Source organism: Paraburkholderia graminis C4D1M, assembly GCF_000172415.1.
GTDB lineage: Bacteria > Pseudomonadota > Gammaproteobacteria > Burkholderiales > Burkholderiaceae > Paraburkholderia > Paraburkholderia graminis.
The window spans coordinates 1-55,677 of record NZ_ABLD01000023.1 but is presented as its reverse complement, the minus strand read 5'-3'; the positions used below and the strand labels follow the sequence as shown (position 1 = coordinate 55,677).

At 63.8% G+C, this 55,677-nt stretch carries 52 protein-coding genes, 4 tRNA genes and 2 pseudogenes (1 of these 58 only partly in view); 16 read left to right on the top strand and 42 right to left on the bottom strand.

Going from position 1 to position 55,677, the window contains the following annotated elements; all coding sequences use genetic code 11:
- Both BGRAMDRAFT_RS26565 and gloB read right to left on the bottom strand, forming a co-directional pair.
- Positions 1-199, bottom strand: the 5' portion of a protein-coding gene (locus BGRAMDRAFT_RS26565) for a transglycosylase SLT domain-containing protein (RefSeq protein WP_006051976.1). Its footprint begins 1,466 nt before the window's first position; the window shows 199 of its 1,665 coding nt (coding positions 1-199); the start codon lies at positions 197-199; its stop codon lies beyond the left edge, outside the window.
- 156 nt (positions 200-355) lie between these two features.
- A complete protein-coding gene (gene gloB / locus BGRAMDRAFT_RS26560; RefSeq protein WP_006051975.1) occupies positions 356-1,147 on the bottom strand; it encodes a hydroxyacylglutathione hydrolase in 792 nt (263 codons plus the stop codon).
- A 19-nt stretch (positions 1,148-1,166) separates the two neighbouring features.
- On the opposite strand from gloB, the gene BGRAMDRAFT_RS26555 reads away from it, so the two are divergent.
- From BGRAMDRAFT_RS26555 to BGRAMDRAFT_RS26535, 5 genes are all read left to right on the top strand, one after another.
- The gene (locus tag BGRAMDRAFT_RS26555) at positions 1,167-2,039 is read left to right on the top strand and encodes a class I SAM-dependent methyltransferase (protein WP_006051974.1); all 873 of its coding nucleotides are present in this window, start codon (positions 1,167-1,169) and stop codon (positions 2,037-2,039) included.
- The gene (rnhA, locus tag BGRAMDRAFT_RS26550; protein WP_006051973.1) at positions 2,036-2,482 is read left to right on the top strand and encodes a ribonuclease HI; all 447 of its coding nucleotides are present in this window, start codon (positions 2,036-2,038) and stop codon (positions 2,480-2,482) included. Before BGRAMDRAFT_RS26555 ends, rnhA begins: the two co-directional genes overlap by 4 nt.
- Positions 2,483-2,554: 72 nt before the next feature.
- Positions 2,555-3,298 (top strand): DNA polymerase III subunit epsilon, encoded by a 744-nt coding sequence (gene dnaQ / locus BGRAMDRAFT_RS26545; RefSeq protein WP_006051972.1) that lies wholly within the window; start codon positions 2,555-2,557, stop codon positions 3,296-3,298.
- A gap of 48 nt (positions 3,299-3,346) precedes the next feature.
- A tRNA-Val gene (locus BGRAMDRAFT_RS26540) sits at positions 3,347-3,421 on the top strand.
- A gap of 530 nt (positions 3,422-3,951) precedes the next feature.
- Positions 3,952-5,835 carry an ABC transporter ATP-binding protein gene (locus BGRAMDRAFT_RS26535; protein WP_006051971.1) on the top strand — a complete coding sequence of 628 codons (1,884 nt, stop codon included), beginning with the start codon at positions 3,952-3,954 and terminating at the stop codon, positions 5,833-5,835.
- Between the two features lie 72 nt (positions 5,836-5,907).
- Here the strand turns inward: BGRAMDRAFT_RS26535 and BGRAMDRAFT_RS26530 are convergent, their stop codons facing one another.
- From BGRAMDRAFT_RS26530 to BGRAMDRAFT_RS26520, 3 genes are all read right to left on the bottom strand, one after another.
- Entirely contained in the window at positions 5,908-6,372 is a 465-nt protein-coding gene (locus tag BGRAMDRAFT_RS26530) for a DUF2214 family protein (protein ID WP_006051970.1), read from the bottom strand.
- A gap of 153 nt (positions 6,373-6,525) precedes the next feature.
- Entirely contained in the window at positions 6,526-7,377 is an 852-nt protein-coding gene (locus BGRAMDRAFT_RS26525) for a hypothetical protein (RefSeq protein ID WP_006051969.1), read from the bottom strand.
- Positions 7,378-7,632: 255 nt separating this feature from the next.
- On the bottom strand, positions 7,633-8,697 hold the full coding sequence (locus BGRAMDRAFT_RS26520; protein ID WP_006051968.1) for a glycosyltransferase family 4 protein: 1,065 nt from the start codon (positions 8,695-8,697) through the stop codon (positions 7,633-7,635).
- A 713-nt stretch (positions 8,698-9,410) separates the two neighbouring features.
- On the opposite strand from BGRAMDRAFT_RS26520, the gene BGRAMDRAFT_RS26515 reads away from it, so the two are divergent.
- Positions 9,411-11,246, top strand: coding sequence for an ABC transporter ATP-binding protein (locus BGRAMDRAFT_RS26515; RefSeq protein WP_035569805.1), 1,836 nt, complete (start codon positions 9,411-9,413; stop codon positions 11,244-11,246).
- Positions 11,247-11,395: 149 nt separating this feature from the next.
- Here the strand turns inward: BGRAMDRAFT_RS26515 and otsA are convergent.
- Positions 11,396-12,857 (bottom strand): annotated as a pseudogene (gene otsA / locus BGRAMDRAFT_RS26510) (alpha,alpha-trehalose-phosphate synthase (UDP-forming)).
- An 82-nt stretch (positions 12,858-12,939) separates the two neighbouring features.
- Positions 12,940-13,689 carry a trehalose-phosphatase gene (otsB, locus tag BGRAMDRAFT_RS26505; protein WP_044021895.1) on the bottom strand — a complete coding sequence of 250 codons (750 nt, stop codon included), beginning with the start codon at positions 13,687-13,689 and terminating at the stop codon, positions 12,940-12,942.
- A 372-nt stretch (positions 13,690-14,061) separates the two neighbouring features.
- On the opposite strand from otsB, the gene BGRAMDRAFT_RS26495 reads away from it, so the two are divergent.
- From BGRAMDRAFT_RS26495 to BGRAMDRAFT_RS26485, 3 genes are read left to right on the top strand one after another with little or no spacing between them, the layout of a single operon-like run.
- On the top strand, positions 14,062-14,766 hold the full coding sequence (locus BGRAMDRAFT_RS26495; protein WP_409372879.1) for an SCO family protein: 705 nt from the start codon (positions 14,062-14,064) through the stop codon (positions 14,764-14,766).
- 9 nt (positions 14,767-14,775) lie between these two features.
- The gene (locus tag BGRAMDRAFT_RS26490) at positions 14,776-15,264 is read left to right on the top strand and encodes a copper chaperone PCu(A)C (RefSeq protein ID WP_006051962.1); all 489 of its coding nucleotides are present in this window, start codon (positions 14,776-14,778) and stop codon (positions 15,262-15,264) included.
- A gap of 18 nt (positions 15,265-15,282) precedes the next feature.
- Positions 15,283-16,194: a cytochrome c oxidase assembly protein gene (locus tag BGRAMDRAFT_RS26485; protein ID WP_006051961.1), complete on the top strand. Its 912-nt coding sequence runs from the start codon at positions 15,283-15,285 to the stop codon at positions 16,192-16,194.
- A 54-nt stretch (positions 16,195-16,248) separates the two neighbouring features.
- Here the strand turns inward: BGRAMDRAFT_RS26485 and BGRAMDRAFT_RS26480 are convergent, their stop codons facing one another.
- From BGRAMDRAFT_RS26480 to uvrC, 8 genes are all read right to left on the bottom strand, one after another.
- Positions 16,249-16,773, bottom strand: a complete 525-nt coding sequence (locus BGRAMDRAFT_RS26480) for a GNAT family N-acetyltransferase (RefSeq protein WP_006051960.1) — start codon at positions 16,771-16,773, stop codon at positions 16,249-16,251.
- A gap of 138 nt (positions 16,774-16,911) precedes the next feature.
- Positions 16,912-17,892 (bottom strand): sensor domain-containing diguanylate cyclase, encoded by a 981-nt coding sequence (locus BGRAMDRAFT_RS26475; protein ID WP_006051959.1) that lies wholly within the window; start codon positions 17,890-17,892, stop codon positions 16,912-16,914.
- A 122-nt stretch (positions 17,893-18,014) separates the two neighbouring features.
- On the bottom strand, positions 18,015-18,773 hold the full coding sequence (locus BGRAMDRAFT_RS26470) for a TraB/GumN family protein (RefSeq protein WP_006051958.1): 759 nt from the start codon (positions 18,771-18,773) through the stop codon (positions 18,015-18,017).
- A gap of 160 nt (positions 18,774-18,933) precedes the next feature.
- Positions 18,934-19,007, bottom strand: a tRNA-Cys gene (locus BGRAMDRAFT_RS26465).
- 99 nt (positions 19,008-19,106) lie between these two features.
- Positions 19,107-19,182: transfer RNA gene (locus BGRAMDRAFT_RS26460), tRNA-Gly, on the bottom strand.
- An 81-nt stretch (positions 19,183-19,263) separates the two neighbouring features.
- Positions 19,264-19,339: transfer RNA gene (locus tag BGRAMDRAFT_RS26455), tRNA-Gly, on the bottom strand.
- Positions 19,340-19,558: 219 nt separating this feature from the next.
- Complete coding sequence (pgsA, locus tag BGRAMDRAFT_RS26450) at positions 19,559-20,152, bottom strand: CDP-diacylglycerol--glycerol-3-phosphate 3-phosphatidyltransferase (protein ID WP_029967771.1); 594 nt, start codon at positions 20,150-20,152, stop codon at positions 19,559-19,561.
- 200 nt (positions 20,153-20,352) lie between these two features.
- Entirely contained in the window at positions 20,353-22,662 is a 2,310-nt protein-coding gene (gene uvrC / locus BGRAMDRAFT_RS26445) for an excinuclease ABC subunit UvrC (RefSeq protein WP_006051956.1), read from the bottom strand.
- 153 nt (positions 22,663-22,815) lie between these two features.
- Here uvrC and earP point away from each other — a divergent pair, with 153 nt between their 5' ends.
- Both earP and efp read left to right on the top strand, forming a co-directional pair.
- Positions 22,816-24,018 (top strand): elongation factor P maturation arginine rhamnosyltransferase EarP, encoded by a 1,203-nt coding sequence (earP, locus tag BGRAMDRAFT_RS26440; RefSeq protein WP_006051955.1) that lies wholly within the window; start codon positions 22,816-22,818, stop codon positions 24,016-24,018.
- A 317-nt stretch (positions 24,019-24,335) separates the two neighbouring features.
- A complete protein-coding gene (efp, locus tag BGRAMDRAFT_RS26435; protein WP_006051954.1) occupies positions 24,336-24,893 on the top strand; it encodes an elongation factor P in 558 nt (185 codons plus the stop codon).
- A 17-nt stretch (positions 24,894-24,910) separates the two neighbouring features.
- Here efp and BGRAMDRAFT_RS34745 read toward each other — a convergent pair whose 3' ends face one another.
- On the bottom strand, positions 24,911-25,096 hold the full coding sequence (locus BGRAMDRAFT_RS34745; RefSeq protein ID WP_157140683.1) for a hypothetical protein: 186 nt from the start codon (positions 25,094-25,096) through the stop codon (positions 24,911-24,913).
- 56 nt (positions 25,097-25,152) lie between these two features.
- Between BGRAMDRAFT_RS34745 and BGRAMDRAFT_RS26430 the strand changes: the two genes are divergently transcribed.
- Complete coding sequence (locus BGRAMDRAFT_RS26430) at positions 25,153-25,359, top strand: CsbD family protein (RefSeq protein ID WP_006051953.1); 207 nt, start codon at positions 25,153-25,155, stop codon at positions 25,357-25,359.
- A 356-nt stretch (positions 25,360-25,715) separates the two neighbouring features.
- On the top strand, positions 25,716-27,098 hold the full coding sequence (locus BGRAMDRAFT_RS26425; RefSeq protein WP_006051952.1) for a sigma-54-dependent transcriptional regulator: 1,383 nt from the start codon (positions 25,716-25,718) through the stop codon (positions 27,096-27,098).
- 87 nt (positions 27,099-27,185) lie between these two features.
- Here BGRAMDRAFT_RS26425 and nagZ read toward each other — a convergent pair whose 3' ends face one another.
- From nagZ to BGRAMDRAFT_RS26315, 22 genes are all read right to left on the bottom strand, one after another.
- Positions 27,186-28,214: a beta-N-acetylhexosaminidase gene (gene nagZ / locus BGRAMDRAFT_RS26420; RefSeq protein ID WP_006051951.1), complete on the bottom strand. Its 1,029-nt coding sequence runs from the start codon at positions 28,212-28,214 to the stop codon at positions 27,186-27,188.
- A gap of 66 nt (positions 28,215-28,280) precedes the next feature.
- The gene (gene acpS, locus BGRAMDRAFT_RS26415) at positions 28,281-28,697 is read right to left on the bottom strand and encodes a holo-ACP synthase (protein WP_006051950.1); all 417 of its coding nucleotides are present in this window, start codon (positions 28,695-28,697) and stop codon (positions 28,281-28,283) included.
- 25 nt (positions 28,698-28,722) lie between these two features.
- Positions 28,723-29,487 (bottom strand): pyridoxine 5'-phosphate synthase, encoded by a 765-nt coding sequence (pdxJ, locus tag BGRAMDRAFT_RS26410; RefSeq protein ID WP_006051949.1) that lies wholly within the window; start codon positions 29,485-29,487, stop codon positions 28,723-28,725.
- The gene (gene recO / locus BGRAMDRAFT_RS26405; protein WP_006051948.1) at positions 29,484-30,407 is read right to left on the bottom strand and encodes a DNA repair protein RecO; all 924 of its coding nucleotides are present in this window, start codon (positions 30,405-30,407) and stop codon (positions 29,484-29,486) included. The genes pdxJ and recO overlap by 4 nt, the downstream gene beginning before the upstream one ends.
- Complete coding sequence (gene era, locus BGRAMDRAFT_RS26400) at positions 30,394-31,293, bottom strand: GTPase Era (RefSeq protein ID WP_029967782.1); 900 nt, start codon at positions 31,291-31,293, stop codon at positions 30,394-30,396. Before era ends, recO begins: the two co-directional genes overlap by 14 nt.
- A gap of 51 nt (positions 31,294-31,344) precedes the next feature.
- A complete protein-coding gene (gene rnc, locus BGRAMDRAFT_RS26395; RefSeq protein WP_006051946.1) occupies positions 31,345-32,610 on the bottom strand; it encodes a ribonuclease III in 1,266 nt (421 codons plus the stop codon).
- A 139-nt stretch (positions 32,611-32,749) separates the two neighbouring features.
- Positions 32,750-33,643 (bottom strand): signal peptidase I, encoded by an 894-nt coding sequence (lepB, locus tag BGRAMDRAFT_RS26390; RefSeq protein WP_006051945.1) that lies wholly within the window; start codon positions 33,641-33,643, stop codon positions 32,750-32,752.
- Between the two features lie 18 nt (positions 33,644-33,661).
- Positions 33,662-35,455, bottom strand: coding sequence for a translation elongation factor 4 (gene lepA, locus BGRAMDRAFT_RS26385; protein ID WP_006051944.1), 1,794 nt, complete (start codon positions 35,453-35,455; stop codon positions 33,662-33,664).
- 213 nt (positions 35,456-35,668) lie between these two features.
- A complete protein-coding gene (locus BGRAMDRAFT_RS26380) occupies positions 35,669-35,944 on the bottom strand; it encodes a glutaredoxin family protein (protein WP_006051943.1) in 276 nt (91 codons plus the stop codon).
- Complete coding sequence (locus BGRAMDRAFT_RS26375; RefSeq protein ID WP_006051942.1) at positions 35,941-37,458, bottom strand: DegQ family serine endoprotease; 1,518 nt, start codon at positions 37,456-37,458, stop codon at positions 35,941-35,943. Before BGRAMDRAFT_RS26375 ends, BGRAMDRAFT_RS26380 begins: the two co-directional genes overlap by 4 nt.
- A 35-nt stretch (positions 37,459-37,493) precedes the next feature.
- On the bottom strand, positions 37,494-38,537 hold the full coding sequence (locus BGRAMDRAFT_RS26370; protein WP_006051941.1) for a MucB/RseB C-terminal domain-containing protein: 1,044 nt from the start codon (positions 38,535-38,537) through the stop codon (positions 37,494-37,496).
- Positions 38,538-38,541: 4 nt separating this feature from the next.
- Entirely contained in the window at positions 38,542-39,174 is a 633-nt protein-coding gene (locus tag BGRAMDRAFT_RS26365; RefSeq protein WP_006051940.1) for a sigma-E factor negative regulatory protein, read from the bottom strand.
- 83 nt (positions 39,175-39,257) lie between these two features.
- Positions 39,258-39,857, bottom strand: a complete 600-nt coding sequence (gene rpoE, locus BGRAMDRAFT_RS26360) for an RNA polymerase sigma factor RpoE (RefSeq protein WP_006051939.1) — start codon at positions 39,855-39,857, stop codon at positions 39,258-39,260.
- Between the two features lie 115 nt (positions 39,858-39,972).
- Positions 39,973-40,356 (bottom strand): protein YgfX, encoded by a 384-nt coding sequence (locus tag BGRAMDRAFT_RS26355; protein WP_006051938.1) that lies wholly within the window; start codon positions 40,354-40,356, stop codon positions 39,973-39,975.
- 118 nt (positions 40,357-40,474) lie between these two features.
- Complete coding sequence (fabF, locus tag BGRAMDRAFT_RS26350; protein ID WP_029967791.1) at positions 40,475-41,713, bottom strand: beta-ketoacyl-ACP synthase II; 1,239 nt, start codon at positions 41,711-41,713, stop codon at positions 40,475-40,477.
- A 243-nt stretch (positions 41,714-41,956) separates the two neighbouring features.
- On the bottom strand, positions 41,957-42,196 hold the full coding sequence (gene acpP / locus BGRAMDRAFT_RS26345; protein WP_004197638.1) for an acyl carrier protein: 240 nt from the start codon (positions 42,194-42,196) through the stop codon (positions 41,957-41,959).
- A gap of 150 nt (positions 42,197-42,346) precedes the next feature.
- On the bottom strand, positions 42,347-43,096 hold the full coding sequence (fabG, locus tag BGRAMDRAFT_RS26340; RefSeq protein ID WP_006051936.1) for a 3-oxoacyl-ACP reductase FabG: 750 nt from the start codon (positions 43,094-43,096) through the stop codon (positions 42,347-42,349).
- A 73-nt stretch (positions 43,097-43,169) separates the two neighbouring features.
- Positions 43,170-44,105, bottom strand: a complete 936-nt coding sequence (fabD, locus tag BGRAMDRAFT_RS26335) for an ACP S-malonyltransferase (protein WP_006051935.1) — start codon at positions 44,103-44,105, stop codon at positions 43,170-43,172.
- Positions 44,106-44,208: 103 nt separating this feature from the next.
- A complete protein-coding gene (locus tag BGRAMDRAFT_RS26330) occupies positions 44,209-45,198 on the bottom strand; it encodes a beta-ketoacyl-ACP synthase III (RefSeq protein ID WP_006051934.1) in 990 nt (329 codons plus the stop codon).
- Positions 45,198-46,304, bottom strand: coding sequence for a phosphate acyltransferase PlsX (plsX, locus tag BGRAMDRAFT_RS26325; RefSeq protein ID WP_006051933.1), 1,107 nt, complete (start codon positions 46,302-46,304; stop codon positions 45,198-45,200). Before plsX ends, BGRAMDRAFT_RS26330 begins: the two co-directional genes overlap by 1 nt.
- A gap of 124 nt (positions 46,305-46,428) precedes the next feature.
- Complete coding sequence (gene rpmF / locus BGRAMDRAFT_RS26320) at positions 46,429-46,608, bottom strand: 50S ribosomal protein L32 (RefSeq protein ID WP_006051932.1); 180 nt, start codon at positions 46,606-46,608, stop codon at positions 46,429-46,431.
- A 102-nt stretch (positions 46,609-46,710) separates the two neighbouring features.
- Positions 46,711-47,355, bottom strand: a complete 645-nt coding sequence (locus BGRAMDRAFT_RS26315) for a DUF177 domain-containing protein (protein WP_006051931.1) — start codon at positions 47,353-47,355, stop codon at positions 46,711-46,713.
- Positions 47,356-47,661: 306 nt separating this feature from the next.
- Between BGRAMDRAFT_RS26315 and BGRAMDRAFT_RS26310 the strand changes: the two genes are divergently transcribed.
- Together BGRAMDRAFT_RS26310 and BGRAMDRAFT_RS26305 are read left to right on the top strand one after the other, a co-directional pair.
- A complete protein-coding gene (locus BGRAMDRAFT_RS26310) occupies positions 47,662-48,279 on the top strand; it encodes a Maf-like protein (RefSeq protein ID WP_006051930.1) in 618 nt (205 codons plus the stop codon).
- Positions 48,276-48,995 carry an SAM-dependent methyltransferase gene (locus tag BGRAMDRAFT_RS26305; RefSeq protein ID WP_006051929.1) on the top strand — a complete coding sequence of 240 codons (720 nt, stop codon included), beginning with the start codon at positions 48,276-48,278 and terminating at the stop codon, positions 48,993-48,995. Before BGRAMDRAFT_RS26310 ends, BGRAMDRAFT_RS26305 begins: the two co-directional genes overlap by 4 nt.
- 90 nt (positions 48,996-49,085) lie before the next feature.
- Here BGRAMDRAFT_RS26305 and BGRAMDRAFT_RS26300 read toward each other — a convergent pair whose 3' ends face one another.
- Genes BGRAMDRAFT_RS26300 through BGRAMDRAFT_RS26285 form a run of 4 tightly spaced genes read right to left on the bottom strand, consistent with a single transcriptional unit; the run spans position 49,086 to position 52,227 of the window.
- On the bottom strand, positions 49,086-50,081 hold the full coding sequence (locus BGRAMDRAFT_RS26300; RefSeq protein ID WP_006051928.1) for a S49 family peptidase: 996 nt from the start codon (positions 50,079-50,081) through the stop codon (positions 49,086-49,088).
- A 40-nt stretch (positions 50,082-50,121) separates the two neighbouring features.
- Positions 50,122-50,541, bottom strand: a complete 420-nt coding sequence (locus BGRAMDRAFT_RS26295) for a Rieske (2Fe-2S) protein (protein WP_006051927.1) — start codon at positions 50,539-50,541, stop codon at positions 50,122-50,124.
- Positions 50,538-51,197 carry an HAD-IIIA family hydrolase gene (locus BGRAMDRAFT_RS26290; RefSeq protein WP_006051926.1) on the bottom strand — a complete coding sequence of 220 codons (660 nt, stop codon included), beginning with the start codon at positions 51,195-51,197 and terminating at the stop codon, positions 50,538-50,540. Before BGRAMDRAFT_RS26290 ends, BGRAMDRAFT_RS26295 begins: the two co-directional genes overlap by 4 nt.
- Positions 51,190-52,227, bottom strand: a complete 1,038-nt coding sequence (locus BGRAMDRAFT_RS26285) for an RluA family pseudouridine synthase (RefSeq protein WP_006051925.1) — start codon at positions 52,225-52,227, stop codon at positions 51,190-51,192. Before BGRAMDRAFT_RS26285 ends, BGRAMDRAFT_RS26290 begins: the two co-directional genes overlap by 8 nt.
- 727 nt (positions 52,228-52,954) lie before the next feature.
- Between BGRAMDRAFT_RS26285 and BGRAMDRAFT_RS26280 the strand changes: the two are divergent.
- Positions 52,955-55,677: pseudogene (locus BGRAMDRAFT_RS26280) on the top strand (Rne/Rng family ribonuclease); the annotation flags it as partial.

The window sequence follows — 55,677 nt, the reverse complement described above, 5'->3', positions numbered from 1 at the left end:
CGTCCGCGCTCGTCAACTGCGTGACGGAGCCTTTGTCGACGTTGATGGTTTCCTTGGCGGTGGCTGTCTTGCGAAGTGCGTCTGCTACGGCTTGCTGACTGGCGGGATTTGTTGCGGTGGTGGGGCTGACCGTCGTTGGTCCCTGGCTCGCGCAGGCGGCGAGCGTCAGGACCAGCAACGCACTAAAGATAAATCGCATGAACGTCTCGGCTTCCACAAGGGCTGGAATTTGCAGCCGATAGTACGAAACCCTAACGTCTACGTCAATTGGAAATTGACGAAAAAATCAAGCAAATCTAAGGCTTGGCGAATTCTTCCGATTCTTCGCTTGAGGAAGACCCCAGGGCCGACCCGGTCACCGGAAGCGGTTCTTCCATTCGCGCATCAGCGTGAACGCTCCAAGCCGGTCCGATACTTTCTCGTGCAACTGCTCCTGCAGGGCTGCCTGGACGGCGGGATTGCCGGCCCGCAGGAAAGGATTCACCGCGCGTTCGTGGGCGATCGTGGTGGGCAGCGTCGGCAGATTGCGGGCTCGCAAGTCGGCCGCCTGGTCCCGCCAGGCTTGCAAGTCGGCGTTGCCCGGCTCGCAGGCGAGCGCGAAGCGGATGTTAGAGAGTGTATATTCGTGCGCGCAGTGCACTTGCGTTTCGCCGGGCAACGCGGCGAGCGAGTCGAGCGACGCCAGCATCTGCTGCGGCGTGCCTTCGAACAACCGGCCGCATCCGCAAGCGAACAGCGTATCGCCGCAAAACACGTGAGGCGTGCCGCCGGGATCTGCCGCCTGAAAATAGGCGATGTGGCCGCTCGTATGACCTGGCACGTCCAGCACGCTCAGTTCGAGCGCAGGCGCGGCAATCGTCACCCGATCGCCATTTTCAAGACGCTGCGTGACACGCTCGATCGCTTCACCGGCGGGCCCGTAGACGGGAACGTCCTGGCCATTCAGCAGATCGGCCACCCCGCCGACGTGGTCTTGATGATGGTGCGTGAGTAAAATAGCGCTCAGCCGCCACCCGCGTTTGGCCAGATAGGCGCGAACCGGAGCGGCCTCGCCCGGATCGACGACTACCGCGTGGTGTCCGTCGGAAACGACCCAGATGTAATTGTCTTCAAACGCCGGGACCGGTACGTACTCGAGCGCATTCATAGGCGACGCATTCTTTGATATGACTGACCGAGCGATTATAGACTGGCCCGCCTGGACGGATTCGCCGCCTGGCCGCTACGTGCTCGAGTGGGAACAGACCCAGCTCGACCGTGTGGTGTCGGACGTGTTCGGCTACCACGCACTGCAACTCGGCCTGCCGCAGCTCGACGCCTTGCGCGAAAATCGCATGCCCTGCCGCGGGCTGGTGCTGGACGCCGCCAGCGGCGCGAGCGCGCCCTACAGCTTCCCGCGCGCGGACGCGCACGCCGGCAACGGAGCGGGCAATCCGACGCACGGCGCGACGCACGGCCCGGCGCGCGGCGCGTTTGCGCCGCTGCCTTCGCCAACGGGGCGCAGTGCCGTCTGGTGCGATCTGCTCGATCTGCCGTTCGAGGCGCAGAGCGTCGATCTGATCGTGATGCCGCACACGCTCGAATTTACGAGCGACCCGCACCGCCTGCTGCGCGAAGCCGAACGCGTGCTGATGCCGGAAGGCCAACTGATCATTCTCGGCTTCAACTCGTTGTCGCTATGGGGCGCGCGGCAATCGGTCGGCAAGATGACCGGCCGGCCGTTCGTGCCCGCCGCCGTCGATCTGATCGCCTTCACGCGTCTTAAGGACTGGATCAAGCTGCTCGGATTCGACCTTGAACGCGGGCGCTTCGGCTGCTATCGTCCGCCGCTCGACAGCGACCAGTGGCTCTCCCGCTACGGCTTCATGGAAGCCGCCGGCGACCGCTGGTGGCCGATTTTCGGCGCAACCTACATGATCAAGGCGATCAAGCGCGTGCGCGGCATGCGCCTCGTCGGACCGCTGAAGGTGAAAAAACCCGTCCTCGCCGCGGGCCTCGCGCCCGCCGCCACACCGAATACACGCAACCACACTCAATGACAGCGAACATCATCGACATTTATACGGACGGCGCCTGCAAGGGCAACCCCGGCCCCGGCGGCTGGGGCGCGCTTTTGCGCTTCGGCGATCAGGAAAAAGAGCTGTTCGGCGGCGAAGCGAATACGACCAACAACCGCATGGAACTGATGGGCGTGATTTCCGCGCTCGAAGCGCTCAAGCGTCCATGCAAGGCCGTCGTGCACACCGATTCGCAGTACGTGCAGAAAGGCATCAGCGAGTGGATTCACGGCTGGAAAAAGAAAGGCTGGGTCACGGCGGCGAAGCAGCCGGTCAAGAACGCGGATTTGTGGAAGCGGCTCGACGCGCTCGTCGCGCAGCACGAAATCGAATGGCGCTGGGTGCGCGGCCATAACGGGCACCCGGAGAACGAGCGCGCCGATCAGCTCGCCAACCGCGGCGTCGCATCGCTCGCGGAACTATGACGCCAGCCGCCGGCCCGCGCGTTCTTTTGCTGCTTGTTTGCGGCTGCAACTTCTGAGGCAAGCTAAACCGATATGCGTCAACTGATCCTCGATACCGAAACGACCGGCCTCAACGCCCGCACCGGCGACCGCATCCTCGAGCTGGGCTGCGTCGAACTGGTGAACCGGCGGCTCACCGGCAACAACCTGCATTTCTATATCAATCCCGAACGCGACAGCGATCCCGGCGCGCTGGCGGTCCACGGCCTGACCACCGAATTCCTCAGCGACAAGCCGAAGTTCGCCGACATCGCCGACCAGATTCGCGACTTTATCCAGGGCGCGGACCTGATCATTCACAACGCGCCCTTCGACATCGGCTTTCTCGACGCCGAATTCGCGTTGCTCGGCCTGCCGCCCGTGAGCACGTATTGCGGCGAGATCATCGACACGCTCGCGCGCGCCAAGCAGATGTTCCCCGGTAAGCGCAATTCACTGGACGCGCTCTGCGATCGCTTCGGCATCAGTAACGCGCACCGCACGCTGCACGGCGCGCTGCTCGACTCGGAACTGCTCGCCGAGGTTTATCTTGCGATGACGCGCGGCCAGGAAAGCCTCGTCATCGACATGCTCGGCGAATCGCACGCCGGCGGCGAAGCGCATGCGCCGCGCGTGGCGATCGAATCGCTGGATCTCGTGGTGATTGCGGCCAGCGACGACGAGCTCGCCGCGCATCAGGAAGTTCTCGACGGCCTCGACAAGGCGATCAGAGGCACGAGCGTATGGCGTCTCGAACCTGCGCCCGTGTCGGCCGTGTCGGATGAGCAAGCCGCTTAAAAAGTGCTGGACGAGTTCCGCAATGCCTGACATAATCTCGATCTCTTCGGGTGGTTAGCTCAGCGGTAGAGCACTGCCTTCACACGGCAGGGGTCACTGGTTCGATCCCAGTACTACCCACCAGATTCTTGGTGCGTCGATCACCGAAGACAAAGGGCTCACGTAGAAATGCGTGAGCCCTTTTCCGTTTTGGCGCGCTGTCTTGTGGTTGTATTGGCATCCGGTTTTGCGGCTCCGTAATCGACCGCGCCGTCAACACCGAAACCTCGTCGATTGCGACGGCAAAACAGCGCTGATATAGTCGGTGTTCGGGCATTCGCCCCGTCTACTTTCTCCACCTCATTGACCACAGGGAGGCGTCACATGTTTGCAGTGCATATGGCCGTCCCTGACATGGTCCCGCGGCGCTCGCGTTTGCCTCTCAGTTGTTTCCTGAGTCGCCGCTGACGGGTCACCGACCTGTCGCCATCCGCGGTGCAGCCGAAGCAGGCGCGCCGCGCAATTCCAGATAGTCCACCGCTCGCTCCGCAGGCTTATTGCCCGCAGTTTCATTGCCGCAGCTTCATTGCGGTTTAACCGCGTGCTTCGACTATCTCTTCATCCTGCTTTTGACTGGAACCCCGTTGCGCCATGCGCGCCGGGGTTGTCGAAAAATGACCGGAAAAAAACTCGACTTTCGCGGACAAGCCTTTAAGGATGTCCTCGGCTTCACCTTCATTCACTGGGCGAAACAGCCGTGGCGCATCGTCGTCATTGCGGCGCTCGTCATGCTCTCAGCGGTGGCGGACGTGCTGACGCCGATGTTCGCCGGCCACCTCGTCGACGCCATCGCGTCGGGCCCGGCCGCGCGCGGCAGCGCCTGGCACGCGGCGGTCACGGCGTTTTGCGTGCTCGGCGCGCTCGGCCTCGGCGCGACCTTGCTGCGGCAAGGCATGTACTTCAACATCATCAAGCTGACGCTGAAGATGATGAGCGAGATCGCCGCCAACGCGTTTCATCGCGTGCAGCGGTTTTCGACCGACTGGCATGCGAACAGCTTCGCGGGCTCTACCGTGCGCAAAATCACGCGCGGCATGTGGGCGCTCGACCTGCTGAACGACACGTTGCTGATCGCGCTGTTTCCGTCGCTGATCATGCTGGTTGGCGCGACGCTGCTGCTCGGCTGGCGCTGGCCGATGATGGGCGCGGTGGTCGGCATCGGCTCGCTGATCTACATCACGGTAACGGTCGCGCTGTCGCTCGGCTATGTCGCGCCCGCCGCACGCCTCGCGAATGCGTGGGACACGCGCATGGGCGGCGCGCTCGCGGACGCGGTGAGCTGCAACGGCGTGGTCAAGGCCTTCGGCGCGGAAGAGCGCGAAGAAGTGCTGCTTGCGCGCGTGATCGGCAAGTGGCGCGAACGCACGCGGCGCACGTGGATTCGCGGCACGATCAACGGCGGCGTGCAGGGCGCGATGCTGGTGGCAATCCAGACGGCTATCCTCGGCGCGGCGCTCGTGCTGTGGTTGCGCGGCGAGGCGAGCGTCGGCGACATCACGTTCGCGCTGACGATGTTCTTCATGCTGCAAGGCTATTTGCGCGACGTGGGCATGCACATTCGCAACTTGCAGCGCTCCGTCAACGACATGGAAGAACTCGTGTCGCTGGAGCGCCAGCCGCTCGGTATCGAAGATCGGCCGGGCGCCGGTCCGATCGCGATTGGCAAAGGCGAGATCCGCTTCGAGCACGTCACCTTCCACTATGGGGCGAACGCCACGCCGCTGTACCGCGACTTCTCCGTGCGCATTGCGCCTGGCGAACGCGTCGGGCTGGTCGGCCATTCGGGCTCGGGCAAGACGACCTTTATCAAGCTGATCCAGCGCCTTTACGACGTTTCGGAAGGCCGCATCACGATCGACGGTCAGGACATCGCGCAGGTCAGGCAGGCGTCGTTGCGCAGCCAGATTGCGATCGTGCAGCAGGAGCCGGTGCTGTTTCATCGCTCGCTCGCGGAGAACATCGCCTATGCGCGTCCGGACGCGAGCCGCGCCGACATCGAGCGAGCCGCGCGGCTTGCGAACGCGCACGACTTCATCAGCGCGTTGCCGGGCGGTTATGACACGCTGGTCGGGGAGCGCGGCATCAAGCTGTCGGGCGGCGAGCGTCAGCGTGTGGCAATCGCGCGCGCGTTTCTCGCCGACGCCCGCATTCTGATTCTCGACGAAGCGACATCGAGCCTCGACAGCGAAAGCGAAGTGCTGATCCAGCAGGCGATGGAGCGGCTGATGCTCGGCCGCACGACGCTCGTGGTCGCGCACCGCCTGTCGACCGTGCGCGCACTCGACCGGTTGCTCGTGCTCGACAAGGGCAAGGTGATCGAAGAAGGCAGCCACGAAACGCTGATCGGTCTCGAGAACGGCCTGTACCGGCGGCTCTTCGAGCGGCAGGCGCTGGAGTTGATCAAGGGCTTGAGCGAACCGCCCGTCCCCGTCCGCCAGGAAACGGCGCGCATGCGCAGTTCGACGACTGACGATTCGAGCCTGCTGGTCGGCAAGTAAGAACGCCGACGATGACGCGCGTCACACGGAAATGCCTTTATTCAAGGCCTATTCCGTTGACGCGCCGCCGGCTTACACCACGCCCGCAGGCAAGCCGATGCCGCGCGCCATGCCGGTCGCGGCGAACACCATCAGCACGAGCAAGACCGTCTGAATCACGCTCAGGTGTGCGTAGCGGCGTGCGTTGTGCAGGTCCGGCGCCTCGCCCTTTCGTATCGACGCGCGCCAGCGCATCAAGGCGAGCATCGACGGAACTTCAAGCAGGACGATGATGACGAGCAGCGTCATCTTGAGGTGAAAGAGCGGCTCGTGGAGATAGTAGTCGGCGCCCTTCTCATAAGAACCGAAAACGCGCATCAGCCCCGTCACGATCAGCACCAGGGCGGACAGACCCCACCGCGTGTCGGCCCGGAACACGGAGCGCAGCGCGGCAGGCACCGCCGCGCGGCGCAGCGACCACGTGCGCCGCAGGATCGACGCAAGCGCGAAGCCATAAGCAAGCAGATGAAGAGCGGCAAGTAACCAGCGAACCAGCATAGCGACTCCTGCTAACGACACGGCACATCGTTGTTATCGCTCGCCCGCCGTCAAGCGCGGGCGGCGTCCTGGTTTCATTATCGACCACGGCTTACTTTACAACGCGCTCGTCCGTCATGGCATGTGAGCGACGGCACACAGCGCGCTTCAGATTCAGACTTGCCGCAACGTGCTGTCGAGCGCGCGTGCCGCGACGCGATCGCCTTCCGTCGTCAACGCCGCGCGAAACACCGTCTGCCGGTTGTGCCCCGCGGCCGCAGGCGAATCCCACAGCAATTCGATTTTCGGACGACGGCCAAACGCGGCCCGCGCAAGCGACGGCGCGCCGCTCGCGCGCGGCGCAGACTGCGTCACCGCATCGCCTGCGGCATGCAGCGCGATCACCGGCGTGGGCGGCGCCGCAGACCGCGTGCCCGCACCGTCCGCCCAGCGCACCGAGAGCTCGCGCGCGTCGTACTGCCCCACCTTGCGACGCTCGGCCCATACGCTCACCGTGCGTGTCAGCGGGTCGAGCGAGACCGCATAGCGTCCGATCGCAAAGCGTCGCGCGGCGATGTTGGTGCGCCAGAGCGGCCGCGGCCGGCAGATCCACAGGACCGCCGCGTAGAGCGCCGGTGCGACCAGCAGCCAGCCGTTGGTCGCGGCCACGGTTTGCGCGGCGCGCCGCCAGCCGGCGCTCATTGCAAACGCACTGACCACCCAGACCGCAAACAGAAACCCGAGGAACGCGAAGAGACGCAGCGCTTGCCGCAGCCATTGCGGCAGCGGATGGAACGGACGCTCGGCCACGGCGCGCGCGCCCGGCAAGAAGATCAGCAGGAACAGGAAGACGAGGTTGACGCACGCCCACGGCGACGACGCCATCGCCGATAGCGACGTCGTCAGATCCATCGCCGACATGGAAAACAGCCAGCGGGCGAGAAGCACGAGACCGATGGCGCGCAGCGCGAAAATCGTTCCGGCGCCGGGCGCGGCATTCGCTCGCGTCTCTTTCGTTCTCGCCAAGGCATCCTCCTGTCGTCGGCGGCGCCGCAGCCAAATTTGCGGCACGGCCATTATAGGGATATTACGAAAGGCGGCTGCTGCGGCGGTCGCGAAACACCCGCTTTGCATCGCGAAACGCGAAAAAACGCGGCGCGCATGCAACAACGCCCCGCGAGTGCGTGGCACGCGGGGCGTTGCGGGTGGCCGGCGAAGCGCTGTAACACGCTTGATCCGCCGAACCGGTTTGCTTCGACCGGCAGCTTCCGGTCTAGCGTTTTAGTTTGCGTTGACTTCGCGCAGCACCGTGCGGTGCTTGCGACGCAGCAGTTCTTCGTACGTCGCGACGTAGTTCTGCGCCATCACCTTCGACGAGAAACGCGCTTCGAACGACTTGCGCACCGTTTCGCGCGACAGCGTGTGCAGACGCTTGACCGCCGCGACCGCGCTGATTTCGTCTTCGACGACGAAGCCCGACACGCCGTTGTCGATCACTTCCGGCACCGAACCGCGGTTAAACGCGATCACCGGCGTACCGCAAGCCATTGCTTCGATCATCACGAGACCGAAGGGCTCCGGCCAGTCGATCGGGAACACCAGTGCATGCGCGTTGCCGAGGAACTCACGCTTTTCGGCTTCGCCGATTTCGCCGATGTATTCGACGTGCGGGAGCGCCATCAGCGGCTTGATCACTTCTTCGTAATAGGCACGATCGGCCTTGTCGATCTTGGCCGCGACCTTGAGCTTCATGCCCGCCTGGCCGGCGATGCGGATCGCACGGTCGAGACCCTTCTCCGGCGAAACGCGGCCGAGGAATGCGAGGTAGCCGGGCTCGACGTTCTTGATCGGCGTGAGCACGTTTTCCGGCAGACCGTGATAGACGGTTTGCAGCCAGTTTGCCTGCGGCAGCGGAATGCGCTGGTTGTCCGAGATCGAGACGACCGGCACGTCATTGAACGTGTTGAAGATCGGCTGAAGTTCCGGCAGATCGAGACGGCCGTGCAGCGTGGTCACGAACGGCACCGGCTGGCGCGCGAACAGCGAGAACGGGTAGTAGTCGATGTGGAAATGCAGCACATCGAATTCTTCCGCGCGGCGGCGTACTTCTTCGAGCAGCAGCATGTGCGGCGCCATCACGTCGCGGATGGTCGGGTCGAGGCGCAGTGCTTGCGGCCAGAACGCTTCGAGCTTTGCCGAGGTTTGCGAATCGCCGCTCGCAAAGAGCGTGACGTCGTGGCCCTGCTCGACCAGCGCTTCGGTCAGATAAGACACCACACGTTCCGTACCACCGTACAGCTTGGGAGGAACCGCCTCGTGCAACGGAGCGATTTGAGCGATTCGCATATGAAGAACTCCTCGTAAAAAACCGGCAAAAGTACTGCGTTTGGTAAAAGCGACTCGCTTGCTCGCCAGGGCAGTCGGGCCGGACACGCCGGCGCGGGCCTATTCTCTCGAGATAGCCTGCGAAGGATCGCTTCAGTTTAAATAGCCCGGACGACGGTCGCCGTCCATGCCTGTGCGGTAAACGCACAGACGTGCCCGACGTTGACAAACTGTCAGAAATTTCGGCAGGGCCTACAGCGCATGCATTATCGATGCCGGGATTCTCGCTGCACCACAACATTTCAAAGACTTTACTTTGTTACAGCAGGGATACACTTTGCAAACCCTTGTTTTGCAAGGCAGTTCTACAGTAACGACTGGCTTGCTGCTGTGCCGTCGTGCATGCTTGCCCCGGCTCGACGGTCGTGCTTTGTAAGTTCTTGCACAAGCGTACCGGCACCCATTGAAGAGAATTCAGCGCCGGGCTGAATGCAATTTGTAATTATATCCCGAAATATTCCGCGATCCGCGTGAACCACTGCCGCCGCAGTCAGTCGAGCAAGAGGTAGATCGCGGACGTCCATCGCGACATCAATCGCGCCAAAAGCCCGGATACACAGGGCGCAATCGTCTTTGCATGTTTACAATGCGAAGCATTGGCTTCGCCGCGATGCTTTTTCGCGTGGCCCATGGCTTGCATGCACACCTCCGAACCACACCGACCTCTCGATCAATTGGAACATTTGACCATCGCCCAGCGCAACGCCGAAAACGCAAAGCTCGCGAGCTATGCGCACAGGCCGCTTGCGTTCCTTTTCCGTTTTATCCGCCGCCATCCGCTCGCTCATACGATCGTGCTGTGCAGCGTGGTAGCGGCCGTGGGCTGTGCGCTCGCTTCGCAGTACGCGATCAAACATCTTATCGACGTGCTCGGCACCGGCCGGCATCATCCCGGGCCGCTGTGGGGTGCGTTCGCGATCCTCGTCGGACTGATCGCGGCGGATAACCTGCTGTGGCGGGTCGGCGGCTGGGTCGCGGCGCATACGTTCGTCGCCGTGACCGGCGACTTGCGGCGCGACCTCTTCCAGTATCTGAGCGGACATTCGCCGACCTACTACGCCGAGAAGCAGCCCGGCATGCTGGCAAGCCGGATCACCGCGACCTCGAACGCCGTCTACACGGCCGAAAACACCACGGCGTGGAACGTTCTGCCGCCGTGCATCGCCGTGCTCGGCGCGATCTTCATGATCATCGCGGTCAACCCGCTGATGGCGGGCGGCCTGATGCTGTGCTCGGCGATCCTGTCGGTGGTGCTGTACAAGCTCGCCGGCCGCGGCTCGGTGCGCCATCACCATTTCGCGACCAGAGCGGCCTCGGTGGACGGCGAGCTCGTCGACGTCATCAGCAACATGGGCCTCGTTCGTGCGTTCGGCATGACGTTTCGCGAGCAGCAGCGTTTCGGCGCGACGGTCAAGGCCGAGATGGACGCGCGTCAGCAGAGCCTGCTGTACCTCGAGAAGCTGCGCCTGCTGCACGCGGTGATCACCGCGCTGCTGTCGGCGGGTCTGCTCGGCTGGGCGCTGTTGCTGTGGGACCAAGGCAAGGCGACTTCGGGCGACATCGTGCTCGTCAGCTCGCTCGGGTTCACGATTCTGCACGGCACGCGCGATCTCGCGGTCGCACTGGTGGACGTCACGCAGCACGTCGCGCGACTCGCCGAAGCCGTGCGCACGCTGCTCGAGCCGCACGGCATGCCCGATCGCGACGGCGCCACCGAACTCGTGCCGCAAGGCGGGCGCGTCGACTTCGAAAGCGTGACGTTCGCGTATCCGCGCCGCCGGCCGATCCTCGATCATTTCGATCTGCATATCGAACCGGGTCAGCGCGTCGGGCTGATCGGCAAGTCGGGCGCGGGCAAATCGACGGTGCTCGCCCTGCTCCAGCGTTTCTACGAGACGCAAGGCGGCGCGATCAAGATCGACGGGCAGGACATCGCCACGATCACGCAGGACAGCCTGCGCCACACCATCGCGCTCGTGCCGCAGGATATTTCGCTGTTCCATCGCACTGTGTACGAGAACATTGCGTATGGCCGCCCCGAAGCGAGCCGCGACGAAGTGCTGGCGGCGGCGCGCGAGGCGCGCTGCACTGACTTCATCGAGGCGATGCCGGAAGGGTTCGACACGATCGTCGGCGACCGCGGCGTGAAGCTGTCCGGCGGACAGCGTCAGCGCATCGCGATCGCACGCGCGATCTTGAAGAACGCGCCGATCCTGCTGCTCGACGAAGCCACCTCGGCGCTGGACAGCGCATCGGAAGAAGCGATCCAGAAGGCGCTCGACCGGCTGATGGTCGGCCGCACGGTGATCGCGATCGCGCACCGCCTGTCGACGCTGCATAACTTCGACCGCATCATCGTGATGAGCGCGGGCAAGGTCATCGACGACGGCAGTCCCGAAGAGCTGCGCCAGCGCCCCGGCCTCTATCGCGATCTGCTTTCGAAGCAATACGGCAAAGGCACGACGCTGCATGTGGGCGGCAAGAAGGTCGATGAACAGCATGTGATCTGAGGCGCGCGCCGCATTTCGCCACATCGCATTGCGCGCAGTCGCTCACCAACGGAAAAGCCGCTAAAAAGCGGCTTTTCTGCTTTGTGGGCCGGGCTTTACGAGCTCGCTATCGCATCGTCATTGCGAGCGCTGCGCGTCGCGCCCCGCCGCTAGCTCGCCACAATCTCGCGCGCGGTTTTTTTCCCCACTCGGGCGCGCGGCCGTGCGCTTGCGGTGCGTCCTGCACCATTGGCGCTCTGCAAATCGCGCATGAAGTTGTCGCGCCACACCGAGACATTGTTCTCGCGCAGTTGCGCCATCATGTCGCGATGACGCGCCTGGCGCTCCGCGAGCGGCATCTCGAGCGCCGTCGCGAGCGCGTCCGCCATGCCGTCGATATCGACAGGATTCACGATCAGCGCGCCGTCCAGTTCCTGCGCGGCGCCGGCAAAGCGCGACAGCACGAGCACGCCCGGATTCTCCGGGTCCTGCGCCGATACGTATTCCTTCGCGACGAGGTTCATGCCGTCGCGCAGAGGCGTCACGTAGCCGACGTGCGCGGTGCGAAACAGCGCGGCAAGCACCGAGCGCTCATATTGTTTGTGGATGTAGAGAATCGGCGTCCAGTCGAGTTCGGCGAAACGTCCGTTGATGCGGCCGGACTCCCCTTCCAGTTGCAGACGGATGTCCTGATACGCGTGCATGTCGGCGCGCGTGGGCGGCGCGATCTGCAGAAACGACACCTTGTTGCGCTGCGCCGCCGCGTGTTCCAGCAGACGCTCGAAGGCGCGGAACCTCTCGACGAGTCCCTTTCGAATAATCGAGGCGATCGACGCTCATGATGAGCTTGCGCGAATGCAGCGTCGCTTTCATCGTGCGTACCGGCTTGCCGCGCTCGCCCGCTTTCGCAAGTTCGGCGATCTCGTCCGGATAGACGCCGATCGGGTAAGCGGCGGCGCGCAGCGTGCGGCCGAACGCATGAATCGAGAGCGGGCCGTCGGACGACGCGTCGACGGTGCCGTTCGCCTCGTTGACGATGTAATCGCAGAACGCGCGCAAATCCGGCGCCGTCTGGAAACCGAGCAGATCGAACGAACACAGCGCTTGCACGAGTTCGCGATGCGGCGGCACGGCGAGCAGCACTTGCGAAGCGGGAAACGGAATGTGCAGGAAAAAGCCGATGCGGTTCTTCACGCCCGCGGCGCGCAACGCCTCGGCAAACGGGATCAGGTGATAGTCGTGCACCCAGATGACGTCGTCGTCGCGCAAGAGCGGCACGAGTTGTTGGGCGAGCCATGCATTCACGCGGCAGTAGCCGCCGAAATCGTGCCGGTCGTATTGCACCAGATCGGCCCGATAGTGGAAAGCCGGCCACAGCGTGGCGTTCGAGAAGCCGCGGTAGTACTGGTCGTAATCGCGGCGCATCAGCGCGATAGTGGCGAAGGTCACGGGACCGCGCTCTTCGAGCTTGATCTGCGGCTGACCGGAACTCAGCACCTCGCCGCTCCAGCCGAACCACATGCCGCCCGTTTCCTTGAGCGCGTCGTATACGCCGACCGCGAGACCGCCTGCCGCCGGGCCGCCCTCCGAGATCGGCGCGACCCGGTTCGAAACGATAATCAGTCGGCTCATGAAGCGCTGTCCCCGATGTAATACGTTGTTGTCGCGCTATGTCGTGCGCGTTGTATGCGTTGCAGCGCGGGCGATGCGAGCGTCATGCGCCACGCGCGGCCGCGACCACTGTCGCGAGCCAGTCGAGCAGCGCGGTCACCGACTCCACGCGCGCTTGCGCCGTCGTGTCGCCCGCGCCGACCTTGATCGACAGTCCGTTGCGTTCGTTGACGACCGCGAAGCCTTTCTCGTCGGTGAGATCGTCGCCGGCAAAAAGCGGCTTGCGTCCGACAAACGGCGGCTCGTCGAGGAACGCACGCAGCGCGCGGCCTTTGTCGACATCCTTCGGCTTGATTTCGTAGACCATCTTGCCCGGCTGCAGCACATACGAGTTCGGGTAATCCGCGACCAGCCGCTCCGTCGCCTCGCGCGCAGCGGTCTCGCGATCGGGCGCGTTGCGATAGTGCAGCGCGAGCGCCGCGCCCTTGATCTCGAGCAGCATGCCGGGGTTCGCGTTGACGACTTCGGCGAGCACCTGCTCCATGCGCAAGAGCCGCTCGTCGTGAAAGCCGATGCGCTGCGTGTCGCCGTTCGCGTCGCGCCGCTCGGCCCCGTGCAAACCGGCAATCGGCAGATCGGGCATGCCGAGAAAAGCGTCGATGCTGTCGATACCACGCCCCGACACCACGGCGACCGCGCCGTTCGTCAAACGTCGCAGTTCGCCAAGCAGTTCAATCACGCGAGGTTGCACCTGCACGCCATCCGGCGTGGGCGCGAGTTCGACGAGCGTGCCGTCGAAATCGAAGAAAAACGCGGTCTCGCTCGGAGACAGGAAAGCCGGAAGTGCTTGCATCGGGTTAATTTGCCTTTCGGCCTTGTGCAGCCGGAAAAGTGTGCGCATCTTACCGCGCATCCATCAATTTTTCGAGAAACCAGGCCGCGCGGCAAGCGCGAACGCAAGGTGCGGCGGCGCGATCATGCCGCGCCCAGTCGAATTGCATTCAAAACGGAAACGATCCGGCTTCAGCGCGCTTTCAGCCATGTGCGTCAAATTGCCTCGCAAGCCGTGCGCCCGTGGGCTGCGAGCGACGCCTTCCGTCATTTTGCGATACAGTCGCAGCCACACGAGACTTTGGCGTTACGACGATTTTTGTCCATGATCGCGAACCGTCCGCCTCAACGCACGCACGCCCGGGTGCGAGCTAGCGCGGGGCGCGCGGCGGCAATGCGCCGCTCTACAATCGAGTCATTGATACCTGCTTTGTTCCCGATCATCTCACTGCGACGGCTGCAACCTGCTCACGCGTCATCGCGTCGCGCCGGACTCGCGCACGCATCGATGTCGACGGCCAAAGCCTGCGCGCTCGTCACCATGATCGCGCTGGCCGGCTGCACCAATCGCGCGGAGCCGTGGCATTTGACGAACGTCAGCGGCCATCTGCCGGACCTCGATTTCTCGCTGACGGGCGACGACGGCCGGCCCGTCACGGGCGCGTCGTTCAAAGGCCGCACATCGCTCGTCTATTTCGGCTACACGCATTGCCCGGACGTCTGCCCCGAAACGATGGGACGGCTGATGCAGGTGCTCGACAAGCTCGGACCCGACGCACAGAAGGTGCGCATCCTGTTCGTCACCGTCGATCCGGCGCGCGACACGCCGCAAGCCCTGCACGACTATGTCGGCGCATTCGACTCGAAGCATGCCGAGGGGCTGACCGGCACCGACCGGCAGATCGAGTCGCTCGCGAAGCGCTACCGCGTTGCTTATCAGATGGAAAAGCGCGACCCGAACGGCAGCTACGAAGTCACGCACAGTTCCGCCGTCTATGTATTCGACGCAGAAGGCCGCGCGCGCCTGCTCGCGACCGATAACGACACGCCCGATGCGATCGCCCAAGACTTGCGACGCATCGTCGATCAACGCTCCTGACCTTCAGCCATGACAAAGATCAACCACGTCACGCACATCATCCGTAAAACCAGAACGCTGTCCGCTGTTGCCGGCGCCCTCGCCCTTTCGCTCGCCTTCGCGAGCGCCGCCCACGCCGCCGGCGCGCAAGCGATCACCGCCAAAGACGCATGGGTGCGCTGGCTGCCGAACAATCTGCCGGCGGCCGGCTACGTGACGCTCGTCAATGCGGGCGACAAGCCGCTCGATCTCGTCGATATTTCGAGCAGCGATTACGGCGACGCGATGCTGCATCAAACGGTCTCGAACGGTTCGTCGCAGAAGATGGTGATGGTCGACAAGCTCACGGTGCCCGCGCACGGACAGGTCGCGATCGCGCCGGGCGGCTATCACGTGATGCTCGAAGACGCGAAGCACAAGATCGCGCCGGGCGACACCGTGCACCTGAAGCTGAAGTTCTCCGACGGCGCGACGCTCGACACGCCCTTCGCGGTCAAGTCGCCCGCGCAAACGAAGTAAGCGGAGCGATTCGCGGCAATGGACCTGCTGTACTGGCTCGATCCCTGGGAATTTTCGCCGACGGTCGTCGTCGCTCTGCTGCTGCCCGCCGTCCTGTTCGTGCGCGGCGCGCGCAAGGCGAAGGTGTCGGTGGCGCGGCGCATTTCCTTCTGGTTCGGGCTCGTGGCGTTGTACGTCGCGTTGCACACGCGGCTCGACTATTTCTTCGAGCATGAGTTTTTCATGCATCGCGCGCAGCATCTGGTGCTGCATCATCTCGGACCGTTCTTTATCGCGCTGTCGTATCCGGGCGCGGCATTGCGCGCCGGCATTCCGTTCGGCTGGCGCCAGCGTTTCGTGCGGCCCGCGCTCGCGATGCCGTTCGTGCGCAAGCTGATCGACGTGGTGATGCATCCGGTCGTCGCGGTGACGTTGTTCGTCGGGCTGATCTACTTCTGGCTGATGTCGCCGATTCATTTTGTCGCGATGCTCGACTGGCGGCTTTATCGCGTGATGAACTGGAGCATGGTGATCGACGGCCTGCTGTTCTGGTGGCTCGTGCTCGATCCGCGTCCGGCGCCGCCCGCGCGTTTGTCGCCCGGCAAGCGCGTGCTGGTGGTGATCGCCGCGATTCCGCCGCAGATCGTCCTCGGCGCGTTCATCTTCTTCACGCCGCGCGAGCTGTATCCGATCTATTCGATCTGCGGCCGCGCGTTCACCTGGCTTAGTCCGATGCGCGATCAACAGATCGGCGGGCTGCTGCTGTGGATCCCCGGTTCGATGATGAGCGTGATAGGTGCGCTGCTGGCGTTGCGCCACTGGATGCGTCTGTCGGCTCGCGGACGCGTCCGCGGGGAACGGCGTGCGGTGGTGGTGGCCAATGCGAGCAGGCCGACGGGCGGCACACTCGCCGCGAAGGCGGCTTCGACGAGCGACGCGGGGCAGCGTTGAGGCGGGGCGAATGCGCTGCCGTGGTCCGCTTTGCTGATCGCAGCCGAATACCCATCACGCCGAGCGCATCCACACGTGCGGAATGCCGTCTTCCTCGTGAATCTCGGACACCGGCTCGAAACCAAACGCGCCATAGAAACCTTGCAGATGGGCCTGCGCATGCAGGCGAATCGGCGTGCCGGGCCACTGCTTGCGAATATGCGCGATCGCGCGATCCAGCATCGCGTTGCCCAGACCGATGCCGCGAAATGCCGCGGTCGTCAGCACACGGCCGATGCGAATATCGGCGTCGTCGGCATCGGGCAGAAGCACACGCAGATAGCCGGCGAGCGGCGGACGCGCGGCACCCGTGAGCGCTTGCGCGGACGCATCCGCAGCCGTACCGAACGCGAGCAGGTGCCACGCGTCGAGATCGAGTCCGTCGATATCGCCATACAGGCAGTTCTGCTCGATCACGAAGACAGCGCTACGCGCGGCGAGCATCGCGTAGACCTCCGCGCTCGTCAGTTCGTCGAACGCTTTCCAGCGCCAGTCGAGTGCCGCGACGCGGGCGGCGGCAGTGTGCTGCGGTTCAGTCATGAGAGCTTTGCTAAAAGAAAAAGGTGCGCCGTTTGAGGGTGCGGCGTGATGACCGCGCATTAGAGCGGCGACCGCGCAATTATGCCGCGCGCGGCGGTGTGCAACCAATGGCAACGAAGCGCAACCCATCGAAGATACTCACGCCTCGCGCGCGGCCCGCGCCTTCGACGCCTGTTTGTGGCTGTACATCGCGGCATCGGCAGCGGACAGCAATTCGGCGATGGAACCGTGCCGCGCCGCGTCGTACTCGATCTGGCCCACGCTGAAGCGAATGCTGTAACCGCGCTGCGCCTGCGCATTGCGCTCGTCGAGTGAATGCGTGAGCCGCTCGGTCACTTCCTGGGTGGCGGCGGCGTCCGTGTCGCTGAGCAGGACGACGAACTCGTCGCCGCCCAGCCGCCCGATCACGTCGCTCTCGCGCAGCGTGCCGCGCAGCACGTCGGCAAAAGTCTTCAGCGCGTGATCGCCTTCCGCGTGACCGAACGTGTCGTTGATCTGCTTGAAATCGTTGAGATCGAAGAACAGCAGCGACGCGGGCCTATCGAGCCGCTTGCAGACATTCAGCGCATGCTGCGCGAGCGCGGAAAAACCACGCCGGTTAGACAGCAGCGTCAGGTCGTCCAGCGTGGCAAGCTGCACGGCCGCGAGCTCCTGCTCGGCCATGCGTGCGAGATCGCGCAGCAGTTCGCGCTCTTCGTCGTCGAGCTCGCGCGGCTTCACGTCGATCAGGCATAGCGTGCCGAGCCTGCTGCCGTTTGGCACGGTCAGCGGACAGCCGGCATAGAAGCGAATATTCGGCGCCTCGGTCACGAGCGGATTGTCGTGGAAGCGCTCGTCGGCGAGCGTGTCAGGCACGGCCAGGATGTCATCGTCGAGGATCGCATGCGCGCAGAAAGAGACGTCGCGCGAAGTCTCGCTCGCTGTAAGGCCGACGCATGACTTGAACCATTGCCGGTTCGCGTCCACGAGACTGACGAGCGCGATCGGCACGCCGAACAGACGCTTCGCAAGCCGGGTGAGGCGGTCGAAGCGCTCTTCGGGCGGCGTGTCGAGAATATGCAGTGCACGTAGCGTGTCGAGCCGCGTGCTTTCGTTGCTGGGAATCGGTGGTGTGTGCATGGCGTGTCCCCTGAGACCATCTTGCGCAAGGCAGTGGCAATGTGGGCAATCCGGGCTGTGTCAATCGTGCGATTTTGCGCATCTGGACAAGTTCCCGGAAGCGTCGTCGTGACTCGTCGTCGTTACTCGTCGTCGAGTATAGGTTGTGCGGCCCGCCCGAGGCATTCGACAAGGTTGCCCGGCCCGCATAGATGCAGCGCGCCGACCACCACCAGCGTTCGTTGCGCTTGCGGCAACAGGTCGCGCACGCGCTGCGCCCACAGGCGATTGCGCGCATCGAGAATCGCGTGACGGATTGCGGGCAACGTGAAGATCGGCGATTCATCGGCGATGCGAGCCACGGCCGGCAGATCGGCTTCGAGCCATGCAGCATGCATGCGCTCGAGCGTGCGCTGCGGCTCGCCGGTATCGGACATCAGCAGTGAGAGCGCGGCGGCGACGGTGTCGAGCGGAATGGACTCGAGCGCGTCGGCGACCTCGCTCGCCGTCTCCAGATACCGATACGGTTTGCCATGCGCATTCGCCCACCGCAGCATGCGCGGCTCGACGCCGTCGACAAGCTGCTGGAAAAGTGTCGGCGCAACGATCAGCGTGGCCCACGGACGAAGATCCGCGAGCGGCGCCAACGGACCTTCCGTGGGCCAGGCGGCTTGCAGACGAGTCCAGGCGTCGGCGGGAACGAGCGATTGCAGAACTTGTGCGCCGCCTTCGACATCGGCTTTCAGGAACGGCAGGATCGTCGGCGGATCGGATTCGAAGACCAGCGTTTCGGCCCAGTCATAGGCTTCTTCGATCCAGGGCGGCGTTCTGCGGCTCGATGCGGGAAACAGATGCATGGAGCCAAGCAGGCGCACGTTAGTGCCGGGGATGTGTAGATACATGCGCGTTGATGACGAGGACGAAACCCGCATTGTGCGCCAGATCGCGCGCGTGTCGCGTAGCCGGCGATGCGCATCGCAATCAACACGCAAGGCAAAGAGATTGTGAACGCGCAAAAAAGAAAAGCCCCGACATGGCGGGGCTTTTCTGCACTTCAACTACTGGAGGCGCGAGCCGGAGTCGAACCGGCCTAAACGGCTTTGCAGGCCGCTGCATAACCGCTTTGCTATCGCGCCGCAAGCGGATCGGAATCTAGCTGCAGATTCGCTGATTTGTCTCGTGGACAAACTTCAAGTCCACCAAACAAAAAGGGAAGCGTTGCTTCCCCTGATGTATGGAGCGGGAGACGAGGCTCGAACTCGCGACCTCAACCTTGGCAAGGTTGCGCTCTACCAACTGAGCTACTCCCGCATTGCACTGCTTCGCAACGCCTTGCACTCTTACTTCGCAAAACTTAATTCGCCAAACCTACAACGCGCTGCTTCAAAAATCTGGAGCGGGAGACGAGGCTCGAACTCGCGACCTCAACCTTGGCAAGGTTGCGCTCTACCAACTGAGCTACTCCCGCGTATTGACTGCTTACTGCTGCGTACTACGCTCTACTGCACCCGATGTTTGAAACCGCGTGCATCGGAGAAACGAGATTATGGAGAAACGACTGAAACGTGTCAACCCCTTTAGCGAATCTCTTTAACTGAACAGATTTCACTCACGACGTGGCCGTGTCTCTCCGTCTGTCGTCGGCATGCGACCGACACGCGACCGCCACGCAAGCGAGCGAACGCACTCAGACGGCCCCGCCCCGCTCGCGAATTTGCGGCCACGCGAGCTTCATGTAATAGAGCATCGACCAGATGGTCAGGAAAGCCGCGAGATAGATGAGCCACAGACCCCACGTGCGCGTGTCGATCGCCACGCCGCCGCCGAACGGCAACACGCCATTGAACAGCAGCATCGGAATCGCGACCATCTGGCAAGCGGTCTTGAACTTGCCGAGCGAATTCACGGCGACGCTCTTCGACGCGCCGATCTGCGCCATCCATTCGCGCAGCGCCGAAATGGCGATCTCCCGCCCGACGATCACGAGCGCAATCGCCGAGTCGATTCGCGCGAGCTGCACGAGCACGAGCAACGCGGCGGTCACCATCAGCTTGTCGGCGACCGGATCGAGAAACGCGCCAAACGCCGACGTCTGATTCCACTTGCGCGCGAGGTAGCCGTCGAACCAGTCGGTCAGCGCGGCCAGCACGAAGATGGTCGCCGCCGCGAGATTGCGGTGCGCGGGGCTCATCATCATGTCGGGCAAATAAAACACGCCGACGACGAGCGGAATCAGAACGATCCGCAGCCAGGTCAGGAAAATCGGGAAATTGAACGGCATGGGCAGGCGCAGCGTCTGACGGGAGAGTTGCAATTGTGCCGTGTCACCGTGCCTGCCACAAGCAAAGCGGCCCGGAAGCGAGGCGTCGGCGCCGGGAATCGGCGCCAGGCTCGCGGGCGGCGTCCGCGCGCGTTTCGCAAGACGTAGCCACTTCGTAGCCACTTTCCAGTCGAACGACGCCATCCCGCGCGCGCGGCGAATCAGTGCAATTGCCGGTAGATCTGCTCGGCGAGCGCCTGCGAAATGCCCTCGACGCTCGCCAGGTCCTCGACGCTCGCCGCGACCACGCCGCGTAATCCTCCAAAGCGCGCCAGCAGCCGCTGACGCCGTTTCGCGCCCACGCCTTCGAGTTCTTCGAGCCGCGACGTCTGGCGCGTCTTGCCGCGCTTCGCGCGCATTCCGGTGATGGCGAAGCGGTGCGCTTCGTCGCGGATCTGCGCGACCAGCATCAGTGCGGCGCTTTCCTTGCCGAGTTCGAGCGGCGCGCGGCCGTCGGCGAAAATCAGGGTTTCGAGGCCGACCTTGCGCCCCTCGCCCTTCGCGACGCCGACCAGCATGCCGGTGTCCAGTCCCAGTTCCGCGAACACTTGCCGCGCGATTTCGACCTGGCCCTTGCCGCCGTCGATCAACACGATGCTCGGCAAGATTCCGCCCGACGCGACCGGTTCGCCGGCCTGCTGCGTCAACGGCGGATTGTCGGCGGCGTCGCTTTGCAAGTCGGTGGCTTCGTCGACGGCATTCGCGGCGGCCTGCTCGACCATCTTCTCGTAGCGGCGCGTGAGAACCTGGCGCATCGCCGCGTAGTCGTCGCCGGGCGTGATGCCGGTGATGTTGTAGCGGCGATATTCCGACGACTGCATCTTGTGATGGTGATACACGACGCACGACGCCTGCGTCGCCTCGCCCATCGTATGGCTGATGTCGAAGCACTCGATGCGCACATGCGCGAGGTCGTCGCACTCCATGCCGAGCGTGTCGATGAGCGCGCGCGTGCGGGCCTGCTGCGAGCCCTGCTCCGACAGGAGCCGCGCGAGCGCGAGCCGCGCGTTCTGCTCGGCCATCGCGAGCCACGCGCGGCGTTGGCCTTGCGGCTGACGCAGCACGGTGACCTTATGCCCGGCCTGCTCGATCAATACGTCGACGAGTTCGCGCGTGGCCGGCGCGTGGCTGACCACGAGGACGGGCGGCACCCGGTTGCCGAGATAATGCTGGGCGATGAACGCCTCGAGCACTTCGGATTCGATGCCGGCTGCGGCGCGGGGTTTGGGTTGTTTCGCGGGCTCCTGGGTGGCGGCGGAATCGGCTTCGGCTTCGGCTTCGGCTTCGGCTTCGGCTTCGGCTTCGGCGTCGGCTTCGGCGTCGGCTTCGGCGTCGGCTTCGGCGTCGGCTTCGGCGTCGGCTTCGGCGTCGGCTTCGGCGTCGGCTTCGGCGTCGGCTTCGGCGTCGGCTTCGCCCGCCTCGTCTTCTTCGGGCGGCAACTCCTGTGCGATCGCGAGCGCGTCCGCATCGAGCGACCCGGCCTCGTTGCCCGCGCTCTCTTCAACTGACGACCCCGCATCCAACGCAACATCAGTAAGCGCGCCCTCATCTCCTGCGTCTTCCAGCCCGCCCTCGTCCGCGGTCAACGCACTTTCGACGTGCGCAGGGAAATACGCCTTGTCGCCGAGATGCCGGCCGCCGCGCACCATCGCGAGATTCACGCAGACGCGCCCGCCCAGCGCGACCACGGCGAGAATGTCGACGTCGCTGTCGCTGCCGACCTCGATCGCCTGCTGATGCAGCACCGTCGACAGCGAACTCATCTGGTTGCGCACCGCCGCGGCCTGCTCGAACTTCAGCTCGCTCGCGAACGCATGCATCTTCTGCTCGAGCTCCTTCATCACTTCGCCCTGGCGGCCGAGCAGAAAGCGCGACGCGTTGGCGACGTCGCGTGCATAGTCTTCTTCGTTGATGTTGCCGACGCACGGCGCCGTGCAGCGGCCGATCTGATGCAGCAGACACGGCCGCGTGCGGTTGTTGAAGACGGAGTCCTCGCAGGTGCGCAACTGGAACACGCGCTGCAGGATCTGGATGCTCTCGCGCACGGCCCACGCGCTCGGAAACGGCCCGAAGTACTGGTTCTTGCGATCCACCGAGCCGCGGTAATACGCCATGCGCGGAAACTTGTGACCGGTCAGCTTCAGATACGGATACGACTTGTCGTCGCGAAACAGAATGTTGTAGCGCGGCGCGAGCGCCTTGATCAGATTGTTTTCGAGCAGCAGCGCCTCGGCCTCGGAGCGCGTCACGGTCGTCTCAATGCGCGCGATGCGCGTCACCATCATCGCGATGCGCGGCGACAGTTGCGTCTTCGTGAAATAGCTCGACACGCGCTTTTTCAGGTCGCGCGCCTTGCCGACGTACAGCACGGCGCCGTGCGTATCGTAATAGCGATAGACGCCTGGCAGATGCGGCAACTGGGCGAGCACTTTCTTGGGCTCGAATTCGATGCTTGCTTCGGGTTCGGTCATGCAGGATCGGCTGGTGGAACTGTCTTGCGAAGCGGCGCGCCGTGGGCCGCGCGCCGCATGAGCGCCGGCGCAAGAAAATCCGACGGGTGCTTCTTCGTGCGAGTGCTTTAGAATCGCCAGTTTAGAACATTCCGCGTCCGCCGGAGCCCTGCGATGTCCTCCACTGCGCCGCTTGCCGGCCCGTCTGCCGGCTCATCCGCCGAGTCGCCCGTAGCGATCGCCTGCGATATTTTCTGCGCGGTGATCGACAATTTCGGCGACATCGGCGTGTGCTGGCGCCTCGCGCGGCAACTGGCGAGCGAACACGGCTGGCAGGTGCGCGTCTTCGTCGACGATCTGCATGCGTTCCAGAGACTGTGCCCGTCGCTCGCGCTGGATCGCGCGCGGCAGACGGTGGACGGGATCGTCGTCGAGCATTGGCACACGCCCGCGCACGCGGGCGACACGCTCGAAATCGCCGACGTCGTCATCGAAGCATTTGCCTGCGAGCTGCCGCCCGTCTACGTGGCGGCGATGGCGCAGCGCGAGCGCGCGCCCGTGTGGATCAACCTTGAATATCTGAGCGCCGAAGACTGGGTCGCGGATTTTCATCTGCGGCCGTCGCCGCATCCTCGCTATCCGCTCGTCAAGACGTTCTTCTTTCCGGGACTCGGGCCGGGCACCGGCGGCGTGCTGAAGGAGAACCATCTGGAGGCAGCGCGCGCCGCGTTCGAAGCGTCGCCCGCTGCGCGCGACGCGTGGTGGACGAAAACCGTCGGCCGCGCGCTGCCGGTCGGCGCCACGGTCGTCTCGCTGTTCGCCTACGAAAATCCCGCCGTCGACAGTCTGCTCGAACAATGGCGCGACGGCGACGAGCCGATCATGCTGCTCGCGCCGGAGGGCCGCATTTCCGGCGCGCTGGCGCGCTTTTTCGGGCTGGCTTCGTTCGGCGCGGGCGCGCACGCAGAACGCGGCGCGCTGAACACGCACGGCCTCGCATTCACCGAACAATCCGGATACGACGCGCTGCTGTGGGCAAGCGACGTCAACTTCGTGCGTGGCGAAGATTCGTTCGTGCGCGCGCAGTGGGCCGCGAAGCCCTTTGTCTGGCACATCTACCCGCAAGCCGACGACGCCCATCTGCCGAAACTCGACGCCGCGCTCGCGCACTACGCCCGCACGCTTCCCGCCGATGCCGCCGCTGCGCTCGCCGGCTTCTGGCATGCATGGAACGGCGCCGGCGCGCCCGACTGGGCAGCGCTGCGCCGCCACTACCCGGCGCTGCGCCGGCGCGCGCTCGAATGGGCCGGCGAGCTGGCGCAAGTCGGCGACCTCGCCGGAAATCTCGCCTTGTTCACAAAAACTCAGTTAAAATAAGCGGTTATCCAACGGCCGACGACGCAAGCGCGGTCCGATCGCAGCAAAAAATCCTGGTGTTTCCGGTTTCGTCCGAGCTCTTTTCCGACCTGAAACGGTCGCAAAGGCGAGGCAGAGTCGGAATAACCCGCGTCAGGACCGTGCTGCCGAGCGGCGCCACTCGTGAATCCCGCGGCAAGCCAACCACGCTTCGTGCATCGCCTCCCGTCATGCCGCCTCGTCGCGGCGCGGCGCAACGCGCAGGAAACGTCGAAGCCGCTTGCGCCGTATGCCGTTGAGCACAAGTTGAAGCTATTAATTTCGTACAGGACAGTTTTATGAAGACCGCACAGGAACTCCGCACCGGCAACGTCGTGATGATCGGCACAGACGCAATGGTCGTGCAAAAGGCCGAGTACAACAAATCGGGCCGCAACTCCGCCGTCGTCAAGATGAAGTTCAAGAATCTGCTGACCGGCGCAGGCATGGAAAGCGTCTACAAGGCAGACGACAAGTTCGACGTCGTCGTGCTCGAGCGCAAGGAAGTGACGTACTCGTACTTCGCCGACCCGATGTACGTGTTCATGGACGCCGACTACAACCAGTATGAAGTCGAAGCCGAAATGATGGGCGACGCGATGAACTACCTCGAAGACGGCATGGCTTGCGAAGTCGTGTTCTACAACGAGAAGGCCATCTCGGTCGAACTGCCGACCACGCTGGTTCGCGAAATCATCTACACGGAACCGGCTGTCAAGGGCGATACGTCGTCGGGCAAGGTGCTGAAAAACGCCAAGCTCAACACCGGTTTCGAACTGCAAGTGCCGCTTTTCTGCAACATCGGCGACAAGATCGAAATCGACACGCGCACGCACGAGTACCGCAGCCGCGCCTAAACGCCGGCAACCTGATCTCAGCGCAATGCATCGCGCGCTGAGAAAAAATACGAAAGCGCCCAAATGGGCGCTTTTTCTTTTTTGTGCCGCCGAGTATCGTTGAGGAAAACTTTACCGGCAATTTTGTCCAAATTGCCGGTCGCGTTGCCCGATCTTGCCGCCCGCGCCGATGTAAGCCCTTGATCTAGCGAATCAAAGCGCATTGGCACAAGTCATGCTAGTCAGCACTTACCTTATGTTTGTCGACCGGAGATGCGAGATGAACAACGACATCGCTGAAGGCAAGTGGAAGCAGCTCGTTGGCAAGGCCAAGGCGGCGTGGGGCGAGCTCACCGACGACGAATTGACGCGGGCCGAAGGCCGCGCCGACCGTCTCGCCGGGCTGATCCAGGAACGCTACGGCAAGAGCCGCGAAGACGCCGAGCGCGAAGTGCGCCGCTTTTTCGACAGCAACCGCGATTTTTGACAGCAGAACCGACGTAAATACCGGCGCCCTTGCCGGCCACGCCGTGGCCGCAAGGATGCCGGCGGATTTGGACCGGGGGCAGCGCGACGTGCATCGGTGCGTCGCGAACCGCCCTTTTGCTACAGCAAAGGACCCGAACTACGTGAGTCGACTCGCCGTCCGCTTCGCCCGGCGCCCTGCGCGCCGGATACCGCGCTCATGCCGACTGGAAGGCCGCTGCTACGCCGCCTCGGCTGAGGCTGCGCGCGTGGCGACGCATCCGACCGACAGTACCGGCCAGCCATCGTGCCCCCGCCACGCGCAGCAATTGCAGCGCGGCAACGGATATTCCATTCATTTAAAAAGTTGCGCTCGCCATGCCACACGCCCTGATTGTTGAAGACGATCCCAATAGCCTGTCTGGTCTGTCCGCCATTCTTGCTGCCGACGGCTTTTCCGTCGACACGGCGACGACCATCGCCGAGGCACGGGCCGCGCTCACACGCTTCATCCCCGATGTCGTGCTGGTCGACCTGAATCTCCCGGACGGCAGCGGGCTCGACCTGTTGCAGCATCTGCCCGCGCATCCGCCAGGCGGCGCGTTGCCGGTCATCGTCATGACGGGCAACGCGACCGTCGAAAGCGCGATCGAGGGCTTGCGGCACGGCATCTGGGACTATCTGCTGAAGCCCGTCAACATTCCGCGGCTGCGCAGTCTGCTCGCGCGCATTCCGCGGCCGTACGAGCTGACCGAGGAAGTTCAGACGCTGCGTACGTCGCTGCGCCAACTGGGTCGCTTCGGCTCGATGCTCGGCCGCAGCGGCGCGATGCAGCACGTCTACGACACCATCGAACATATCGCGCCGACGGAAGCGGCCGTGCTGATTTCGGGCGAAGCCGGCACCGGCAAGCAGGTCGCCGCGCGCACGATGCACGACATGAGCCGGCGCCGCAAAGGTCCTTTCGTGACGCTCGACTGCCGCAGCGCGGGCGGCACGGCGGCGCTCCGTTCGCTCGATAGCATCCTGTTCGGCCACGAACGCGGCGCGTTCAGCGGCGCGGAGCAGCGCGAGCCTGGTCTCTTCGAGCAGGCGAGCGGCGGAACGCTTTTCATCGACGAAATCGCGGAGTTGCCGCGCGCCCAGCAGGAGGCGCTGCTGCGCGCGCTCGATTCGCAGACCTTCATGCGCGTCGGCGGAACGAGCCAGGTGGTGACCGATTTCCGCCTGATCGCGTCGACGCGCAAGGCGCCGCGCGCCGCGGTCGCCGACGGCAGCCTGCACGAAGATCTCGCGCTGCGCCTGGAAGCCGCCGCCGTGACGCTGCCGCCGTTGCGCGAGCGCGGTGAGGACCCGGCGCTGATCGCGCAGGCCATCGTCGACGAACTGAATCAGGACGCCGCTGCACGCGGCGCGTCGGATGTCGCGAAACAGGTCGGGCCGAATTTCCTGCGCGAATGTCTGAGCTACGAATGGCCGGGCAACGTGCGTGAGCTGGAGGACCGCGTGCGGCGCGCCTATCTCGCGTCGGGCGATGTGCTCGAATCGTTGCGCGCCGACGAAGCGGGCTCCGTCAACGGCCGCGATCTGAACGGCAGCCGCGTGCAGGTCACGGTCGGCACGCCGCTCGCCGATGTCGAAGAGATGCTGATTCGCGCGACGCTCGATGCGGTCGGCGGCACGCGTCATCGCGCGGCGTCGCTGCTCGGTATCAGTCCCAAGACGCTCTATAACAAGCTGCAGCGGATGCGGCTGAACTGACACACAGCGCGCTTCGCGCGCGAACGTGCAATGAAAAACGGCGCCTTGTTCGCAAGGCGCCGTTTCCTTGTTGCCTCCGCTCGCCGCTCAGGCGAACGCGCTGCGCAGCAACGTCTGCGCTTGCAGATACTGCGGCTGCGCGACCAGCTTGCTCCACTTGAGCGCCTTGCCGCGCGGGCGCATCCGCTTAAGCCGCTGCTGCGATTCCTTCGACGGCGTGAAGCGCAACTCGTCCAGCACCTTTTCGGCCTGTTCCGGATGATTGCAGATCAGCACCATGTCGCAGCCGGCCTGCAGCGCCGCGGTCGCGCCTTCGGTGAGCGTGCCGCCCTGCCGCGCGGCTTCCATCGACAGGTCGTCGCTGAAAATCGCGCCTTCGAAGCGCAGCTTGCCGCGCAGAATCTCCTGCAGCCACACGCGCGAAAAACCCGCCGGCTTCGAGTCGACTTGCGGATAGACGACGTGCGCAGGAATCACCGAGCCCAGCGACAAACCGAGCCAATCGTACGGCGCGACGTCGTCGCGCAGAATTTCGTCGAGCGAACGATCGTCGACGGGCATCGCGACGTGCGAATCGGCATGGGCAAAACCGTGCCCCGGAAAATGCTTGCCGCAGTTGCTCATGCCGGCCAGCGCGAGACCGTGGTTGAGGCTCTTGGCAAGCAGCGTCACCACGCGCGGATCGCTATGAAACGCGCGATCGCCGATCACCTGCGACTGCCCGTAGTTCAGATCGAGCACCGGCGTGAAGCTCATGTCGATGCCGCACGCGCGCAGCTCGGAGGCGAGGATATAGCCGACCGCGGTCGTGACCTTGGTGGCGTGCAGAACGTCGCTGTCCCACAGCGCGCCGAGCTTGCCCATCGCCGGAAGCACGGTGAAGCCGTCGGTGCGAAAGCGTTGCACGCGGCCGCCTTCGTGATCGACCGCGATCAGCAGATCGTCGCGAATCGCGCGGATCGAATCGGTCAGCGCGATGAGTTGCGCGCGGCTCTCGTAGTGGCGCGCGAACAGGATCACGCCGCCGGTCATCGGGTGAGCAAGGCGGCGCTTGTCGTCGTCGTTCAGCGTTTTGCCGACGACGTCGAGCATCACCGGTCCGGGAATGGTTTTCATCGAATTCCGTTGGAAGATTGCGTGCAAGGACAGACGCGGCCGTTTCGGCCGCATTCGGAGTGGTGTCTATTCAACGCGGGATGACGGCTCAGCGCTTTCGGCGATCACAAACGACACCGCGTAATCGCGCTCGTCGCTGATCGTCACGCGCGCGGTGATGCCGCGCGCGTCGAGCCATTCGGCGAGTTCGCCCGACGCGACCACCATCGGCTCGCCGCTCGGCTTGTTGAGCGTTTGCAGCGCGCGCCATGTCATCGGCCAGTGCATGCCGAGGCCAATCGCCTTCGAGAAGGCTTCCTTCGCCGAAAAGCGCGTGGCCAGAAACGCGAGCCCGCGCGCCGCCGACCGCGCATTGCGTGCGTGATAGACGCGCAGTTCGTCGGGGCCGAGCACCTTCTCGGCAAAGCGGCCGTTGGTGCGCGTCATCACCGCGGCGACGCGGCTCACTTGCACGATGTCCGTGCCGATACCGTAGATCGTCATAGGCGCGACCGTCCCGGCGACGGCATCAGGCGCGTGCGCCGAGACGCGCGGCGACCATGATCGCCTTCATCTCGCGCACCGCGTTGTCCCAGCCCGCGAAGATCGCGTGCGCGACGATCGCGTGACCGATGTTCAGTTCGACGATGCCGTCGATCGCCGCGATCTGCTGGACGTTCGTGTAGTGCAGGCCGTGGCCCGCATTGACCTTGATGCCGAGCGTCGCGCCGAATTCGACCGCGCGGACCACGCGCTCGTATTCGCGCTGCTGTTCCGCGGGATCGTGCGCTTCGGCGTAGCGGCCGGTATGCAGCTCGATCACCGGCGCGCCCGCTTCGTGCGCCGCGCGAATCTGCGTCTCGTCAGGATCGATGAAAAGCGACACGCGCGAGTTCGCGTCCGCGAGCTGCCTGCATGCGGCGCGCACAGCCTCGAACTGGCCGGCCACGTCGAGCCCGCCTTCAGTCGTCAATTCCTGGCGCTTTTCCGGCACGAGGCAGACGTCGTGCGGCTGCACGTCGCAAGCGATGTCGAGCATTTCCTGCGTGACCGCGCATTCGAGATTCATCCGCGTCTTCAGCAGCGGACGCAGCGCGCGCACGTCGGCGTCGACGATATGGCGGCGGTCCTCGCGCAGATGCAGCGTGATGGCGTCGGCGCCGGCCTCCTCCGCCATCAACGCGGCGCGGATCGGGTCGGGGTACGACGTGCCGCGCGCGTTGCGCAGCGTGGCGACGTGATCGATATTCACGCCGAGATCGATCACATTCGGCGACGTTAGAAAGAAGCTCATAAGTTCTGCAAGTCGATCAGGATCTGGCGCGTCGCGAGCGGCGTGCCGCCAAGGTAAGTATTGAGCAGAAAGCGCATCAGCGTTTTGCTTTGCGCCACGGTCTGCGCTCGATGGTAATCGTCCTGTTCCATATCGAGCAAGGTTTGGCCCGCGACCACGGGCCATTGAGCGGGCAAGTCGTCGGAGGCTTCGCGCACGCCGCGCTCGGGGTCGAACACGTAGCGCTTGCCGGCATCGACCGCTTTGCGCGTGACCGTGCGATCGAGCGACATCGCGTAGCCGGTCTCGCGCAAAAGCACGCGCTCGAACGAGCGCAGCACCTGCACGGGCGGCTCGTCATGCGCGAGGCGCGTCATCGTGACGACGTAGTGATGGAACAGTTGCGGATGCGGATCTTCGCGCGCGCAAAACTTCACGAGCAGCTCGTTCACGTAGAAGCCGCACAGCAGCGCGTCGCCCGTCAAAGGCAACATGCCGCCGACCCATTCGGCGCCAGTCAGCGTGCGCACTTCCGACTTGCCCGACCACGACAGCGCGAGCGGCTGGAAGGTCTGCAACACGCCGCGCAACGCAGAGTGCGGACGCTTCGCGCCCTTCGCGACGAGCGCGAGGCGGCCATGATCGCGCGACAACACGTCGATGATCAGACTCGTCTCGCGATACGGATAGCTGTGCAGAACGAATGCGGGCTGCTCGGCGATCCGGTATTCGGAAGCGGAGCCCGAGCGCGACGACTTGCGAGCCGGCGTCTTGCGCGGCGCGTCGCCGGCAGCGCCGGCATCGGCGCTGGAGGTCTTTCTGGTGGAACTTTGGCGGCTAGCGCGAACGGATTTCGAGCGGCCGCGCGACGGCTCGGCCGACTCGGAGTCGTCCGGGTCGGTGCCGGAATTCAGCGTGACCCACGCGTCATTCGTACCCATACGCACGAAGTCCCGCTTCGTTGTCGGCCCAGCCGCTCTTCACCTTGATGAAGGTTTCGAGATATATCGGGCCGTCGAACAGTCTTTCCATGTCGAGGCGCGCCTCGGTGCTGATCTGCTTCAGCTTCGCGCCTTTCTGGCCGATGATCATTGCCTTGTGCGTATCGCGTTCGACGAGAATCGTCGCGAAGATTCGGCGCAGGCGCCCTTCGGTTTCGAACTTGTCGATCAGCACGGTGCTCGTGTACGGCAGTTCGTCGCCGGTCCAGCGGAACACTTTTTCACGCAGGATTTCGGCCGCCAGAAAGCGTTCGCTGCGATCGGTGAGATCGTCTTCGCCGTAAATCGGCGCGCCTTCCGGCAGATACGGTTTGATGGTCGCCATCAAACGCTTGATGTCGTCGGGATTCTTGGCCGACAGCGGCACGATCTCGTTGAACGGACGCAGCGCGCTCATCTGCTGCATGAACGGGAACAGCGAATCTTTATCCGACACGCGATCGAGCTTGTTCGCGATCAGCAGCGTGGGCACCGACGGCGGAATCAGGTCGAGCACTTTCTGGTCGTCCGGGCCGAAACGGCCGGCTTCGATCACGAACAGGATCGCATCGACGGAAGTCAGCGTGGACGTCACCGCGCGGTTCAGCGAACGGTTCAGCGCGCCGCTATGCTTGGTCTGAAAGCCGGGCGTGTCGACGAAAATGTACTGGACGTCTTCGAGCGTGTGAATGCCGGTGATGCGATGGCGCGTAGTCTGCGCCTTGCGCGACGTGATGCTGACTTTCTGGCCGACCAGCGCGTTCATCAGCGTGGATTTGCCGACGTTCGGACGGCCGACGATCGCGACCATGCCGCAGCGAAAACCAGTGGGAGTGGGAGCGTTCATATTCGGGCTACGGCAGGTTCGGGGACGCGCAGAAGTCGCGCGCCGGGGCAATCAATGGCCCGCGTCGGCGACGCGCGTTTGTACCGCGTCGGCTACGCCGGGTTCGTGTTCGGTGGGCGCCGCCGCGTTCGTTGCGGGCGATGCGGAGCTGGCCGCCGCATTGGCCGCTGCACTGGCCGCCGCACTAGCCGCGGCGTCGCGAGTGCGGTGCGGCTTGTCGGTTGTGCGGGCGGCGGGTTCGGCGGGTTTTGGGTCGGTGGGCCTGACTTCGGCGGGCCTGGCTTCGGCCATCTTCGCTTCGGCGGCGGGCTTGTCTAGCTTGTCGGCTTTATCCGCCTTTTCGCCTCTTTCGACCCTGTCCGTGCGCTCGGATTTCTCCGGCGCGCTGTACTCGACATGCGCGGCGCGAATCACCGCGAGCGGCGCAGCGACGGCCGCCACCGCGATCGCCGTGCGTTCCGGTATCGGTTCAGCGGCCGGCGCCGTCCGCATTTCGCCGCGCGCTGCCGCGCGTTCGTTCTTGCGGTCGGGACTGCGCAGATCCAGCGCCGCCTGCACGCCGGTCACGCCCGGCACGATCTCAGCCTCGGCCTTTTTCGCCGCGCGCGCGCCCTTCGACCGCTTCGACTTGGAGACGACAGCCGGCGCCGCGGCCATGACTTCGTCGAGCGCCTTCTTCGCCGCGGCTTGCTCCGCCGCGCGGCGGCTCGCGCCCGAGCCGGACACCTTCACGTCCAGCTTCGGCACGGTGCATTCGACTTCGAACTGCTGATTATGCGCCGCACCATGCGTGGCGACGACGGTGTACGTCGGCAGCGCGATCTTGTGTCCCTGCAGATATTCCTGAAGGAGCGTCTTGGCGTCCTTGCCGAGCGTGCGCGGGTCGATGTGATCGAGAATCGGCACGTAAAGACGTTTGATGACCGTCTGCGCGGCGTCAAAGCCGCCGTCGAGGAACACCGCGCCCAGCACGGCTTCGAGCGTGTCGGCGAGGATCGACGGCCGACGGAAGCCGCCGCTGCGCAGTTCGCCCTCGCCGAGGCGAAGGCCTTCGGAAATATTCAGGGCCTGAGCGATTTCGTACAGCGATTGCTGCTTGACCAGATTTGCACGGACGCGCGACAAATCGCCTTCGTCCAGCTTCCCGAAACGTTGGAACAAAAGCGCAGCCACCGCGCAATTCAGAACGGAGTCGCCAAGAAATTCGAGCCGTTCGTTATGCGTGGAACTGTGACTGCGGTGCGTTAAAGCCTGGCGCAACAATTCCGCATTGCGAAATTCATAGCGCAGACGGCTTTCCAACGGAGATGAGGGCATGGGCAGAGTATAACGCGGGCGCCGTACCGGGCGAAAACGCGGTACGGCCAGCGGAAAAAGCGTGGTGAAGCGACGTTACCGGACTTTCTTAAAGTGGCGTGATAGCACGTTGCCACTTACAGGGATCGCGCGTGATCGCTCACTGGAACGAACCGATGCGCTTGAGATTGCTGAAGTTCATCCAGATAAAAAACGCGCGGCCGACGATATTCTTGTCCGGCGCGAAGCCCCAATAGCGGCTGTCCGCACTGTTATCGCGGTTATCGCCCATCATGAAGTAATTGCCCGGCGGCACCTTGCAGATCACGCCGCGCGCGTTGTAGCTGCAGTTATCGCGATACGGATAATCTTCGGCACCGACGATAAACGGCGGCACCGCGGGATTGTTCAGAATCGCGTTCTTGCGGCCGTCGAGATTTTCTTCGAACTGCTTCGCATAGCCGAGACGCTCTTCGTCGAGATAATCGGGCAGCGGCGTTTCGGGCACCGGCTTGCCGTTGATGGTCAGCTGCTTGTCCTGATAGGCAACGGTGTCGCCGGGCAAGCCGATCACGCGCTTGATGTAGTCGACCGACTCGTCTTTCGGGTAGCGGAACACGACCACGTCGCCGCGCTGAAGCGGACGGCCTTCGGTGATTTTCGTGTTGACGATCGGCAGACGCAGGCCGTAATCGAATTTGTTGACGAGGATGAAATCGCCCACCAGCAGCGTCGGCACCATCGAACCAGACGGAATCTTGAACGGCTCGACAACGAACGAGCGCACCACGAAAACCACCAGAATGACGGGGAAAAAGCTCGCCGAATACTCGAGCCACCAAGGCTGGCGCAGCTTGTCGTCACGCAGACGCGCGCGCGTTTGCGCGGCGTTTTCGTCGGCGAAACGCTCGCCCACGCGTTCCTGCTGACGGTCGAACTCGGCGACCACGGCATCTGCCGCGTGCCGCCGTTGCGGCATAAACACCAGTTTGTCTGCGACCCATGCGACGCCCGTCAAAACGACGAGCACAAAAAGAATCAGCGCAAAATTCATAGGATTCCGTTGTTCGTCTTATTTGTCTTCGACACGCAGGATGGCGAGGAAAGCCTCTTGCGGAATCTCGACGGACCCCACTTGCTTCATTCGCTTCTTGCCTGCCTTCTGCTTTTCCAGCAGCTTCTTTTTACGAGAAATGTCGCCGCCGTAGCATTTTGCCAGCACGTTCTTACGCAACGCTTTAATGTTTTCACGCGCGATGATGTTCGAGCCGATGGTGGCCTGAACCGCCACGTCGTACATTTGCCGCGGAATCAGCTCGCGCATTTTCGCCGCGACTTCGCGGCCGCGATACTGGCTTTGCGAACGGTGCACGATGACCGACAGCGCGTCCACCTTGTCGCCGTTGATCAGCATGTCGACCTTCACCACATCCGACGCGCGATATTCCTTGAACTCGTAATCCATCGACGCATAGCCGCGCGAAATGGACTTCAGGCGGTCGAAGAAATCGAGCACGACTTCGCCCATCGGAATTTCGTAGGTCAGCTGCACCTGGCGGCCGTGATATTGCATGTTGATCTGCGTGCCGCGCTTTTGCGTGCACAACGTGATCACCGGGCCGACGTAGTCTTGCGGCATGTACAGATTCACGGTGACGATCGGCTCGCGCACTTCCTCGATCTTCGACGGCTCCGGCATCTTCGCCGGATTCTCGACCATGATCGTCGTGCCGTCGCGTTGCACGACTTCGTAGACCACCGTGGGCGCCGTGGTGATCAGGTCCATATCGAACTCACGCTCGAGACGTTCCTGCACGATCTCCATATGCAGCAGGCCCAGGAAGCCGCAGCGGAAACCGAAGCCAAGCGCTTGCGAAACTTCCGGCTCGTATTGCAGCGACGCGTCGTTGAGCTTCAGCTTTTCGAGCGAGTCGCGCAGCGCGTCGTACTGGTTTGCTTCGACCGGATAGAGACCGGCGAACACCTGCGGCTTCACTTCCTTGAAGCCCGGCAGCGGCTCGGCAGCCGGACGATTCAGCAGCGTGACCGTATCGCCCACTTTCGCCGCGGCCAATTCCTTGATGCCCGCGATGATGAAGCCCACTTGCCCCGCCGACAGCGATTCCAGATTCTTCGACTTCGGCGTGAACACGCCGACATGCTCGACCGGATATTGGGCGCCGGTGGCCATCATGCGAATTCTGTCTTTCGGACGCAGCGTGCCGTTGACGATACGCACCAGCATGACGACGCCGACGTAGTTATCGAACCACGAGTCGATGATCAACGCCTGCAGCGGCGCTTCGGGATCGCCCTTCGGCGGCGGCACTTTCGCGATCAGCGCTTCGAGCACGTCTTCGACGCCCTGGCCGGTCTTCGCGCTGCAATGCGTGGCGTCGGTTGCGTCGATGCCGATCACGTCTTCGATTTCGGCGATCGCGTTCTCGGGGTTGGCGGCCGGCAAATCGATCTTGTTGAGCACCGGAATGACGTCGACGCCGAGTTCGATTGCCGTGTAGCAGTTCGCGACCGTTTGCGCCTCGACGCCCTGGCTCGCGTCGACAACCAGCAGCGCGCCTTCGCACGCGGACAGCGAGCGGCTGACTTCGTACGAGAAGTCGACGTGGCCCGGCGTGTCGATCATGTTGAGGTTGTAGACCTTGCCGTCGCGCGCGCGATACGCCAGCGCCGCGGTTTGCGCCTTGATGGTGATGCCGCGCTCGCGCTCGAGGTCCATCGAGTCGAGCACCTGGGCTTCCATCTCGCGGTCGGACAAGCCGCCGCAAATCTGGATGATGCGATCGGCAAGCGTCGACTTGCCGTGGTCGATGTGCGCAATGATCGAGAAGTTACGAATATGATCCATTCAGTGCCGATCAAGCAAAAAAGGCGCGCTCGGACAATAGCGGAGCACGCCTTGTAAGTAGGTGAAAAACCTGTCTATTTTAGCCGAAAAGGCAGGTGCCCGGCGGATCTTGCGAGGGTGGGACGGCGAGACGAACGGCGCAGCACGCGCGATTCGACCTCCGCCAGAGCTGAAAGCGCGTGCCAGCGCCTGATGACGAGAGCGCGGCCGCTCTCAACGTGTGGCCGCCGATGCGGCCTTAGCGCGCGCCATGAGCGCAGCGCGCACCCGCGATTCGTCCAGATGGTAATGACACAGCTCGACGCCGTCGCACAGCAAAACCGGCACAAGTTCGTTGTAGCGGGCTTCGAGCAACGGGTCGCTGTCGACGTCGACAACTTCGACCTGCGCGCCGAACTCGGCCAGCAAGAGCTCGAGCGCGGCGCGCATGTCGTCGCACAGATGGCACCACGCGCGCCCGTAGAGCGTGAGCGGCGCCCTCTCCGTCATTTCTGAACGCCGCGCGGACGAATCGGCACGAACTGCGTGTTCTCGCCGCGGCGAACCAGCAGCGCGACCATCTTTTGCGAATCCAGATGCGAGCTCAGTTCGTCGAACTGCTTTGCGCTCGTGATGTCGGTATCGCCGACGCGCAAAATGATGTCGCCCTTCTGCAAGCCGACTCGCGCAGCGGGACCGTCCACTGCGTCGATCTGCACGCCGTTGCGCAGTTTGAGCGCGCGCAACTGATCGGCCGGAATGTCGCTGACGGCCACGCCCAAGGCGTTCGTGGCGCGCTGCTTCGGCGGCTGCGGCTTCTTCTGGTCGGCCTTGGCGGTCTTGTCCGGCTGCATTTCGGCGATGGTGACGGGCAGGTCGCGCGTCTGGCCCTTGCGCCACACGGTGATGGTGGCCTTCGTGCCCGGCTTCGTGTCGCCGACCATGCGCGGCAGGTCCGTCGCGGTATCGACCGAATGGCCGTTGAACTTCAGGATAATGTCGCCCGGCTGCACGCCGGCCTTGTCCGCTGGGCCGCCCGGCTCGACACTGCTGACGAGCGCGCCCTGCGCCTTCGGCAAGCCGAGCGAATCGGCGACGTCTTTGGTCACTTCGCCGATTGCCACGGCGATCCGGCCGCGCACGACCTTGCCCGACGCCTTGAGCTGATCGGCGACGCGCATCGCTTCGTCGATCGGAATCGCGAACGAAATGCCCATGAAACCGCCGGTGCGGCTGTAGATCTGCGAGTTGATGCCGATCACCTCGCCCTGCATGTTGATGAGCGGCCCGCCCGAGTTACCCGGATTGACGGCCACGTCGGTCTGGATGAACGGCAGATAGTCGCCGGTGTCGCGCCCCTTCGCGCTGACGATGCCGGCCGTCACCGTGTTTTCGAGGCCGAACGGCGAACCGATCGCGACGACCCACTCGCCCACGCGAACCTTGTTCGAATCGCCGATGGTGATGGTCGGCAGATTCGCGGCGCTGATCTTCACGACTGCGACGTCGGTGCGATCGTCCACGCCGATGAGCTTCGCCTTGAATTCGCGTTTGTCGGTCAGCGTGACGTAGATGGTGTCCGCGTCGTCGATGACGTGCGCGTTAGTCATCACGTAGCCGTCAGCCGACAGGATGAAGCCCGAGCCGACGCCGCTGTTCTGTTCGGGGTCGTTGCTGTCGGGCGTGTCCTGACCGCCGCCACTTCCGCCGCTGCCACCGTTATCGCCGCCGCGCGGCGCGCCTGGAGATTGCGGCGACTGCGGCATCGGAATGCCGAAAAAGCGCCGGAAGAACTCCGACATGTCGCCGTCGTCCATACCCGGCGGCAACGCGCCGCGCGGGCCGCTGCTCGTCGCGCGCGTGGTCGTGCGAATGTTGACGACCGCCGGACCGACCTTGTCGACAAGGTCGGTGAAGTCGGGCAGATTGGCGGCGGAAGCGGCCGACGCCGTGTGCGGTGCGAACGGCAAACATGCCGCCACCACCGCGGCCGCGAGGAATTTGCGCACCGAGAAAGTCGTCATATCGTAGGAAGCCGAGGGATTCAGGAGTCGGAGAATTACTTCGGAGCCTTGTATTCTATGGCAGAGGCAAATTGCTGCAACGTGGCCTGGGGCACTTCGCCGAGCAGGGTAATCCAGAAATCGCCGCGCCGCTTCACCAGCACGTGCGTCGCACCGCTGCTGCCCGCGCCTTCCTTGCGCGTGTTGTTCTCAACCGGCTCGATGAACACCGAGACCGCGGCGAGCCCGTCCGAGAACACAGCCTGATCGACCGGAATGGTCGGCTGGCCCGCCTCGCGCGCCGCCATCGGACGACGCAATTCGCGGATCTTGCGAAAACCCGGCACCGAGGCCCCGAACTGCCAGCCTTGTGCAGCCATATCCACCGGTTCAATGGGCGGGCGCACCACGGTCCAGCCGGCGGTATTGCGAATGCCGTTGACAATGCCCGTCTTGTCGACGGGCACGCCGATGCGAATCTGGGAGAACGACAGTTGTTCGAGCACCTGGCCGTTCGGGTCGAGCGTCTGCGCGCGCAGCAGCAAGCCGGTCTTCTTGTCGGCCCACAGTTTGTAAGCGAAGCGGTACGCGTCTTTCGGATCGAGTTCGATCACCTGACTTTCGACGCCGGCAACGCGATCGTCGCCGAGCAGTTTCGGCTCATACACGGACAGAACCTGTTCGCCGCTCACAGCCAGCAACGCGGGGAACGAGTCTTTGTTCTGGCGTTTTTCAACGACGCACAAGTGGCGTTCCGGCACGAACGTGTAGAGCTCGTCGTTATGACGCAGCATCTTGCGCGGCTTGCCGTCGAGGCTTTCAAGTTGCTCGAATTCGCCGTCGGCACGGGTCGCGTAATGCGCGATGCGCGACGTTTGAACGAAGTTGCCCCGCTGATAAACGAACGCGCCCTCGTAGTTCTGCTGCTGCGCGGCCTGGTGAATGCGATCGAGAAGATCGGCGGCCGTGCGGCGGGCGACGAGCGGATCGTCGGTTTGTGCAAAGACCCGCGGTGTCGCGGACAACAATACGGCTGCGCAGAAGAGAAATGCCGGCAGCCGCCCCCAGATAGTCGTTTTATTGAACCGCGGAGTCTGCATCAAACTATTGGCCTTGCGTGGAAACGGCGGCGGCGCGGATCAGCGGCATGGAACCCGGCATGACCGGTTGCTGCGCGAATTGCTGATGTGCTTCCAGATACTGGTCGAGACTCGCGTCGCGAATGATGTTGGCGTCTTGCGCGACCGGCATCACATTCGCCGAGGGCACGGACGCCATCGCGACCTTTTGCAGCGCATCGCCATGCGAGGACACCGAGGCGACCTGCGTCGCGCCGGGGCCGCCCGGCACGCCCTGCAGTTGCGGCACGACGATCCACGTCAGCGTGGCGGCCGCGGCAGCGACTGCGAAAGCCGGCACCACGCGGCGACGCAGCGCCAGCAGACGTCGCGTAACCGGCTGAGCGGATGGCGCGAGCAGATGCGGCTCGCTTTCGAAGCGCGCAGCGAATCCGCTCAGGAACGCGTTGCTAGCCGCAGAACCGACCGCCAGATCGTCGGAACGCAATGCGTCGCCGATCAGGTGATAGCTGGACCATGCGGCGCGATCTTCGCCGTCCAGCTCGGACACAAACTTGTCCACATTCAGATGCTCTTCACCGAACAGCTCGCCGTCGACAAAAGCTGACAGACGCTCGCCGCGCGAACTGGCTTGCGATTGCATCGAGACCGACCCCATGATGCTCCCCATCTTACGAAAACCCCGTAGTGACACCACTAATCCAGATATTGCACCCGAGCCCCGTTCGGCGCGCTAGTGACTTACCAGCGCTTGCCTTCAGGTGTGTCAAGCAACGGACGCAATTTTGCCGCAATGGCTTCGCGAGCGCGGAAAATTCGCGATCTGACGGTGCCGATTGGGCAGCCCATCATCTCAGCGATTTCCTCGTAGCTCAAACCTTCAATTTCACGAAGAGTAATGGCGGTACGCAGCTCTTCCGGTAAAACCGCCATCGCAGCATTGACCGTCTCAGCGATCTGCTTGCTCATCAACATCGACTCAGGCGTGTTGATATCCCTTAGTTGGTCGGCGTCCGAGAAAGTTTCAGCTTCTTCAGCATCTGCTTCGGTCGATGTGGGTGCGCGCCGGCCCTGGGTCGCAAGGTAGTTCTTCGCGGTGTTGACCGCAATCCGGTACAACCACGTATAAAACGCGGATTCCCCGCGAAATTGCGGCAACGCCCGGTACGCCTTGATGAAAGCGTCTTGTGCAACGTCTTCGACTTCGGCGGGATCGCGCACGAGGCGCGAAATCAGCCGGAGAATCTTGCGGTGGTATTTGGAGACCAGAAGCTCGAACGCGGCCTTGTCGCCCTTCTGGACGCGCTCGACCAGCACCTGATCAATTTCTTTTTCGCTCACCTGATAAATCCGTTAACTTGAGGGCGCATGACGGGGGCACCATTGTAGCGTCCCCCTCGGCGAGGCACGTTACGGAGGTCATGCCGCGCGGTAACAGCGGTTACAGTCGTAACAGTCACGCGCCGGCGCGGCGCCGGGCGCGCACCGCCAACTCGCGAAAGACCGCTGGCGGGACGGTGTCGGCGGGAACCAGCAGCGTTTGCCGGCCACCCTCGTCCGGCTTCAGGATGAGCACCAGCAAACGGTCGCCCCAGTGCGCGCAGCCCGCTATGCGGCCTTGTGCGAGCAGGATACCGGCCCGCCCCCACGCAGTGAGATTCTCGCGGCCGATCTGCAGAGCCACAGGTTGCGCCCGGTCGTGCCTCAGCGCGCAAAGCGCGAGAAGCGCGAACACGGCAAGCGTCAACGGAACCGCCTGCCACGCGCCGAGCCACGGCGACACGCAGCGATAAACCGCCGCCGACGCCGTCGCTACAAAAGCAGCCGACGCAACGCGCATCGCGAAAGAGCGCCGCAGCGCAATTCGCTGCGGCGCTCTTTCGGACATAGCCGTTGTTTCAGGGCAAAGCGCCGGCGAGGCCGGCGCCGTCGACTGGTGCGTCACCCGGCTACGAGTGTCAGGCGCGTTTGAACACGAGCGTGCCGTTCGTGCCGCCGAACCCGAACGAGTTCTTCAGCGCGACGTCGATCTTCATCTCCCGCGCGGTATTGGCGCAGTAGTCCAGGTCGCACTCGGGGTCCTGGTTGAAGATGTTGATCGTGGGCGGCGACACCTGATGATGCACGGCGAGCACAGTGAACACGGACTCGAGACCGCCGGCGCCGCCGAGCAGGTGACCCGTCATCGACTTCGTCGAATTCACGACGATGTTCCTGGCGTGGTCGCCGAATGCGCGCTTGATGCCGGTGGTTTCAGCCAGGTCGCCGAGCGGCGTGGACGTGCCATGCGCGTTCAGGTAATTCACCTGGTCCGCGTTGATGGCCGCGTTCTTCATGGCCGCGAGCATGCAGCGGCGTGCGCCGTCGCCGTCTTCAAGCGGTGCGGTCATGTGATACGCGTCGCCGCTCATCCCATAGCCGCCGACTTCCGCGTAGATCTTCGCGCCGCGCGCCTTCGCGTGCTCGTACTCTTCCAGCACCATCACGCCGGCGCCTTCACCGAGCACGAAACCGTCGCGGTCCTTGTCCCACGGACGGCTCGCCGTTGCCGGATCGTCATTGCGCTGCGACAGCGCGCGCGCCGCCGCGAAGCCGCCGATACCGAGCGGCGACACGGTCGATTCAGCGCCGCCCGCGATCATCACGTCGGCGTCGCCGTATTCGATCAGGCGCGAAGCCTCACCGATACAGTGCAGACCCGTCGTACACGCGGTGACGATCGCCAGATTCGGACCCTTGATGCCGAACTTGATCGACAGATGACCCGAGATCATGTTGATGATCGACGCCGGCACGAAGAACGGCGAAATGCGGCGCGGGCCGCGATTGAGCAATTCGGTTTGCGTGACTTCGATCATCGGCAGACCGCCGATGCCCGAGCCGACCACGACGCCGATACGCTCCGAATTCTCGTCGGTGACTTCCAGGCCGCTGTCCTGCATCGCCTGGATGCCGGCAGCCACGCCGTAATGGATGAACGTGTCCATGTGGCGCGCTTCCTTACCGGGGATGTAGTCCTCGATATTGAAGCCCTTCACCTCGCCGGCGAAACGAGTCGAGAAGTTCGTAGCGTCAAACTTCGTGATATTGGCAATACCCGACTTGCCGGCGACCAGATTGGCCCAGCCGTCGGCAACATTATTGCCAACAGGCGAAATCAGCCCCAGGCCTGTAACAACAACACGACGGCGGCTCACGGTAACCCCTTTTTCATAGATGACAAAAGCAAAAGCCACAGCGGCCACAGGAACCTGCCCTGTGTACCCTGTGGCTGTTAAGTCGGCAATCGCGCGGAAACTTGCGCTGTCAACATCGCTGGCTCCTGCATGGCAACTCTTGCGACAAGCGGCGTGGCAAAACACGCCAGCCCCAATAGCGTCGGCAACCGACGCGGCAGGGCGTCATGCGCCGCGAACGCAGAAACGCAGGCGCGAATGACCTTAGGCCTTGACGTTTGCGCGAGCGTAGTCGATCGCTTGCTGAACGGTGGTGATCTTCTCGGCTTCTTCATCCGGAATTTCCATGCCGAATTCGTCTTCGAGGGCCATCACGAGTTCAACCGTGTCCAGCGAGTCGGCGCCGAGGTCGTTCACGAACGAAGCTTCGTTCTTGATTTCAGCTTCGGCCACGCCCAGTTGTTCTGCGACGATCTTCTTGACGCGCTGTTCGATATTGTCCATTACCCCTCCAAGGGAAAGAAGTTCAAAAATACAGGTGCGCGCATTTTATCAGGTTTGACCCGGCAAAAAAGCGGCGCATCAGGTTGCTGTCAAGGCATGCGCCTTACGCATTCGCAAACGCATCAAGGCGCGGATAGTAACCGAATTTGGTTACGACATGTACATTCCGCCGTTCACATGCATCGTCGTGCCGGTGATGTAACCGGCTTGCGGCGACGCGAGGAATGCGACAGCGTGCGCGATGTCTTCCGGGCTGCCGAGACGGCCCAGCGGAATCTGCGTTTTCAGCGCGGTTTGCTGCTCTTCGGGCAACGTGCGCGTCATGTCGGTATCGATGAAGCCAGGCGCCACGCAATTCACCGTGATGCCGCGGCTGCCGATCTCGCGTGCGAGCGCGCGCGTCATACCCGCCACGCCCGCTTTCGCCGCGGCGTAATTGATCTGCCCAGGGTTGCCCGCCGAACCGACCACCGACGTGATGTTGATGATGCGGCCGCCCTTCGCCTTCATCATCGGACGCAGCACCGCGCGCGACAGACGGAACACCGACTTCAGATTGGTGTCGATCACCGCGTCCCAGTCGTCGTCTTTCATGCGCATGGCGAGTTGATCCTGCGTGATGCCGGCGTTGTTCACGAGCACGCTGAGCGTGCCGAATTCCTTCACCGTGCCGTCGATCAGCGCTTCCGCAGCCGCTGCGTCGTTCACGTCGAGCACCGCGCCGCGGCCGCTCACGCCGGCTGCATTGAACGCTTCGCTGATGGCCGCCGCGCCGCTTTCGCTGGTCGCCGTGCCGATCACGGTGGCGCCCTGGCGCGCGAGTTCCATGGCGATGGCGCGGCCGATGCCGCGCGAGGCGCCCGTTACGATTGCGATGTGCTTGTCGAGATTCTTTTCCATCTGTCGATCCGAATGCCCTTCGCAGGGCTGATTGATTGCCGATACGAGTTGCCGCGTCTGTGCGGCGTCGCGCTTAGCCTGCTGTCACGAGCTTGAGCGTTCCCTCGAGCGAGGCCGGATCGAACACCGAAGCGCCGACCAGATTGCCGTCGATGCGCTTCGTCAGGCCCGCAAGGACCTTGCCCGGCCCGCATTCGACGACGTGCGTGACGCCTTGCGCGGCCATTGCCTGCACGCTCTCGACCCAGCGCACCGCACCGGCCGCCTGACGCACCAGCGCGTCTTTGATCTGCGCCGGCTCGTTGACGATCGCGACGTCGACATTGTTGATGACGGGGATCGACGGCACCTTCACGTCGACGCTCGCCAGGTACTCGCGCAGTTGATCCGAAGCGGGCTTGAGCAACGACGAGTGGAACGGCGCAGACACCGGCAGCGGCAACGCGCGCTTCGCGCCCTTCGCTTTCGCCACTTCGCACGCTTTCTCGACAGCAGCCTTGTGCCCCGCGATCACGACTTGCGCCGGCGCATTGAAATTGACCGCTTCGACGACGCCTGCAACCGACGCTTCCGCGCACACCGCGCGCACCGTGTCGTCGTCGAGACCGAGAATCGCGGCCATGCCGCCTTCGCCGACGGGCACTGCCGTTTGCATGGCCTGCGCGCGAAAGCGCACCAGCGGCACGGCATCGCGAAATGCGATCGCACCGGCCGCGACGAGCGCCGTGTATTCGCCGAGGCTATGACCCGCGACGATCGCGGGCGCCGGGCCGCCCGCCTGCTGCCACGCGCGATAGATCGCGTAGGCCGCGGTGAGCATGACCGGCTGTGTGTTGGTGGTGAGATTCAGATCTTCGGCGGGACCTTCGGCGATCAGCTTGCCGAGGTCCTGACTGAGCGCGTCGGAGGCTTCCTGAACCGTCTCGCGCACAATGGCGTGATCGGCAAACGCGTTGAGCATGCCGACCGATTGCGAACCCTGTCCGGGAAAAACGAACGCAAATTTCATATCGTCCCCAAAAACGATTTAGTCAGATGTAGGCGCGCGGCTTCAAAGCGCGCGGACGCGGCGCAAGGCGCCCTGAAAGGCGCCGCCGGAAGTCGGCCCGTTATCAGTAGCGGATGACCGACGCGCCCCACGTGAAGCCGCCGCCGACGCCTTCGATCAGCACGTTCTGGCCGCGCTTGATGCGGCCGTCGCGCACCGCGACGTCGAGCGCGAGCGGAATGGACGCCGCCGACGTATTGCCGTGCTCGCCCACCGTGACGACCATGCGTTCCTGCGGCAAGCCGAGCTTGCGGCAAGTGCTTTGCATGATGCGGATATTGGCCTGATGCGGAATCAGCCAGTCGATCTGATCGGCCGACAGGTTCGCTTTCTCGAGCGCCTCGACCGCGACCTTTTCCAGCACGTTGACGGCGAGCTTGAAGACCGCTTGCCCGTCCATGTGCAGGAAGGCGCTGCCCGCCACCACGCCGCCGTTCACGTTGCCCGGCGTGCAGAGAATGCCCGAATGGCTGCCGTCCGCGTGCAAAGCGCTGGCCAACACACCCGGCTCAGCCGATGCCTGCAGGATCACCGCGCCCGCGCCGTCGCCGAACAGCACGCAGGTCGTGCGGTCGTTGAAATCGAGAATGCGCGAGAACGTCTCCGCGCCGACCACCAGCGCCGTGCGATGCTGGCCGCCGCGAATCAGGCTGTCCGCCATTGCCACTGCGTAGGCGAAGCCCGAGCAGACGGCCTGCACGTCGAAAGCCGCGCCGTGATTCTTGATGCCGAGCTTGTTCTGCAACAGGCACGCCGTGCTCGGAAACACGAAGTCAGGCGTGGAAGTCGCGACGATGATCAGGTCGATGGCTTGCGGGTCGATGTCCGCCGCTTCGATCGCGCGCTGCGACGCGAACTGCGCGAGGTCGCTCGTGGTGACGTCCGGATCGGCGAAATGGCGCGCATGGATGCCCGTGCGGGCCACAATCCATTCGTCGCTCGTCTCGACGCCCTGCTTCGCGAGACGCTCGGCGAGGTCCTGATTGGTGACGCGCGCGGGCGGCAGATAGCTGCCGGTGCCGAGGACGCGGGAATAAATTGTCGATTGAGCCATTATGCCTTCGAGGATTGCGCAGCGTAGGGCTCGGCCGGCTGGCCTGCGATGGGGCTTGCGTGGCCCGCACCGCTTGCGTCGCGCGCCGCCTGTTCAAGAGAACCCGCGTTCTCTTCCATCGCTTGCGCAAGGCGCTCCAGCACGCCGTTTTTGACGGCATCATACCCGCGTTTGATAGCCCACTCAAACGCGTAGGCGTCTGCCGAACCGTGGCTTTTGATCACCAGTCCGCGCAGGCCGAGCAGCGCGGCACCATTGTATTGCCGATGATCGACGCGCTTCTTGAAACGCATCAACACGGGCAATGCGAGCACCGCCATGACTCGCGTGAGCCACGAACGGCCGAACTCTTCCTTGATGATATTCGACAGCATCTGCGCGAGGCCTTCGGACGTCTTGAGCGCCACGTTGCCGACGAACCCGTCGCACACGATCACGTCGACCGTGCCTTTGAAGATGTCGTTGCCTTCCACGTTGCCGTGGAAGTTCAGTGTACTCGCGCGCAGCAGTTCACCGGCACGCTTGATGGTGTCGTTGCCCTTGATGACTTCTTCGCCGATATTCAGAAGGCCGATGGTGGGCCGCTCGCGGCCTTCGAGCGCGGACACGAGCGCGTGCCCCATCTCCGCGAATTGCAGCAGATGCTGCGGTTCGCAGTCGACGTTGGCGCCCAGGTCGAGCATCATCGTGTAGCCGTTGGGGTTCGGCAAGGCGGACGCAATCGCCGGGCGCTCGATGCCCGACAGCGTTTTCAGCACATAGCGCGACACCGCCATCAGCGCGCCGGTGTTGCCGGCGGAGACGCAGGCTTGCGCCTCGCCTTCCTTGACGCGATTCAGCGCCACGCGCATGGACGAATCTTTTTTCTTGCGCAGCGCGACTTCGACCGGATCGTCCATCGCGACGATCTCGGAAGCGGAAACGACCGTCAACGCCGACAGGTCCTGAGCCTTCAACTTCTTCAGCTGCGCACGAATCGCACTTTCAATGCCGACGAGCAGCAACTGCGCGTCGGGATGCGAGCGAACGAAGTTGACGGCAGCGGGAACGGTCACGGACGGGCCGTGGTCGCCTCCCATGCAATCTATCGTGAGCTTTACTGTCATGGAGTGCGGCGAATTTCAGACATAAAAAAGCGGCAATTGAATGCCGCCTTTTTGCCGAGCCGGGAAAATGTCAAGCGAGCTGATCGCCACGCGAAACGCCAGTGGGCGCAACGCAGTGAAACGATTAGTCGTTCTTCGTCTTGACGACTTTCTTGCCGCGATAGTAGCCGTTCGGGCTAACGTGGTGACGCAGATGCACTTCGCCCGTGCTCGGTTCCACGGCCAGCGGCGCTGCCGTCAGGAAATCGTGCGAACGGTGCATGCCGCGCTTCGACGGCGACTTCTTGTTTTGTTGAACTGCCATGACTAACTCCTAAAAATTTTCCGAATTCTAACACAGCCCGACACGGTGTCCGCCACTGGCCGAATGGCCTATGCGCCCCGCTTCGCGCTCCTATGCAACTGTTCAGTGCTTCTTGTCGCCCGGCTCACCGCGCTTGAGACTTTCGAGCGCCGCGAACGGATTCGGCCGCTCGGGCTCTTCGCCCTCGCCAGCTTCGTCCAGCGCGGCTTCGTCGCCCGCGCCCTCGGCACCGGCCGCACCAGAGACGAGACTCTCGTGCACCTCGGGACAAACCTCGTGCTTGGGCACAAGCGGCAAGGAAAGCAGCAACTCTTCCTCGATCAGGTCGATGAGATCGAACTGGCGCGAGCCCACGATCACTTCGACTTCATCTTCGTCGAGCGGAAACTCTTCGGCTTCCCCCTCAGTGCTGACGATCCGGTAGGTCGCGTCGACATTGAAGGCCTGCGAGTACGGGGTCATGCACCGCTGACATTCGAGCCATGCCGCGCCGTGAATCGCCAGCCTCAAATACGGCTGGGGACCCTCGGTGCCGTCGTCCTGCAATTCCGGCTGCGTCGACCCTTCGGCTTGCCAGGTGAACCCGGTATCGCGGTCTGGCGCTTCTGCCGGGACTTCGTTTAACATGCGCGGCAGTTGCGAGACGCGCACGACACCCGCGGCCTGCCGGCCGCTCCGCGCAAATTCGAACAGATCGAGTTCATGCGGGTCGGACAGACCTGCAGGTTTGCCAGGATGTTGAGTCATGTGCGCTCCTGCGTCGGCAAAGGTTTCGCCGCTTTTTGCTGTTGGTCGACGTTTGTTTGTTTCGCGCCGCCAAATCGCGGGGTAAATCAGTTGCGAGAATGCCCGCGTAACTTCGGCAATGTGCCCGGCAGTTCTTGATTTGCTCTCGACCTGCTTCAGCACGCACCGAGCCCGCCTGACGCAAGCATACCGATGAAAAGCCCAAAATCATATCCGTTTTGTCTTTTCGAGTCAAACACTTAAGCCCGTACCGGCGTGGCCTTCGCGCAACCCTGTATGCCCCGCCCTTCAAGCCGTTGATCGACCATGCCAGATTCCCCCAAAAGCCCGCCACGCCTGATTCTGGCGTCGAGTTCGCCGTATCGCCGCGAGTTGCTCGAACGCCTGCGCGTTCCATTCGACGTGGCCGTGCCCGCGATCGACGAAACGCCGCATGCCGGTGAAACGCCCGAGGCCACCGCTTTGCGGCTCGCCGAGGCTAAAGCACGCGCCGTGGCCCGGTCATTTGCGCCGGATCAGGCGGTGCTGGTGATCGGCTCGGACCAGGTCGCCACTTACGACGGCCTGCAAATCGGCAAGCCCGGCACGCACGACAAGGCGCTCGCCCAATTGCAGGCGATGCGCGGCCGCGAGGTCCTGTTCCATAGCGCGCTGTGCCTGTTCGACAGCCGCTCGGGGGCCGCACAGACCGTCGACGTCGTCACTCGCGTGCAGTTTCGCGACCTGCCGGATGCGGCGCTCGAAGCCTATCTGCGCGCCGAAACGCCGTATGACGTCGCCGGCAGCGCGAAGTCCGAGGGGCTCGGCATTGCGCTGCTCGAAGCAATCCATTCCGACGATCCGACCGCACTCATCGGCCTGCCGCTGATCGCGCTGTCGGGCATGCTGTTGACGGCGGGCTATCCGCTATTGGGGGCGCGATGAGCGGCACGCTCTATCTGATCCCGAACACGCTAGGCGAAGGCGACGCGGATGCGCTCGGCGCTGTCCTGCCAGCTCCGGTGCGCGCCCGCGCCGCGGCGCTGCAGTATTACATCGGCGAAAACGCGAAGACGACGCGCGCGTTCCTGAAGAAAGTGGGCACCGAGCGGCCGATTCAGGACATCGAGATCCGCGAACTGAACGTCAACACGCCGGCCGGCGAAATCGACAAACTGCTCGCGCCGCTACTCGCCGGCACCGACGCGGGCCTCGTCTCCGAAGCGGGCTGCCCGGCGGTAGCGGACCCCGGCGCGCTGCTGGTGCGTCGGGCGCACGAGCGCGGTGTGAAGGTGGTGCCGCTCGTCGGGCCTAGCTCGATTTTGCTGGCGCTGATGGCTTCGGGGCTCAATGGACAAAGCTTTGCATTCCACGGCTATTTGCCGGTCGATGCGGCAGAGCGGGCAAAACGTCTGCGCGATCTTGAAATGCAATCGCGCAAGGGCAAGCAGACGCAGATTTTTATCGAGACGCCGTACCGCAACCGGGCGCTGCTCGACACATTGCTCGCCACCTGCGCGCCGTCGACGCTGGTTTGCGTCGCAGTCGACCTGACGCTGGACACCGAAACCATCCGCAGCCACACGGTGGCGGACTGGAAGAAGAAACCGGCGCTCGACTTGCACAAGCGCCCCGCCATTTTTCTGATATTGGCGGCGTGAGATGAGGGTGGCTGAAGTGTGAAGACGGGGACCGCGCGGCTAGTCCCGGCGCGCGGCACGAGCCCCACAAGCCTTTCCGGCCGCCTCCCCTCAGCGCAAACCCAGCTTCCCGCCAAGCGCCAACGCGTGCACCGCGCCATTGCCCACGGCCGCGCCGAATTTACGCGCGACGCGGTCGGTAATGCTTTCCTTGACCGTGTAATCGACGATATCCGGCGCCTTGATGATTTCGCGCGCCACGTAGTTCGCGTCGCCAAAACCATCGGCGAGACCGAGTTCGACACTCTTCTGGCCCGTCCAGAAGAGGCCGGAGAACATATCCGGCGTCTCATGCAGACGCTTGCCGCGGCCCTGACGCACTGCTTCGATGAACTGTGCGTGGATCTGGTCGAGCATTTCCTGCGCGTGCTGGTCCATCTTCGGCGTTTCGGGCGAGAACGGATCGTAAAAACCCTTGTTCTCACCCGAGGTGTGCAGCCTGCGCTGAATGCCGAGCTTGTCCATCAGCCCGGTGAAACCGAAGCTGTCCATCAGCACGCCGATCGAGCCGACGATGCTCGCCTTGTCGACATAAATCTTGTCCCCCGCCGCCGCGGCGTAGTACCCGCCCGACGCGCACATGTCGCCGACCACCACATAAAGCGGAATTGACGGATGTTTCGCGCGCAAACGCCGCATCTGGTCGTAGATAATGCCCGCCTGAACCGGGCTGCCGCCGGGGCTGTCGCAGCGGAGAATGACGCCCGCCGTGCCGGAGTCTTCGAACGCGCTTTCCAGCGCGGCGCTGATATCTTCGGCGTTCGCACGCGTATTCGCCGATATTTCGCCTTCGAGCGCTATCAACGCCGTGTGACGGCCGGAAGCCGCCAGCTTGTCGCCGGAAAAATCGAACACGGTCCAGACGACGAAAGCCACCAGGGCCAGGAAAAGCAGACGGAAAAAGATTTTCCAGCGGCGCGCGGCCCGTTGTTCATTGACAGCGGCAAGCGCGATGCGCTCGAGCGCCGCGCGCTCCCAGCCGGGTTCGGCGTTAGCGCGGCCGTTCGTGGACGGCTCTCTGGTTTCAGGCGTCAAGTTGTCGGACATTCAGGCTTTTCAGTAAGGGAGAAAGACGGGGCGACGCCGATCAGGACTCGATGGGCCGCAGTTCGCCGTCGGGAAGCCAGAAAACGGCGCGGCCTTCCGGGGTATCGCGTTCGTCGACCTGGAGCGCTCGCAGCCGCCCGCCGCGGCACGGACCGCCTACGCATTTGCCGGTGTCCGGCGCGTAAATTGCCCCGTGGGTGGCGCACATCAAGTATAAACCCGACGATTCGAAGAACTGGCCCTCTGCCCAGTCCAGCTCCATCGGCACGTGCGCGCAGCGGTTCAGATAGCCGTAGGCGCGACCGTCGTAGCGGACGAAAAACACCACGACTTCTTCGGCGCCGACTCGCGCGGCACGCCGAACGCCGCTGCCGCCGTCGACCAACTCCTCCGACCGGCACACGCGCACGGCCTGCGCCGCCTCCGTTGCCCGCCCGCCGGGCTCTTCCGCCGAACTCATGCGTTGTCCTTCAGCCAGCCCGACAGCGCGCTGATGCTCGACGCCATATATTTCGGCGACAGCGCGCTCAGCGAGTCCGCCGGATGCGCGCCGTAGGTCACGCCGATACCCGCGACGCCCGCGTTGATCGCCATCTGCAGATCATGTGTCGTGTCGCCGACCATGACCGTGCGCACCGGGTCCTGCCCCAGTTCACGCGTCAGCTCGTGCAACATGGCCGGATGCGGCTTGGAGAAGGTTTCGTCCGCGCAGCGCGTACCGTCGAACAGGCTCGTGAGCCGCACCTGATCGAGCGCACGATTCAGGCCGACGCGGCTCTTGCCGGTCGCGACCGCCAGCAGATAACCCTGATCGCGCAGCTCCTGGAGCATCTCGCGCACGCCGGCGAACAACTCCGTCGTCTGATCCTTTACCAGATAGTGAAACCGGTAGCGCTCGGCGAGCCGCGGGTAGTCGGCCGGATCGAGCGTGGGCGCGGCGATCTGCAGCGCGTCGCGCAAGCCGAGGCCGATCACATAGCTCGCCGCTTCGTCCGCGGGCACGGGCAAACCGAGATCGCGGCACGCCGCCTGAATGCTGCGCGTGATGTGCGCAGTCGAATCCATCAGCGTCCCGTCCCAGTCGAAGACGATCAGGTCAAATTGCTCTCTAGCCATGCGGTGCCGTCTCCGGGTATGACCCATTTCGTAATTCGTTGAGCTGCGCGATGAAATTGCGGCACTCGGCCGGCAATGGCGCCTCCAGTTGCAGCGGCGCGCCGGTGGCCGGATGCGTGAGCTTCAGGCGGTAAGCGTGCAGGAACATGCGCTTGAGCCCCGGCTTCGCGTTCGAGCGGGCGAGCGCCTTGTTCAGCGCAAAGTCGCCGTATTTTGCATCGCCGACGATCGGCAGCTCCAGATGCTGCAAATGCACGCGTATCTGATGGGTGCGGCCCGTCTTCAGCTCCGCCTCCAGCAGCGCGTAGTCCGGCCAGCGGTCGATCAGGTTGAACACCGTGTGCGACGCCAGACCGTCGGCCTGCACGCGCACGCGCCGCTCGCCGTCCGCGGTCAGATACTTGTGCAACGGCTCCTTCACCGCCCGACGGCGGCCCCAGTCGCTCGCCCATTCGCCGTGGACGCACGCATAGTACCGCTTGTCCATTCGGTTCTCGCGGATCTGGTCGTGCAGATTGACGAGCGCCGAACGCTTCTTGGCGAGCATGAGGATGCCGGACGTCTCGCGATCCAGCCGATGCACGAGCTCGAGGAACTTCGCCTGCGGGCGCGACTGGCGCATCTGCTCGATGACGCCAAAGGCGACGCCGCTTCCGCCGTGCACCGCGACGCCGGCCGGTTTGTCGATGACAAGAAGATGCTCGTCTTCGAAAATGATCCTGAATTCGGCGCTCGGAACCGGCGCCGACGGCACCGTTTCGTCATGTTGCGCGACGCGGATGGGCGGCACGCGCACCAGATCGCCGAGTTCAAGCCGGTACTGCGCGTCGATCCGGCCCTTGTTGACGCGCACTTCCCCGCTGCGCAGGATGCGGTAAATATGGCTTTTCGGCACGCCTTTGCAGACGCGTAACAAAAAGTTGTCGATGCGCTGTCCGGCCGCACTGTCGTCGATCTCGATGACGGAGACCTGGTCGCTCGCGACCGCGCTTGTTACCGATTTCTGGGATATTTTGCCTAACTCTTTCATTCTGAATATAATTTGCCCAGCAGTCTGCGGCGGCCGGCGCAGTGTCCGGAATTCGGGCGGACTGCGCAGGTGCAAGCGTAAATCGTTATTTTACTTGTGCCGGGGGCTGGTTGCTCGCCCTGAAAATGAGATGCAACAAGTTGCACGCACGAAGTCAGTACCCGGCAGGGACGGCGCCCACAGGCGCGTTCGGTCAAGGTCGGCTTCGACGGTAACGGAATTTTGGTAAAAAAGAATTTAACTTCCAGCTTCGGTATCGGGCGGCGTTACGCCCGGCTGTACGAAGCTGCAGGTTGCGAAAATACGGCGTGCGCCCGTGGCGTCTTGTAGAAAGTGCAAGACTTGGCGACGTCAAAATGAGGCGAGACACCCCCAGCAGGAAAAGACGCGCCTCTTGCGCGAACTTCCCGTTGCGGCATGACCGCAGCCTTCGACCCTCCGGTCCCGCGCCCAGTCGGCGCGCCGGCGAGGGGGACGTGGGTTTATGAAGGTCTGCCGGCAGAACCCGCGGCGTGTCGGGTCGTTATTTGAAGCCGTGTTCGCATGTGCCCTGCGGCACCGCGCTCCTTTGTTTGTGGAGCCGGGCCCTCTCAGGCAATTCTCCCGCCATTCTTCCCGCTCCAGCGTGCTTGTGAAAACACAATAAGGCGCGGCATGCCGCTGCCTCCCGCTCTCGCGCCTGACAACCGCGGAGCGGAGGCCGGCCGAGCCGCTCTGGAGCCGTTCAATGAAACGCATGTTGTTCAATGCGACGCAGCAGGAAGAACTGCGCGTCGCCATCGTCGATGGGCAAAAACTCATCGACATCGACATCGAAACCGCCGGGCGCGAACAGCGCAAAGGCAACATTTACAAGGGCATCATCACCCGCATCGAGCCGTCGCTCGAAGCCTGTTTCGTCAACTACGGCGAAGACCGCCACGGTTTCCTGCCGTTCAAGGAAGTCGCCCGCCAGTATTTCCGCGACGGCGTCGACATGCGCTCCGCCCGCATCCAGGACGCGCTCAAGGAAGGTCAGGAACTGATCGTTCAGGTCGAAAAAGAAGAGCGCGGCAACAAGGGCGCGGCCCTGACCACGTTCATCTCGCTCGCCGGCCGTTATCTGGTGCTGATGCCGAATAACCCGCGCGGCGGCGGCGTGTCGCGCCGGATCGAAGGCGACGACCGTCAGGAACTGCGCGAAACCATGGCGCAGCTGCAATTGCCGGAAGGCATGAGCATCATCGCGCGCACGGCCGGCATTGGCCGCAGCGCCGAAGAACTGCAGTGGGACCTGAACTACCTGATGCAGCTGTGGCGCGCGATCGAAGCCGCGTCGCAAAGCGGTTCGGCCGGCCAGCCGATGCTGATTTACCTCGAATCGAGCCTCGTGATTCGCGCGATTCGCGACTATTTCCAGCCGGATATCGGCGAAATTCTGATCGACACCACCGAAATCCATGACCAGGCGCGCGCCTTCATGGACATCGTGATGCCGGACAACGTCAGCAAGGTGAAGCGCTACCACGACGACGTGCCGCTGTTCTCGCGCTTCCAGATCGAGCATCAGATCGAAACGGCGTACTCGCGCACGGTGCCGCTGCCGTCGGGCGGCGCGATCGTGATCGACCACACGGAAGCACTCGTCGCCATCGACGTGAACTCGGCCCGCGCCACCAAGGGCGCCGACATCGAGGAAACAGCCGCGCGCACGAACCTCGAAGCCGCCGACGAAGTCGCGCGCCAGTTGCGTCTGCGCGACCTGGGCGGCCTGATCGTGATCGACTTCATCGACATGGAGTCGGCCAAGAGCCAGCGCGAAGTCGAACAGCGCCTGAAAGACGCGCTCAAGCACGACCGCGCGCGCGTCCAGATGGGCAAGATTTCGCGCTTCGGCCTGATGGAACTGTCGCGTCAGCGTCTGCGTCCGGCGCTGTCGGAAGGCAGCCACGTGACCTGCCCGCGCTGTAACGGCACGGGTCACATCCGCGATACCGAATCGTCCGCGCTGCAAGTGCTGCGGATCATTCAGGAAGAAGCGATGAAGGAAAACACCGCGGCGATCCATTGCCAGGTGCCGGTCGAGGTGACCGCCTTCCTGCTGAACGAAAAACGCTCGGAAATCAACAAGATCGAGTCGCGCTTCAAGGTCAACGTCGTGCTGGTGCCGAACAAGCATCTGGACACGCCGCATTACAAGCTGGAACGCCTGCGTCACGACGACGCCCGCCTCGACGAGCCGCGCGCGTCCTGGAAGATGGCCGAGGAAGCGGCTCGCGAGCTCGAGTCGGAAACCGGCTACAGCAAGCGCACCGAGGAAGTGAAGCCGAAGCAGGAAGCGGCGGTCAAGGGCATCACGCCTGAGAAGCCGGCGCCGAGCGCGCCGGTTCGTCCGGTCGCGGCACCGGCTCCGGTTGCGGTGACGCAGGCGAGCGGCGGCTTCATCGGCTGGTTGAAGAATTTGTTCGGCGTACAGCCGGCGGCGCCGGCACCGGTTGCGCCGGCTACGACAGAAAAGCAGGCCCGTCCGCAGCGCGGCGAACGGACGGAGCGCGGTGAGCGTACCGGCGAGCGCGGCGGCGACCGTAACCGCAATCGCCGTGGCGGCGCGGGCGGCCGTGACGTGGCAGCGCGTGGTGAAGGTGCAAACGGCGGCCGTCAGGGCCAGCAGCCGTCGCAGCGTCGTGAGGAACGCGAACCGCGTGAAGGACGCGAGGGACGCGAGGTCCGGGAACCACGCGAAGGCCGTGAACCGCGCGAGGCACGGGAAGCACGCGAACCGCGTGGCAACCGCGAACCGCGTGAGAACCGTGAGCCGCGCGAAGCACGCGAAGGCCGTGAAGGCCGTGAAGGCCGCGACCGCGACACCCGCGGCGCCGACCGTGCGGAAGCAGTCGAAAGCACCCCGCGTGGCGAACGCCAGGAACGCGGCGAGCGTCGTGAACGTGGCGAACGTGCTGAGCGCGGCGAGCGTCGCAAGCCGCAGACGGAAACCGCGGACGCGTTGACGCAAGCCGATACCCAGATCGCAGAGGACGTGGCGCAAAACCAGGCCGCCCTCACTGAAAACGTTGCGCCGGTCGATCAGGAAGCGGTGGCGCGTGAGGGCGAAGAGCGTCGTCGTCGCCGTCGCGGCCGTCGTGGCGGTCGTCGCGAGCGTGAGGAAGACGTCAACGGCAATCTGGCTGCGGACGTCGCGGAAGCGGAAGGCGACAACGCCAACGTGAGCGAGGACGCACCTGTGCGCGTCGCCCAGCAGCCGGTGGAACGCAAGCCGGAAGCGAACGAAGCGAATGAAGTGGCGCCGGTGGAAGTCGTCGTTGCGGCTGTCGCGACCGAAAAGGCTGTCGTCAGCGAACTGCACGCGGCCACGGAAACGCCGGCCCTCGCCGCCGAAAAGGCTGCGAAGACCGAAACGATCGTGCCGGTCGCTGAACTGCCCGGCTGCTCCGGCTGCCGTCGAACCGGTTG

Bases quoted from the DNA above. Each gene is read 5' to 3' on its own strand.
- gloB (WP_006051975.1), bottom strand. From the start codon at position 1,147: ATGAATGCGCTCGAGTACGTACCGGTCCCGGCGTTTGAAGACAATTAC.
- BGRAMDRAFT_RS26555 (WP_006051974.1), top strand. From the start codon at position 1,167: ATGACTGACCGAGCGATTATAGACTGGCCCGCCTGGACGGATTCGCCG.
- rnhA (WP_006051973.1), top strand. From the start codon at position 2,036: ATGACAGCGAACATCATCGACATTTATACGGACGGCGCCTGCAAGGGC.
- dnaQ (WP_006051972.1), top strand. From the start codon at position 2,555: ATGCGTCAACTGATCCTCGATACCGAAACGACCGGCCTCAACGCCCGC.
- BGRAMDRAFT_RS26535 (WP_006051971.1), top strand. From the start codon at position 3,952: ATGACCGGAAAAAAACTCGACTTTCGCGGACAAGCCTTTAAGGATGTC.
- BGRAMDRAFT_RS26530 (WP_006051970.1), bottom strand. From the start codon at position 6,372: ATGCTGGTTCGCTGGTTACTTGCCGCTCTTCATCTGCTTGCTTATGGC.
- BGRAMDRAFT_RS26520 (WP_006051968.1), bottom strand. From the start codon at position 8,697: ATGCGAATCGCTCAAATCGCTCCGTTGCACGAGGCGGTTCCTCCCAAG.
- otsB (WP_044021895.1), bottom strand. From the start codon at position 13,689: ATGCAAGCACTTCCGGCTTTCCTGTCTCCGAGCGAGACCGCGTTTTTC.
- BGRAMDRAFT_RS26495 (WP_409372879.1), top strand. From the start codon at position 14,062: ATGCGCCGCTCTACAATCGAGTCATTGATACCTGCTTTGTTCCCGATC.
- BGRAMDRAFT_RS26490 (WP_006051962.1), top strand. From the start codon at position 14,776: ATGACAAAGATCAACCACGTCACGCACATCATCCGTAAAACCAGAACG.
- BGRAMDRAFT_RS26485 (WP_006051961.1), top strand. From the start codon at position 15,283: ATGGACCTGCTGTACTGGCTCGATCCCTGGGAATTTTCGCCGACGGTC.
- BGRAMDRAFT_RS26480 (WP_006051960.1), bottom strand. From the start codon at position 16,773: ATGACTGAACCGCAGCACACTGCCGCCGCCCGCGTCGCGGCACTCGAC.
- BGRAMDRAFT_RS26475 (WP_006051959.1), bottom strand. From the start codon at position 17,892: ATGCACACACCACCGATTCCCAGCAACGAAAGCACGCGGCTCGACACG.
- BGRAMDRAFT_RS26470 (WP_006051958.1), bottom strand. From the start codon at position 18,773: ATGTATCTACACATCCCCGGCACTAACGTGCGCCTGCTTGGCTCCATG.
- pgsA (WP_029967771.1), bottom strand. From the start codon at position 20,152: ATGCCGTTCAATTTCCCGATTTTCCTGACCTGGCTGCGGATCGTTCTG.
- uvrC (WP_006051956.1), bottom strand. From the start codon at position 22,662: ATGACCGAACCCGAAGCAAGCATCGAATTCGAGCCCAAGAAAGTGCTC.
- earP (WP_006051955.1), top strand. From the start codon at position 22,816: ATGTCCTCCACTGCGCCGCTTGCCGGCCCGTCTGCCGGCTCATCCGCC.
- efp (WP_006051954.1), top strand. From the start codon at position 24,336: ATGAAGACCGCACAGGAACTCCGCACCGGCAACGTCGTGATGATCGGC.
- BGRAMDRAFT_RS34745 (WP_157140683.1), bottom strand. From the start codon at position 25,096: ATGCGCTTTGATTCGCTAGATCAAGGGCTTACATCGGCGCGGGCGGCA.
- BGRAMDRAFT_RS26430 (WP_006051953.1), top strand. From the start codon at position 25,153: ATGAACAACGACATCGCTGAAGGCAAGTGGAAGCAGCTCGTTGGCAAG.
- BGRAMDRAFT_RS26425 (WP_006051952.1), top strand. From the start codon at position 25,716: ATGCCACACGCCCTGATTGTTGAAGACGATCCCAATAGCCTGTCTGGT.
- nagZ (WP_006051951.1), bottom strand. From the start codon at position 28,214: ATGAAAACCATTCCCGGACCGGTGATGCTCGACGTCGTCGGCAAAACG.
- acpS (WP_006051950.1), bottom strand. From the start codon at position 28,697: ATGACGATCTACGGTATCGGCACGGACATCGTGCAAGTGAGCCGCGTC.
- pdxJ (WP_006051949.1), bottom strand. From the start codon at position 29,487: ATGAGCTTCTTTCTAACGTCGCCGAATGTGATCGATCTCGGCGTGAAT.
- recO (WP_006051948.1), bottom strand. From the start codon at position 30,407: ATGGGTACGAATGACGCGTGGGTCACGCTGAATTCCGGCACCGACCCG.
- era (WP_029967782.1), bottom strand. From the start codon at position 31,293: ATGAACGCTCCCACTCCCACTGGTTTTCGCTGCGGCATGGTCGCGATC.
- rnc (WP_006051946.1), bottom strand. From the start codon at position 32,610: ATGCCCTCATCTCCGTTGGAAAGCCGTCTGCGCTATGAATTTCGCAAT.
- lepB (WP_006051945.1), bottom strand. From the start codon at position 33,643: ATGAATTTTGCGCTGATTCTTTTTGTGCTCGTCGTTTTGACGGGCGTC.
- lepA (WP_006051944.1), bottom strand. From the start codon at position 35,455: ATGGATCATATTCGTAACTTCTCGATCATTGCGCACATCGACCACGGC.
- BGRAMDRAFT_RS26380 (WP_006051943.1), bottom strand. From the start codon at position 35,944: ATGACGGAGAGGGCGCCGCTCACGCTCTACGGGCGCGCGTGGTGCCAT.
- BGRAMDRAFT_RS26375 (WP_006051942.1), bottom strand. From the start codon at position 37,458: ATGACGACTTTCTCGGTGCGCAAATTCCTCGCGGCCGCGGTGGTGGCG.
- BGRAMDRAFT_RS26370 (WP_006051941.1), bottom strand. From the start codon at position 38,537: ATGCAGACTCCGCGGTTCAATAAAACGACTATCTGGGGGCGGCTGCCG.
- BGRAMDRAFT_RS26365 (WP_006051940.1), bottom strand. From the start codon at position 39,174: ATGGGGTCGGTCTCGATGCAATCGCAAGCCAGTTCGCGCGGCGAGCGT.
- BGRAMDRAFT_RS26355 (WP_006051938.1), bottom strand. From the start codon at position 40,356: ATGCGCGTTGCGTCGGCTGCTTTTGTAGCGACGGCGTCGGCGGCGGTT.
- acpP (WP_004197638.1), bottom strand. From the start codon at position 42,196: ATGGACAATATCGAACAGCGCGTCAAGAAGATCGTCGCAGAACAACTG.
- fabG (WP_006051936.1), bottom strand. From the start codon at position 43,096: ATGGAAAAGAATCTCGACAAGCACATCGCAATCGTAACGGGCGCCTCG.
- fabD (WP_006051935.1), bottom strand. From the start codon at position 44,105: ATGAAATTTGCGTTCGTTTTTCCCGGACAGGGTTCGCAATCGGTCGGC.
- BGRAMDRAFT_RS26330 (WP_006051934.1), bottom strand. From the start codon at position 45,198: ATGGCTCAATCGACAATTTATTCCCGCGTCCTCGGCACCGGCAGCTAT.
- plsX (WP_006051933.1), bottom strand. From the start codon at position 46,304: ATGACAGTAAAGCTCACGATAGATTGCATGGGAGGCGACCACGGCCCG.
- rpmF (WP_006051932.1), bottom strand. From the start codon at position 46,608: ATGGCAGTTCAACAAAACAAGAAGTCGCCGTCGAAGCGCGGCATGCAC.
- BGRAMDRAFT_RS26315 (WP_006051931.1), bottom strand. From the start codon at position 47,355: ATGACTCAACATCCTGGCAAACCTGCAGGTCTGTCCGACCCGCATGAA.
- BGRAMDRAFT_RS26310 (WP_006051930.1), top strand. From the start codon at position 47,662: ATGCCAGATTCCCCCAAAAGCCCGCCACGCCTGATTCTGGCGTCGAGT.
- BGRAMDRAFT_RS26305 (WP_006051929.1), top strand. From the start codon at position 48,276: ATGAGCGGCACGCTCTATCTGATCCCGAACACGCTAGGCGAAGGCGAC.
- BGRAMDRAFT_RS26300 (WP_006051928.1), bottom strand. From the start codon at position 50,081: ATGTCCGACAACTTGACGCCTGAAACCAGAGAGCCGTCCACGAACGGC.
- BGRAMDRAFT_RS26295 (WP_006051927.1), bottom strand. From the start codon at position 50,541: ATGAGTTCGGCGGAAGAGCCCGGCGGGCGGGCAACGGAGGCGGCGCAG.
- BGRAMDRAFT_RS26290 (WP_006051926.1), bottom strand. From the start codon at position 51,197: ATGGCTAGAGAGCAATTTGACCTGATCGTCTTCGACTGGGACGGGACG.
- BGRAMDRAFT_RS26285 (WP_006051925.1), bottom strand. From the start codon at position 52,227: ATGAAAGAGTTAGGCAAAATATCCCAGAAATCGGTAACAAGCGCGGTC.